Here is a 55,664-nt window from a genome sequence, read left to right on the forward strand (position 1 = left end):
AGATTTTTAGCATTTCCCGCATGGCAAACGGTTTATCCATCACGTTCGCGACGTAGGTAGAAAACTTACAAGTCGTAGGGCATTTATGGTGCTTTGCTTTTTCCACGGGCGCGCTAGAATGCGCGCCGAAGGGTGTTTTACGAGTAGTCAACACACTTCTCCAGCCTTTGCTAGGCTTGCCAATAGCGTGTGGCCAGCAGGGGCTTATGGATTTTGTCAGGTCCTGCCAGGAGCAGGGCCTGCTGGGTGCCGCCTCCCATCAGGAGCGCCGACCCAAGGGCAGTGGCCTAACCCACGGCCAGTTGAATTTTCACTGGTGGCTGCCGGTCTACGGCTGCACTGGTCTATAACTAACCTGCTTTTCGCAAGTCATGAGGTAGAACATGAGCGACGACGATCTGGAAAACGACGACCTCGAAGTAGGCGACGAAGACGAGGGTGATGAAGGCCTCGAAGTGGCAGCTGACGACGGCGCCGAAGACGCTGGCGATGACGACAGCAGCCCGGCACCCACTGCCAAGGGCAAATCCAAGGCGGCGGTCTCGGTAGACGAGATGCCGAGCATGGAAGCCAAGCAGAAAGAGCGTGATGCATTGGCCAAGGCGATGGAAGAATTCCTTTCTCGCGGTGGCAAGGTGCAGGAAGTCGAGGCCAACGTGGTCGCCGACCCGCCCAAGAAGCCGGACAACAAGTACGGCAGCCGCCCTATTTGAGTGGCTGATCGCAAAAAAGCCCGCCGTCGCTGCGGGCTTTTTTGTGTCTGCAAGATTCGGGTTGCCTGTACTGGCCCTATCGCCGGCAAGCCAGCTCCCACAAGATTACCGTAGGCCTAAGCCTTGCGATGTCCCTGTGGGAGCGGGCGTGCCCGCGAATGGGCCGCGTAGCGGCCCCTGTCAGCGCCAGCGCGCAAGCACGTCGGGCAGCTGCGACAGCCGCTGGATCTCGGCATCCGGCGCCTGCTCGCCCGCCCAGGCCTTGCCCTGTGGGTTGAACCACACCGCCCGCAGCCCGGCGCGTTGGGCGCCGGCAATGTCATCGCCAGGGTGGTCGCCGATGTGCACAGCCGCGCTGGCGTCCACTTCGCCACGGCGAAGGGCTTCCAGGAACGGGGCCGGGTCTGGCTTGCCGATGCCAAGGTCCTCGGCGCACAGGGCAAAGCGGAAGTAGTCCGCCAGCCCCAGCCGGCTTACGTCGGCGTTGCCGTTGGTAACCACACCCAGGGTGTACTGATGGCGCAGCATCTCCAGCACCGGCTGCACCTCGGGGAAGATCTCTACCTGGTGGCGGGCATGCAGGAACACTTCAAAACCTTCATTGGCCAGCTCCTGCGCGTGTTTTTCGCTGTAGCCGACTTCTTCCAGGGCATGGAACAGCACGCGCCGGCGTAGGGCGCTGATGCGGTGCTTGAGGCCGGGCTCGGCCTGCACCAGGCGCTCGCGGATGGCAAACAGGTGCTCTACCGGCACACCACCCAGGATCGGGGCGTTGGCTTCCAGCCAGTCGCGCAGCACGACTTCTGCACTGGCGATGACCGGCGCGGTGTCCCACAGGGTGTCGTCAAGGTCGAAGGTGATCAGCTTGATGCTCATGAGTCTGTGCCTTTGCTGCGTTTGGCCCGAGGGTGGGCGCTGTCGTACACCGCGGCCAAGTGTTGGAAGTCCAGGTGGGTGTAGATCTGGGTGGTGCTGATGTCGGCATGGCCGAGCAGCTCTTGCACCGCGCGCAGGTCCTGAGACGACTCCAGTATATGGCTGGCGAAGGAATGGCGAAGCATGTGAGGGTGCAGGTGCTGGCCCAGCTCGCGTTCGCCGGCTGCCTTCACCCTTCGCCGAACGTCACGGGGGCTGATGCGGTTGCCCTGGCGGGTGATGAACACCGCGCGATCGCGCGGGTTACCGATGCCGCGCAGGCGATACCAGGCCTGCAACGCCTCACGGGCCTTGCGGCCCACCGGCAGCACGCGTGCCTTGCCGCCTTTGCCCAGCACCTGTACCAGGCCGGCGGCCATGTCGAGGTGATCGAGGTCGAGGTTGGTCAGCTCGGACAGGCGCAGGCCCGACGAGTAGAGCAGTTCCAGGATGGCGTGGTCACGGCGGGCGAAGAAGTCGTCGTCGACGCCGCCATCGAGCAGCTGCTGGGCACGGTCGGTGTCCAGCACCTTGGGCAGCCGTCGCTCACCTTTGGGCGCGCTCAGGCCGGAAGCCGGATCGTGCTGGCACAGGCCTTCGCGGATGAGGTAGCGGTAAAGGCCGCGTACTGCCGAAAGTAGCCGTGCCAGGCTGCGCGAAGACTGGCCGTGGTGGTGCAGGCGGGCGATCAGCTGGCGCAACGGCTGGATTTGCAGCGTTTGCCACTCGGTAATGCCGTGCTCCTCGCAGTAGGCCATGACCTTGTTCAGGTCGCGACGGTACCCCAGCAGGGTGTGCTCCGACACCTGGCGCTCGTTGCGCAGGTGTGCGCAATAAGCCTCCAGTTGGCGCTTCATCAGCGTACCGGGCGCAGGGTTTGGGTTACCCGTGGCACAACGCGGCCCAGCACCTCGGCAATGTAGCCGAGGAACAGGGTGCCGACACTGCTCTTGTAGTGTTGCGGGTCGCGGCTGCCGATTGCCAGCACCCCATGCAGCCCTTGGTACTCAAGGGTAGCGACGGCGCTGGAGCCCACTTCTCGGCGCTGTTCCTCACCGAAAAGGAAGGCCAGCTCGTGCTCGCGCAGGTTGCCACTGACCGTCTTGCCACCGCCCAGCAGGGCACCGATGGCTTGTTGCGCCTCGGTGTTGCTGACCCAGCGCCCGACCGGCGCGACGTTGTCGCCGAACAGGATCAGGCTGACGAAGGGCACCTGGAACTCCTGGCGCAGGCTGTCCTCGACGGCCATCACCACTTCTTCCAGGCTGCCAGCATCGAGCAGGTCCAGGATTAGCCGGCGGGTCTTGTCGAACAGCCGGTCGTTGTCGCGGGCCACGTCCATCAGTTGTGACAGGCGATGGCGCATCTCGATGTTGCGGTCACGCAGCAGCTTCAGCTGGCGCTCCACCAGCGAAACGCTGTCGCCACGCTGGTGCGGGATGCGCTGCTCGATCAGCAGCTCGTCGTGCTCGGCGAAGAAGGTGGGGTGGGCGCGCAGGTAGGCGACCACCGCCTCGGCATCGAGCTCGACGGACTGCGTGGGTACAACCTTGGGCTGATCGGTCATGGCGTTTACTCGCTTAGAGACGAACCTGTCCTTCGTAGACGCGTACGGCCGGGCCGGTCATCAGCACGGGCTTGCCGGGGCCGGCCCATTCGATGTGCAGGCGGCCGCCGGGCAGGTCGAGGGACACCGGGGAGTCCATCCAGCCTTGGCTGATCGCCGCCACGGCTGCGGCGCAGGCGCCGGTGCCGCAGGCCTGGGTTTCGCCCGCGCCGCGCTCCCACACGCGCAGGTTGGCGCGGTGGCGGTCGATGACCTGGATGAAGCCGGCATTCACCCGCTGCGGGAAGCGTGGGTGGTTTTCGATCTTCGGGCCCAGCTCATGCACGGGGGCAGTATGCACGTCGTCGACGCGCAGCACCGCATGCGGGTTACCCATGGACACGGCAGCAATCGAATGCAGCTGGCCGTCGACTTCCAGTGGGTAGTTCAGCGCCTGCTCGTCAGCGATGAAGGGGATTTCGGCAGGGACGAAGCGCGGTGGGCCCATGTCGACACTCACCTGGCCGTCGTTCTGCACGTCCAGCACGATAATGCCGCTCTTGGTTTCCACCCGAATGCGCTTTTTCGCGGTCAGGCGCTTGTCCAGCACGAAGCGGGCGAAGCAACGGGCACCATTGCCGCACTGCTCGACCTCGGAGCCGTCGGCGTTGAAGATGCGGTAGCGGAAGTCCACTTCCGGGTTGTTCGGCGCCTCGACGATCAGCAACTGATCGAAGCCGATGCCGGTGTGGCGGTCACCCCATTGCTTGGCGTGCTTGGGCTGGATGTGCGCGTGCTGGCTGACCAGGTCGAGGACCATGAAGTCGTTGCCCAGACCATGCATCTTGGTAAAACGCAGCAGCATGGGCTTACTCCGGCAGCAGGCTTTCGCCAGCGTACAGTTCGGCGATGGTCTCGCGGCGGCGTACTTCGAACGCCTGGTCGCCGTCGACCAGGATTTCAGCGCAACGGCCACGGGTGTTGTAGTTGGAGCTCATGACAAAACCATAGGCGCCCGCGGACTGTACGGCCAGCAGGTCACCTTCGGCCAGGTTCAGTACTCGGTCCTTGCCCAGGAAGTCGCCGGTCTCGCAGATCGGGCCGACCAGGTCGTAGGCACGGCCTTCACCGGCGCGTGGCTTGACCGCGCTGACACCCATCCAGGCCTGGTAAAGGGCCGGGCGGATCAGGTCGTTCATGGCTGCATCGATGATGGCGAAATCTTTGTGCTCGGTGTGCTTGAGGTATTCCACGCGGGTCAGCAGCACGCCAGCATTGGCCACGATGTAGCGGCCCGGCTCGAACACCAGGGCCAGGTCGCGCGTGCCTACGCGTTCGCGGATGGCCTTGATGTAGTCGGCCACCAGCGGCGGTTGTTCATCGCGGTAGCGCACGCCCACACCGCCGCCCAGGTCCAGGTGGCGCAGGTGGATGCCGCATTCGGCCAGGCGGTCGACCAGCACCAGCAGGCGGTCGAGGGCGTCGATGAACGGCTCTACGGTGGTCAGCTGCGAGCCGATGTGGCAGTCGACACCGACCACTTCCAGGTTCGGCAACTGCGCGGCGCGCACATAGATGGCCTCGGCGTCGGCAATGGCGATGCCGAACTTGTTTTCTTTAAGGCCGGTGGAAATGTACGGGTGGGTGCCGGCGTCGACGTCCGGGTTGACCCGCAGCGACACCGGGGCCACCTTGCCCATCTCGGCGGCCACCACTTGCAGGCGCTCCAGCTCGTCGGTGGATTCGACGTTGAAGCAGTGCACGCCCACTTCCAGGGCGCGGCGCATGTCTTCTCGGGTTTTGCCAACGCCGGAGAACACCACGCGGTCAGCGCGCCCGCCAGCGGCCAGCACGCGCTCCAGCTCACCGCCGGAGACGATGTCGAAGCCTGCGCCCAGGCGCGCCAGTACGTTCAGCACGCCCAGGTTGGAGTTGGCCTTGACCGCGAAGCACACCAGGTGCTCAGCGCCTTGCAGGGCGTCGGTGTAGCTGCGGTACTGGGCCTCGATGTGGGCGCGCGAGTACACGTAGGTCGGGGTGCCGAACTGTTCGGCGATGGCCGACAGGGCCACCCCCTCCGCGAACAGCTCACCGTCGCGGTAGTTGAAAGCGTTCATCTGGTTTCCTTACTGCGCAGGCGACTGCTCGGGCTCGGACTGCAGCTCGGGCTGCTGTTCTTGTACCGGGGCCGGCTTGGCTTTTGGCTGGTGCTGATGTGCTTTGTGCGCTTTGCCGTTATCGCCGTCTTCAGGCAGATACAGCGGGCCCTTCTGGCCGCAGGCAGAAACGAGGCAGGCAACAGCGACCAGCGCCGCGAAGGAGGAAATCAGGCGCTTCATGGGTGAAATCCTTAGAAAAATGCAGTATTGCGCCCGAGTATACCGAGCGACCGGCGGCTTGCCTATGCAAGGGCCGGTCCGCCGGGCGGGCTATTCTTGGCGCCTTCAATGGCTAAACTTTGCATTCGGCGCCAAGCGCCCGTATCTTGCCCGGCTTGCCTGTAACGCAGCCAATTTCGAGGTTCCTGCAATGAGTTTGAGTGAAGCGCGTTTCCATGATCTGGTCGACGCGACCCAACAGGCCCTGGAAGACCTGTTCGACGAGAGCGGCCTGGACCTGGACATGGAGAACTCCGCCGGTGTCCTCACCGTCAAGTTCGAAGGCGGCGCCCAGCTGATCTTCAGCCGCCAGGAGCCACTGCGTCAGCTGTGGCTGGCCGACCGTTCCGGTGGCTTCCACTTCGACTACGACGAAGAGAGCAAGAAGTGGGTGTGCGAGAAGAGCGAAGAACTGCTGGGCGAAATGCTCGAGCGCATTGTCTGGGAGCGGGCCGGCGAGAAGCTGGACTTCGACGAGATCTGACATGAGCGGTGCCCAGGCCCGGCCGCCCAAGCCGCTCTATAGTAACGTCAGCCCGGCGGTGCCATCGCCGTGCATCAGCGTATGTCGGCTGGATGAACAACGGGTGTGCACCGGTTGCCACCGGCATGTCGAGCACATCCGCGAATGGCGCTCGGCCGATGATGAACGGCGCCGGCAGATCTGCCGCGAAGCCCAGGTCTTGCGCGAGCAGGCTAAGGCACACTGAACGCAGGGGCTTGAGTATTTACCCGGCTGTGGTAGTGTCGGGTTCTGCGTCGGTGACGCCAAAGCCTTCTCAAACCCCGCCCTTGGGCGGGGTTTTGCTTTATCTGCACATTGAAAACTGCCTGTTCAAAGGAGTCTGACTGGATCATGAGCACCAAACCTTCCCTCATCCTCACCCGATTGGACGTACAGCGTCTGGAGCGTCTGATCGACAGCCTCGACGAGAGTACGCCGGGTGTGCTCGCCCTGCAGGACGAGCTGGACCGCGCCGAGCAGGTGGTCGGTCACGAGGAAGTGCCGGCAGGCGTGGTGACCATGAATTCCCGCGTGCACTGCCGTGAGGAAGCCAGTGGCAAGGACTACCACCTGACCCTGGTGTACCCGAAGGATGCAGGGCCGGAAGGCAAGGTTTCGATCCTGGCGCCGATCGGTTGCGCGCTGCTGGGGCTGTCGGTGGGCGAGCAGATCGACTGGCCGGCACCGGGCGGCAAAACCCTCAAGCTGAAGCTGCTGGAAGTGGAATACCAGCCGGAAGCGGCGGGCGATTTCGACCTGTAAGGGTCAAGGGGCCGCAAAGCGGCCCCGGCATTTCAGGCGCCTTCCGCCAACACCTGCTCCAAACCCTCATTCAACGCCTGCTCCAGCACCCGCTTGTAGCTCAGGTACACCTGCGTCGCCCCCAGCCGGTCATCCAGCAGCTCGGACAAATCCAGGTCGGTGATGTAGCACCGGTACCGCCCCGCGCCACGCCGCTGCCCGATGATCTGCCGGGCCACCACCGCATACAGCTGGTCGCCATGCTCCAGCTCGGAAAACTCTTGCTGGTCGCAGTACAGCGTCACATGTGCCGTACCCGCCACACCGGCCTGGATGATGGCCTGCACCTCGTAGTAAGGCTGAGCGCTACCCTCGACCGGGGCCGGGCATGGCTCGATGCTGCGCGCCTTGCCAGGGCCGGCAGGCAGCAGTTGTGCGTAGTGGATGTCCAGCGAGGCCGCGCGCTGGCTGTCCAGCGGCAAGCGGGCATCGCGGCGCATCACCACCGAACGCAGGAAGCGCTGCAGCGGCAGCAGCAGGTGCGCTTCGTCGTGCAAGGGCAGGCGTTGCTGCCACAGGGCATTGTATTCATCCAGCACGTACAGATCGGCCCAGCCATCTTGCAGGCGGTAGAACACCTGGATGCACGCCGGCCGGCCTTGCTCCAGCACCAGGCGCAGATCATGGTCCAGCAGGGCGTTGGCATCCAGGTACAGCGGGCTGTAGGCACTGCGCTCTTCGCCCAGGTGGCCGAGCAGTGCATCGTGCTCGGCCAGGGTGGTCAGGCTGATATGCCCGGGTAACAGCTCCAGTACATGGGTGTGCTGGGCAACCTGAAGCAGATAGCGGTGGTTCAGGCCTTGGTCCAGCAATAGCTGCACGGTGTCGAATATTTCCTCCACGCGGTGGCCGATGGCCTGGGCGCGGCTCTGACAGAAGCAACGCACCCGCACCCGTGGCCGGTGGCCGCGCAGCACCGGGCTGTTGAGGAAGTCGCGCAGGCAGCGTACCAGCGCGTGTTCGCCTTCGTAGCGCTGCACCAGCACTTCGTTCCAGCTGTTCAGGGTGACCTGGTCCAGGGTCAGAACCAGGTTCTCGCGCACGCCGGCATAGCTCAAGGCGTCGGTACGCTCGGTGGTCATCAGGATGTTCAGGTCGCGGTGGTGGCGCAGCGGGTCGACGGCGACGTTGACCAGCAATAGCACCTCGTCGGCAACGCTGGGTTGCAGCAGGCGCACTTCGCTGACGATCGATAAGGGCAGAGGGATACTCTGCTGCAGGCAGCCCACCAGGTTGAACAGCTCGTACTCGGTGAGGTCGCTGACGCCCGGGTGCAGTGCCAGGCGCGTGCTGCTGTCGATCACGCCGTTGCGGTGTGCCCAGGCCAGCAGTTCAAGCAGCTCGCGGCAGCGTTTGATCGGGTTGAAGTGTTCAACTTCATGGGTATTCAGGTTGCCGGTGTACAGCTCCCAGTGGTAGCTGCCGGGCTCCCTGCGGTTGGGTGCCTGGACCAGGGTCAGGGTGCCTTCGGCAAGGTCCGGTGCAATACCGGGGTTGATCACTTCGACCTTGCCCGCACGGCGCTCGAAGGCCGCATACAAACGCCGGCCCAGCACATTGAGGTCGCGCTGATCGGCGCGGCTGCTTGCGTTCTGGGTGCGCGCAAACTCGCTGAGGAAGCGATAGCTATGGTTCAGCTCGGCCACCAGTTCGCGGCGTTCGGCTGCCACCTGCTGCACTTTCCATTGGCTGCGGCTGTCCAGCAGGGCCAACTGATGTTCGTCCCAGCCCCACTCGTCGGCCAGGCGCTGTAACAGGCGGCGCTGCCAGCCCTGATTGCGGCCTTGGTCGCTGAGTTTCTTGTTCACCTTCAGATACAGGCTGCGCCGTACCAGTTCCAGGCGCGCAGGCTCGCCACGTTGCAGCAGGTAGCGCTCGATGCGGCGGTAGACCATCACATATGGGTCCAGCTCGTCGAGGTCGAGCTGGTTGGCGAATACGGCTTGTTTGTAGTCCAGGCTCAGGCAGCGCACAGCGGGGTGTTCGCTGGCGTAGGTTTCGGTCAGCAGCAGCTTGAGCAGCGACTTGTAGGGTGAGTCGATACCCTTGAACAACTGCCACAGGCCGGCGCCGACGAACTCGCCTGGCGGTATGTGTGCCAGGTTGCCGAGGTCGAGTGCGTCCTGGCTGCGGATGAAACGCTTGGTCAGCAGGGTTTGGGTGTAGGCGTGGTAGTTGTGTTCCTGGTAGACGGGTACCAGCCACCACAGCGGTGTGCGCCCGGCCAGCCAGAGGGTGGTGCGGTAGAACTCGTCCAGCAGCAGGTAGTGCTGGGTGGTGCCGCAGTCGTCGGAGCCTAGCTGGCCCTCGCGCTGGCCCTGGGCAAAGCCTTGCGTGTCGATCAGGAAGAAGTGCGCCTCGGCGCCCAGGCTTGCGGCCCAGTCCTCCAGCAATTGGCATTTGCGGCGCAGCTCTTCCAGCAACGGCTCGGGTAAACCGGGCGCGTGGCACACCCACAGGTCCATGTCGCTTTGCTCGGCCTGGGCCAGCGAGCCCAGGCTGCCCATCAGGAACAGGCCGTGGATCGGGCGTGGCGGGTTGCCATGGCGGGCCTTGTAGGTGAACGAGCGGGCCAGGCGCTGGGCCTCGACCACCAGGTCGGCGCCTGGCTCGTAGCCCGATACGCCGGCTGGAGTGCTGCCCGAGACGTAACCCGGCAACAGCGGGTGGTTCACATGGAACAGCAGCGGCAGCAGCGTCAGTACCTGTTGCTGGCGCGTCGACAGGCCTTCCATGGCCCGCTGCAGCCGCCCTTGGTTCAGCCGCAGGAAGCGCGTACGCAACGTCGCCAGGACCTTGCGGTCGATGCCTTCGTCCAGGTCTGGGCGGATTTCGTGAGGGTGGTTCATTGCGCACTCGGGCAGGCCAGTGGAGCTGTGGCGAGTTTAGCCTGAGTGGCGGGGTCGGATAAGCGTCAATTGAAATATTGGCGCCATTTTTACAGCGCTTGCCGGGCGGCTGCAGTTTTCACTGAGCTTGAGGCATGATGGGGGCCTTGAATTCATGAAGAGTAGTCCGATGCGTGTATGGATCGATGCCGACGCCTGTCCCAAGGCGGCCAAGGATCTGATCGTCAAGTTCGCCCTCAAGCGCAAGTTCGAAGTGGTGATGGTGGCGGGCCAGGCCGTCGCCAAGCCGGCGTTCTCGATCGTGCGGTTGATCGTGGTGCCAAGCGGCATGGACGCAGCCGACGATTACCTGGTCGAGCACGCTGTGCCGGGCGAGCTGGTGATCTGCAGTGATGTGCCCTTGGCTGACCGTCTGGTGAAAAAGGGCGTAGCGGCGCTGGACCCGCGCGGGCGCGAATTCGACGAGCGCAACATGGGCGACCGCCTGGCGGCGCGCAACCTGTTTACCGAGCTGCGTGAGCAAGGCCAGGTGGGGGGAGGGCAGGCGGCCTATGGCGAGCGCGACAAGCAGGCGTTTGCCAATGCGCTGGACCGGATCATTGCCCGGCTGAGTAAAACTTGATGCGGGGCTGCTTTGCAGCCCCAAGGGTTTACTGGTCACCCTCGTGCGTCAGCTCCAGCACCCGGTCCACCAGCTTGTAGATCCCGCCAGCCGCTTCGCTGATCGATTTGGCCTCCATGTACGCCGGTGTCGTCACCAGCTTGCGCTGGGTATCTTCGACAATATCGTGCACATCGCACTCTTCGTGAGTGCCGCCCATTTTCGTCACGGCCGCCGCCGTGCCTGCGTCGGTACCGATGGTGCAGACCACACCCGGCCCGTAGATTTTCGCCGCCAGTGCCGGCGAGATGCAGATCAGGCCGACCGGTTTGCAGGCGTCGGCAAAGGCTTCGGCCAAGGCCAGTACGTCCGGGTTGACGCTGCAGTTGGCGCCTTCCACGGCAAAGTTGGACAGGTTTTTCGCTGCACCAAAACCGCCAGGCACGATCAGCGCATCGAAGTCTTCGGCCTTGGCTTCGCGGATGTCCTTGACCTCTCCGCGGGCAATGCGCGCCGATTCCACCAGCACATTGCGTGATTCTGGCATTTCTTCGCCGGTCAGGTGGTTGATCACATGCATCTGCGCAATGTTCGGCGCGAAGCACTGCACCTGAGCGCCGCGCTGGTCGAGGCGCAGCAGGGTGATCACGCTTTCGTGGATCTCGGCGCCGTCATACACGCCACAGCCGGAAAGAATCACCGCTACTTTTTTTGTCATGTTCACTACTCCTGAGTCGAGGCGCTAAATGTCCTCTAGTTTGGCAGATGTCGCCATAGGGTTTCCTGCGGGCGCGGCCTAATCTTGTGGGATAACGCTTGAGACCGCGCCCATGGACCTGATACTGCTGGCCGTGCCGTTCTTCTTCGTGCTGATCGCCGTGGAGCTGGTGGCCGACCGTGTGCGCGGCCAGCGCAACTTCACCCTGGCCGATTCGATCAACAGCCTGAGCACCGGCGCGCTGTCGACCAGCACCGGGTTGCTGACCAAGGGCGTGGGGTTGGTGACCTATGCCCTGGCCTTCGAACACTTGGCACTGCTGCGCTTGCCGCCCGATGCCTGGTGGGTGTGGTTGCTGGCCTTCGTCCTGTACGACTTCTGCTACTACTGGCTGCATCGCCTGGGTCACGAACGCAATGTGCTGTGGGCGGCGCACTCGGTGCATCATCAGAGCGAGGAGTACAACCTGACCACCGCACTGCGCCAGACCAGTAGCGGGTTCATTTTCTCGTGGATCTTCTACCTGCCGCTGGCGCTGCTGGGTGTGCCACCGCTGGTGTTCGTCACTGTGGCCTCGCTTAACCTGCTGTACCAGTTCTGGGTACATACCCGGCACATTCCCAAGCTCGGTTGGCTCGAGTGGGTGCTGATCACGCCATCCAACCATCGTGTCCACCATGCGCAAAACCCTGTTTACTTGGATCGCAACTACGGCGGCGTGTTCATTCTCTGGGATCGTCTGTTCGGCACCTTCAAGGAGGAAGACCCGGCTGAGCCGGTGGTATTCGGGGTGACCACGCCGCTGGCCAGCTGGAACCCGCTGTGGGCCAACCTGCAGTTCTATGCCCAGCTCTGGCATGACGCCAGGCGCACCACAAGCCTGTGGGACAAGCTGCGCATCTGGTTCATGCCCACCGGCTGGCGCCCGGCCGATGTGGCCGTGCGCTACCCGCAGGCCAAGCAGGACCTGGCGTTGTTTCGCAAGTTCGAGATTGCCTTGGGCCGTGCGCAACAAGCCTACGTGGCGGCGCAGTTTGTGGTTTATGTGGCCTTGGGCAGCTACTTGATGGACGTGGCCGAACGCGTGCCGGCCGCCGCGCTGGTGCTCGGCTGGTCGCTGATGGCGTTTGGTCTGTTCGTATTGGGAGCGTTGCTGGAAAACCGGCGCTGGGCTGCGCGCCTGGAGCTGGCGCGGCTGCTGTTGAATGCGCCGGCATTGTACCTGGCCGGCGCTTTGGGCTTAACGGTGGTCGCGCCGCTGGCCTGGTTCCTGCTCGTGGTTTACAGCCTGCTCAGCCTCTTGGGCCTGGGCCTGGCCCGCCGCCTTGCGCTCCGCACGCAGGGTGCGGAAGCGCCGACGCAGCCACAGCAGGCCACCCAGCGCCAGGAGGCCACCGAGCACCCATAGCTCGTAACGCTTCACGTTGCCCAGCAGGCCTTCGAGAATGGCGCCGAAGTGGTAGGCAGCGGCGCCCAAGGCTATTGCCCAGATGGCCGCACCAATGCCGTTCAGCAGCAAGTAGCGGCGCGGCGGGTAGCCCGACAGGCCAATGGCCACCGGCATGACGGTGCGCAGGCCATAAACGAAGCGGAAGCTCAGCACCCAGATATCGGGGTGTCGGCGAATGTGGTCCAGCGCCCGGTCACCCATGGCCTGCCAACGCGGCTTGCGCGCCAGGATCCTGCGCCCGTGGCGGCGGCCCATGAAATACCACAGCTGGTCGCCGGCGTAGCTGCCGAAGAAGGCCACCAGGCACACCAGGTTGATGTCCATGTAACCGCGGAACGCAAGGAATCCCGCAAGCACCAGGATGGTCTCGCCTTCGAAGAAGGTGCCTAGAAAAAGGGCGAAGTAGCCGAAATCCTGCAGGAATTGTTGAAGCATTTTCTGAGGTGCTGGCGAAATGAACGCGCAGCCTACCCCTTCGCGCGCGTTCGTGAAAGTGTCCAAATGTGTCTCGACATGAACAATTCCTACTCAGACAATGCCAGAAGCCACGCGCCATGGCTTGCCCTGGTGTGTAACACAGGCGTCATAATGGGCGCTTATCTTGCCGCTCAATTGATGATAGGGCGTTAACGTCCTCAGGAACGCCAGATGAATAACGAAGTGCTCACCCCTGTCGCGATCAAGGATGCCCAGGAGCTCCCAGAAGAGATGGTGCAGACCCCGCCAGACCTGCCGCCTGCGCCCGAGCCGGTAGCGGAGCAGGTGGCCGAGCCTGTGGCCCCGGTGCCTGCCCCCGCGCCCGCCCCGGCGATCGCCGTCCCTGGCCTGGACGACAGCAGCCTGTACATTCATCGCGAACTCTCGCAGCTGCAGTTCAACATCCGCGTGCTGGAACAGGCGCTGGACGAGAGCTACCCGCTGCTCGAACGCCTCAAGTTCCTGTTGATCTTCTCCAGTAACCTCGACGAGTTCTTCGAGATCCGCGTCGCCGGCCTGAAGAAGCAGATCAACTTCGCCCGTGAGCAGGCTGGCGCCGACGGCCTGCAGCCGCACCAGGCGCTGGCGCGCATCAGCGAGCTGGTGCATATCGAGGTAGAGCGCCAGTACGCGATCCTCAACGACGTGCTGTTGCCAGAGCTGGAAAAACACCAGATCCGCTTCATTCGCCGCCGTTACTGGACGCCCAAGCTCAAGACCTGGGTGCGCCGCTACTTCCGCGACGAAATCGCCCCGATCATCACCCCGATCGGCCTCGATCCGACTCACCCGTTCCCGCTGCTGGTGAACAAGAGCCTCAACTTCATCGTCGAGCTCGAAGGTGTTGACGCCTTCGGTCGCGATTCAGGCCTGGCGATCATCCCGGCCCCACGCCTGCTGCCGCGGGTGATCCGCGTGCCGGAGGAGGTGGGTGGCCCAGGCGCCAACTACGTGTTCCTGTCGTCGATGATCCATGCGCATGCCGACGACCTGTTCCAGGGCATGAAGGTGAAGGGCTGCTACCAGTTCCGCCTGACCCGTAACGCCGACCTGGCGCTGGACTCCGAAGAAGTCGACGACCTGGCCCGCGCCCTGCGCGGCGAGCTGTTCTCGCGCCGTTACGGCGACGCCGTGCGCCTGGAGGTGGCAGACACCTGCCCGAAACACCTGTCGGACTACCTGCTCAAGCAGTTCAGCCTCAGCGAAAGCGAGCTGTACCAGGTCAATGGCCCGGTCAACCTCACCCGCCTGTTCAGCATCACCGGTCTGGACAGCCACCCGGAGCTGCAATACACGCCGTTCACCCCGGCGATTCCCAAACTGCTGCAGAACGCCGACAACATCTTCAGCGTGATCGGCAAGCAGGACATCCTGCTGATGCACCCGTTCGAGTCCTTCACCCCGGTGATCGACCTGCTGCGCCAAGCCGCCAAGGACCCGCATGTGCTTGCCGTGCGCCAGACCCTGTACCGCTCCGGGGCCAACTCGGAAATCGTCGATGCGCTGGTGGACGCGGCGCGTAACGGCAAGGAGGTCACCGCAGTGATCGAATTGCGCGCGCGCTTCGACGAAGAGTCCAACCTGCAGATGGCCAGCCGCCTGCAAGCGGCCGGTGCGGTGGTGATCTACGGCGTGGTCGGCTTCAAGACCCACGCCAAGATGATGCTGATCCTGCGCCGCGAGCAGGGCGAGATCGTGCGTTATGCGCACCTCGGTACCGGCAACTACCACGCCGGCAACGCCCGCCTGTACACCGACTACAGCCTGCTGACCTCTGACGACGCCCTCACCGAAGACGTCGGCAAGCTGTTCAGCCAGTTGATCGGTATGGGCAAGACCCTGCGCATGAAAAAGCTGCTGCACGCGCCGTTCACCCTGAAGAAGGGCATGCTCGACATGATCGCGCGGGAAACCCAGTTTGCCCTCGAAGGCAAGCCGGCGCACATCATTGCCAAGTTCAACTCGCTGACCGATGCCAAGGTCATCAAGGCACTGTACAAGGCCAGCCAGTCGGGCGTGAAGATCGACCTGGTGGTGCGTGGCATGTGCTGCTTGCGCCCAGGCATTCCGGGGGTTTCGCACAACATCCAGGTGCGCTCGATCATCGGCCGCTTCCTGGAGCACACACGGGTGTTCTACTTCCTCAATGGCGGCGAAGAGCAGATCTACCTGTCCAGCGCCGACTGGATGGAGCGCAACCTCGACAAGCGTGTGGAGACCTGCTTCCCGGTGGAAGGCAAGAAGCTGTTGCTGCGGGTGAAGAAGGAGCTGGAAGGCTACCTGACCGACAACACCCACGCCTGGACCTTGCAGCCAGACGGGCGCTACGTGCGCAGCACGCCAACCGGCAATCAGAACCCGCGCAGTGCCCAGGCGACCCTGCTGGAGCGCCTGAGCAACCCGGTCCTCAACGTACGCTGAGGACGAAGCCGACCCGGGTCAGCCACTCTGCCTCGTTGGCGAAGTCGGCCTGGGTCAGCTGGTTCTGTTCCAGCCAGCCTTCCGGGAAGGCGACATCGAGGCTGTCATCGGCAGCCTTGAGCTGAACTTTCGGCATCTGCTGGTTGCCACGGATGTGGTGGAACAGGATGGCGAAGCGCAGCAGCACGCACAGGCGTAGCAGCTTGACGCCTTCTTCACCCAGTTCGGCGAATTTGTCCTTGGGGATGTTGCGGCGGTGGCCGCGCACCAGCAGGGCCATCATCTGCTGGTCCTCGCGGGAAAAGCCCGACAGGTCGGAGTGCTCGATCAGGTAGGCGCCGTGCTTGTGGTAGTGGTAGTGGGCGATATCCAGGCCTATTTCATGCACTTTCGCCGCCCAGCCAAGCAGATCGCGCCAGTTTCCGTCTTTCAGGTCCCAGGCGTCGGCCACTTGGTCGAAGGCGTGCAACGCCTTGCGCTCGACGCGCGCGGCCTGGCCTTGGTCCACATGGTAGCGCTCCATCAGCGAGTTCAACGTACGTTCGCGCACGTCTTCATGGTGGTGGCGGCCGAGCAGGTCGAACAGCACACCTTCGCGCAGTGCGCCGTCGCAGTGGTCCATGCGCTGCAGCTCCAGGGCGTCGAAGATCGCCTCCAGAATCGCCAGGCCCGCCGGGAAGATGGTGCGGCGGTCCGGTTTGACGCCGTCGAAGTCGATCTTGTCGACCTCGCCCAGTTTGAACAGCTTGCGTTTGACCCAGGCCAGGCCTTCAGCGTTGACCTCGCCATTGCCCAGGCCGCCGGCCTTGATGGCGGCGCCGATGGCACGGATGGTGCCGGACGAGCCGATGGCCTCGTCCCAGGTCAGGCGGTGCAGGGCGTGTTCGATGCTCATCAGCTCCAGGCGTGCAGCGGTGTAGGCCTGTGCATAACGCGCCGGGGTGATCTTGCCGTCGCGGAAGTAGCGCTGGGTGAAGCTGACGCAGCCCATCTGCAGGCTTTCGCGCAGCAGCGGTTCGAAGCGCTGGCCGATGATGAATTCGGTACTGCCGCCGCCAATGTCGGCCACCAGGCGTTTGCCAGGGGTGTCGGCCAGGGTGTGCGATACGCCCAGGTAGATCAGGCGCGCCTCTTCACGGCCGGAGATGACCTCCACCGGGTGGCCGAGAATGGCCTCGGCGCGCTGGATGAATGCATTACGGTTGCGCGCTTCGCGCAGGGCGTTGGTACCGACGATACGCACGGCGCCGGCCGGCATGCCGTTGATCAGCTGTGCGAAGCGCTTGAGGCATTCGAGGCCCCGTTCCATGGCTTCTTCGCTAAGCAGGCGGTCCTCGCCGATGCCGGCGGCCAGCTGAACCTTCTCGCCCAGCCGCTCGAGAATGCGGATTTCGGTATGGTGGGCCTTGGCCACGACCATATGGAAACTGTTGGAGCCAAGGTCGATGGCAGCGATCAGGGACAGGTTCTTCGCGATGGTATGCGGCATGATCTGGTTGTTCTCGGTCGTTAACCCGGCAATCGTGCCACGATAGCAGGCTGTCGCCAACGCGTGACACGCAGCCGGTGTGCTGGCCTTGATGCAAGGCAATGTGCCATTCGATTCTATGACGGCTGTATGACAGTTTCGATTCGCGGCGTCTTGCACAACTATAGTTACACTCAATCGTCCGCAGCTTCCTGTAGACGGCAGGGGCGGCTATGATGGGCAACGTTTTTTATTGCTTACGACCTTGGAGATTTCCATGAGCGACAAAATCAAACACGTCACCGACGCCAGCTTCGACGCCGACGTACTGCAGGCTCAAGGCCCGGTGCTGGTCGACTACTGGGCTGAATGGTGCGGCCCATGCAAGATGATCGCTCCGGTTCTGGACGACATCGCTGCCACCTACGAGGGCAAACTGACCGTCGCCAAGCTGAACATCGACGAGAACCAGGAAACCCCGGCCAAGCACGGCGTGCGTGGTATCCCGACGCTGATGCTGTTCAAGAACGGCAACGTCGAAGCCACCAAGGTTGGCGCTCTGTCCAAATCGCAGCTGGCGGCGTTCCTTGACGCCCACCTGTGATGTGAAAAGGCCCCGCAAATGCGGGGCTTTTCTTTTTCAGAGCACTAGACGCAGAAAAAAGCAAGTGTTACATTCGGCCTCGCACTGCTTTTCCAGTGCCCTCTACACGCCGTCGCCGAAGCATCCCTAATTCGAATCAGTACGCGATCCTGTCGCCATCTAGCGGCGCGGCCTCATTAAGCCAGAAGCTTAATTCTCCCTTCTTACATGATTACGTCACTCCCCTTATGAACCTGACTGAACTCAAGCAAAAGCCGATTACCGATCTTTTGGAAATGGCCGAACAGATGGGCATCGAAAACATGGCCCGTTCGCGCAAACAGGACGTGATTTTCGCCCTGCTGAAGAAGCACGCGAAAAGCGGCGAAGAGATCTCGGGTGACGGCGTGCTGGAGATTCTCCAGGATGGTTTCGGTTTCCTGCGTTCGGCTGATGCGTCCTACCTGGCCGGCCCAGACGATATCTACGTCTCGCCTAGCCAGATCCGCCGTTTCAACCTGCGTACCGGCGACACCATCGTCGGCAAGATCCGCCCACCTAAGGAAGGGGAGCGTTACTTCGCCCTGCTGAAGGTCGACACCATCAACTTCGACCGCCCGGAAAACGCGAAGAACAAGATCCTGTTCGAAAACCTGACGCCGCTGTTCCCGAACAAGCGCCTGAAGATGGAGGCCGGTAACGGCTCCACCGAAGACCTGACCGGTCGCGTCATCGACCTGTGCGCCCCGATCGGCAAAGGCCAGCGTGGCCTGATCGTTGCTCCGCCAAAAGCGGGCAAGACGATCATGCTGCAGAACATCGCGGCCAACATCACCCGTAACAACCCCGAGTGCCACCTGATCGTCCTGCTGATCGACGAGCGCCCGGAAGAAGTGACCGAAATGCAGCGCACCGTGCGCGGCGAAGTGGTTGCCTCCACCTTCGACGAGCCGCCAACCCGCCACGTGCAGGTTGCCGAAATGGTGATCGAAAAGGCCAAGCGCCTGGTCGAGCACAAGAAGGACGTGGTCATCCTGCTGGACTCCATCACCCGTCTGGCGCGTGCCTACAACACCGTGATCCCGAGCTCCGGCAAGGTGCTGACCGGTGGTGTCGACGCCCACGCCCTGGAGAAGCCGAAGCGCTTCTTTGGTGCTGCGCGTAACATCGAGGAAGGCGGCTCGCTGACCATTATCGCCACCGCGCTGGTCGAAACCGGCTCGAAGATGGACGAAGTGATCTACGAAGAGTTCAAGGGCACCGGTAACATGGAGCTGCCACTGGACCGCCGCATCGCCGAGAAGCGCGTGTTCCCGGCCATCAACATCAACCGTTCCGGTACCCGCCGCGAAGAGTTGCTGACCGCCGACGACGAACTGCAGCGCATGTGGATTCTGCGCAAGCTGCTGCATCCGATGGACGAAATCGCCGCCATCGAGTTCCTGGTCGACAAGCTCAAGCAGACCAAGACCAACGACGAGTTCTTCTTGTCGATGAAGCGCAAGTAACATCGTCGTACCACGCAAAAGCCGGGGAAACCCGGCTTTTTGCTATCTGTACTTTGGCTATTGCGGCCCTATCGGCGCTACACTCTGCACCCCCGACCGATACGGCCAACACGAGGCTCATGCATGCAGTATCGCGACTTGCGCGACTTCATCCGTGGCCTGGAGCAGCGCGGCGAACTCAAGCGCATCCAGGTTCCGATTTCCCCCGTTCTGGAAATGACCGAGGTCTGCGACCGCACCTTGCGTGCCAAGGGCCCGGCGTTGCTGTTCGAAAAGCCCACCGGCTTCGACATCCCGGTACTCGGTAACCTGTTCGGTACGCCAGAGCGCGTGGCCATGGGCATGGGCGCCGAGTCGGTCGACGAACTGCGCGAGATCGGCAAGCTGCTGGCGTTCCTCAAGGAACCCGAGCCGCCGAAGGGCCTGAAGGATGCCTGGTCCAAGCTGCCGATCTTCAAGAAGGTCGTCTCCATGGCGCCGAAGGTGGTCAAGGACGCGGTGTGCCAGGAAGTGGTGGTCGAAGGTGACGATGTCGACCTCGGCGCGCTGCCGATCCAGCACTGCTGGCCCGGCGACGTGGCGCCGCTGATCACCTGGGGCCTTACCGTTACCCGTGGCCCGAACAAGGACCGCCAGAACCTAGGCATCTACCGCCAGCAGGTCATCGGCCGCAACAAGGTCATCATGCGCTGGCTCAGCCACCGTGGTGGCGCCCTGGACTACCGCGAGTGGTGCGAGAAAAACCCCGGCCAGCCGTTCCCGGTTGCCGTGGCGCTGGGCGCTGACCCGGCGACCATCCTTGGTGCCGTGACCCCGGTACCGGACACCCTCTCCGAGTACGCCTTCGCTGGCCTGCTGCGCGGTAACCGCACCGAGCTGGTCAAATGCCGTGGCAGCAACCTTCAGGTGCCGGCCACCGCCGAAATCATCCTGGAAGGTGTGATTCACCCGGGCGAAATGGCCCCGGAAGGCCCGTACGGCGACCACACCGGCTACTACAACGAAGTGGACAGCTTCCCGGTGTTCACCGTCGAGCGCATCACTCACCGGCAGAAACCGATCTACCACAGCACCTACACCGGCCGGCCGCCAGATGAGCCGGCAATCCTCGGTGTGGCGTTGAACGAAGTGTTCGTGCCGATCCTGCAGAAGCAGTTCCCGGAAATCACCGACTTCTACCTGCCGCCGGAAGGCTGCTCGTACCGTATGGCGGTGGTGACCATGAAGAAGCAGTACCCAGGCCACGCCAAGCGCGTGATGCTGGGTGTGTGGTCGTTCCTGCGACAGTTCATGTACACCAAGTTCGTTATTGTGACCGATGACGATATCAACGCCCGTGACTGGAACGATGTGATCTGGGCCATTACCACGCGCATGGACCCCAAGCGTGATACGGTGATGATCGACAACACGCCGATCGACTACCTGGACTTCGCGTCGCCGGTATCGGGGCTGGGGTCGAAGATGGGCCTGGACGCCACGCACAAGTGGCCGGGCGAGACTACACGCGAATGGGGACGGGTCATCGTCAAGGACGAAGCCGTCACCCGCCGTATCGATGAGCTGTGGGATCAGTTGGGAATAGATTGATGCAGGTAACGTTGCAGCCGTCCGGGGCGGTGCTGGCGCTCGAACCCGGGGAACGGATCCTGGATGGAGCGCGGCGGCTGGGCTATGACTGCCCGAACAGCTGCCGCAATGGCAATTGCCATGTCTGCGCCGCGTTGTTGGTCGAAGGCCGGGTACGGCAGGACGGCGAAGTCCGCGACCATGGCGAGTTGTTCACCTGCATTGCCGAACCGCTGGAGGACTGTGTGTTGCTCTGGGACGGTGTGCTCGCCCTGGGCGAGCTGCCAGTGCGCAAACTGGCGTGCAGCGTCAGTGAGTGCGTCGACGTCGGTGGCGACGTGTGGCGGGTGCGTTTGCGCGCGCCAGCCGGCAAGCCGCCGCGTTACCACGCCGGGCAGTACCTGATGATCGAGCGCGAGGGCGGCAAGCAGGCGGCCTTCTCGCTGGCCTCCGCGCCTCACGCTGGTCGTGAGCTGGAGCTGCATGTGCTGGCGCGTGAGCCCAGTGCGCTGCAACTGATCGAGCAACTCAAGCGTGACGGTTTGGCGCGCATCGAAATGCCGTTCGGCGACACTCATCTGGCCGAGCTGCCGGATGGGCCGCTGGTGCTGATCGCCGCGGGTACCGGCATGGGTCAGATGCACAGCCTGGTCGAGCATTGCCGGGCCAAGGGCTTCAAGCACCCAGTGCACCTTTACTGGGGCGTGCGCAGGCCCGAAGACTTCTACCAGATCGAGCACTGGGATGAATGGCAGCGTCTGCCCAACCTGTTCCTGCATCAGGTTGTCAGCGACCTGTGCGGCTGGGAAGGCCGTTGCGGCATGTTGCACGAGGCGGTTTGCGAGGACATTGCCGACCTCAACACCGTGTATGTGTATGCCAGTGGTTCCCCAAACATGATCTACGCCACCCTCGATGCCCTGGTCGAAGCCGGCATGGATGCACACCGCATGCGTGCGGATGTGTTTGCCTACGCACCGCGCGGTTAATAACCGAAGTTTGAAAGTGTGGGTATAAGGCGGTAATTGTTACCGCCTTGGCTAATAACTTTCACCGCTGTTGAAACAGTACTCCCCAGTCGTCGGAACCGCGCATGAAACACTGACGCGAGGGCTTGAGTATTCCTGCCGTTCTGGCCTATGGTTACTGCAAGCGCCCTTGGTATAGAGGCCTTGGGCCGCTGCGTAATCGAATCTCGCTACATCCGTAGTTCACGGGGATAATGGCGGCAGCTTATGTCGGCACTTGAAAGTATGTCCTGGGAAGTTTCATATCCTCCGGCACTCGACTTTGGTCAGCAACATACTCACGACCAGTTGTTCAACTCGATGAAGACGACCATGTCGCGCCATCAGGGTGGGCCAGTGTGGTTGTTTGCCTATGGTTCATTGATCTGGCGGCCGGAATGCAATTCGGTAGAACGCCAGCGCGCGCGGGTGCACGGTTACCATCGGGGCTTGTACCTGTGGTCGCACGAACACCGCGGTACCCCGGAAACTCCCGGGCTGGTGTTTGGCCTGGACCGTGGCGGTTCCTGTAGCGGCTTTGCCTACCGGCTGGATGAAAGCAACCTGGACGACTCGCTGATGGCCCTGTGGCAGCGCGAGATGCCGTACCCGGCATACCGACCGCACTGGCTCACCTGCCGGCTGGGCGATGGTAGCAAGGTGCAGGCTTTAGGCTTTGTGCTGGAGCGGCATTTGCCGTGCTATGCGGGGAACTTGCCAGATACCTTGCTCAGCCAGATTCTGGCCAGTGCCAAGGGGCGTTATGGCACCACGCGGGACTACGTGGAGCAGACGTTGAATGCCTTGCGCAGCCACCAGATGCCCGATCGTAACCTGGAGGCGCGGTTTCGACGCTGTCATAACCTGCGGGAAGTCTGAGCTTTTGGGGCCGCTGTGCGGCCCCAGAATAATCAGTGCATCTGCACCACCAACTTACCCACAGCCTGCCGCTGCCCCAACTTCTCGATGGCAGCCCCAGCCTCAGCCAGTGGATAAGTCTGCGACACCAGCGGTTTCAACTTGCCCTCGGCATGCCAGGCAAACAGCTGCTTGAAGTTAGCCGTATTGTCTTCCGGCTGGCGCTGTGCAAACGCCCCCCAGAACACCCCCAGCACTGCCGCGCCCTTGAGCAACACCAGGTTGGCCGCCAACTGCGGGATGGTCCCGCTGGCAAAGCCCACCACCAGCAGCCGGCCATTCCAGGCTAGCCCGCGCACGGCCTGCTCGAACAGCTCACCACCGACCGGGTCGTAGATGACATCCACACCCTGGCCACCGGTCAGCCGCTTGATCTCGTCGCGCAGGCTGGCCTGGCTATAGTCGATCAGCTCATCCGCCCCGGCCGCCTTGGCCACGGCCAGTTTCTCGGCACTGCTGGCCGCCGCGATCACCCGTGCACCCATGGCCTTGCCGATTTCCACTGCCGCCAGCCCAACACCGCCGGAAGCGCCCAACACCAGCAGGGTTTCACCTGCTTGCAGTTGGCCACGCTGGCGCAGGGCGTGCATGGAGGTGCCGTAGGTCATGCCGAATGCCGCAGCGGTGGTGAAGTCCATGCTCGCCGGGATCGGCAGTACGTTGTAGAACGGCACCGCTACCTGTTCGGCGAACGCGCCCCAGCCGGTCAGCGCCATGACCCGGTCACCCACCTTGAACGCACCGGCCTTTTCTCCGACCGCAGCCACCACGCCCGCTGCTTCGCCACCCGGCGAGAATGGCAGCGGCGGCTGGAACTGGTACTTGCCTTCGATGATCAGGGTGTCGGGGAAGTTGACCCCGGCGGCCTGCACATCCAGCAGGATCTCGTTCTTCTTCGGCAGCGGGCTGGCCACGTCTTCCAGCACCAGGTTGCGCGCCGGGCCCAGGGTTTTGCACAACACAGCTTTCATCGGGGCTATTCCTTTGCGGGTAGTGGCCGATAAGTGTAGGAGGGCCACCTGCCGGGTCAACGAGCATGGCCCGCCCTGATGTGCAGGCATAAGTGCCGGCATAAGCCCGGGCTTGGGTTTGAGCGGTGTGCTGGGTAAGCTGGCGCCAACTGTATTGAGGAGCGAATTCGTGAAAGCGTGGATCTTGATGGTATTGGCGCTGCTGCTGCCGGCTGCGGCCATGGCCGAAGAAGCTAAGGAAGGGGCGCCCAAGGTCGCCTACATCAGCCTGAGCCCGCCCTTTGTCGGCAACTATGCCCTCGACGGCGGCCCACGGCTGCGTGTGTACAAGGCCGATGTGGCCCTACGCGTGACGGGCGATGAAGCCGCCAAGGCGGTGCAGCACCATGAACCGCTGATCCGCAACCAGCTGGTGGCACTGTTCACCCAGCAGACGGTGGACAGCATGAGCAACGTCGAAGCCAAGGAACACCTGCGTCAGGAGGCGCTGAAGCAGGTGCAGCAGGTGCTGGAAGCAGAAGAGGGCAAGCCGATTGTTGAAGACTTGCTGTTCAACAACCTGATCGTGCAGTGATCAATTGTGGGAGCGGGCGTGTCCGCTCCCACAGATGCCTCCACGGTGCCTGCGTTATCAGGACGCCAGGCTCCGACGAAACCGCGCCAGCGCCACGCTGAAGAACACCAGGCCGATCAGGCCCAGCGCCAGGATATCCGGCCATACCACCGCCCAGCCTGCATCCCGGAACAGGATCGCAGCCCCCAGGCTGACGAAGTGCGTCGACGGCGAGCCCTGCATCACCCACTGTAACCACTGCGGCATGCTGTCCAGCGGTGTGCTGCCGCCTGACAGCAACAGCATCGGGATGATCACCGGGATCGCCAGCAGGCCGAACTGCGGTGTCGAGCGCGCCAGGGTGGCGAGGAAGATGCCCAGCGCGGTACTGGCGAACAGGTACAGCGCCGTCACGGCCAGGAACAGCCCCATCGAGCCGGACAACGGCACGCCCAGCGCACCTTTCACCACCACCACCAGCGAAATCCACGTGCAGATCACCACTACCAGCGCGTTGCTGCCAATCTTCGCCAGCATGATTTCCAGTGCCGTCAGCGGCAGCACCAGCAGGTGGTCGAGGGTGCCGTGCTCACGCTCACGCAGCAGCGCGGTGCCGGTGAGGATGATCGCCAGAATGGTGATGTTGTTGACGATCTGGATCACCGCCAGAAACCAACCGCCCTCCAGGTTGGGGTTGAACAGCGCTTTGGGGTTGATCAGCACTGGGCTTTGCACATTGCCGCGTTGGCTGTAGTCGAGCAGTTCACGCTCGAAGATGCGGCCGATATAGCCAGCGCCCATGAACGCCTGGCTCATGGCCGTGGCATCGACATTGATCTGCAACTCCGGCGAACGCCCGGCCAACAGGTCGCTCTGGAAATTCACCGGCACATTGATCACGAAGGTGTACTGGCCGCTGTCCATGGCCTGGTCCAGGTGCTCCGGTGCCAGCGGCACGGCGGGCTGGAACTCGGGCGGTTGCAAGGCTTCGCTAAGCTTGCGTGAGAGCAGGCTGTGGTCTTCGTCCACCACCGCGACGCTGGCGTTGTGCACGCCGATCACCGAGCCGGCTGCCGGCATGTAGATCGCCACGCTGAAGGCATACAGCAGGAACAGCAGCAGGACGCTGTCGTGGCGCAGGCTGGTCAGTTCTTTCAGGCCCAGGCGCAGGGTGTGGTTCAGGCGCGACATGTCAGGCCTCCTGCTTCTTCAGCATGGCCAGGCTCAGGCCGGTGAACGCGGCAAAGAAGCCCAGCAGGATCAGGCACTGCGGCCACAGTTCGCGCAGGCCCAGTGCCTTGGTGAAGGTGCCGACCGCGATATCGAGGAAATAGCCCGCCGGGAACAGCTGGCCCATCACCGCCGCTGCGCCGTCCAGCGACGAGCGTGGCACGATCAGCCCGGAAAACTGGATCGTTGGCAGGCTGGTGATGATCATGGTGCCCAGGATGGCCGCGATCTGGGTGCGGGTGAACGCCGAGATCAGCAGGCCCAGGCTGGTGGTGGCCAGCAGGTAGGCCACACCCCCGCAGGCCAGGGCCAGCACGCTGCCCTTGAGCGGCACGGCGAACAGCCAGCGGTTCATCGCCACCAGCAGCGCCAGGTTGACCAGGCTCACGGCAAGGTAGGGCATCTGCTTGCCCAGCAGGAACTCCAGGCGCGTGAGGGGGGTGGCATAGAAGTTGGTGATGGAGCCCAGCTCTTTCTCGCGGACGATGCCCAGCGCAGTAAGCATGGCCGGGATGAAGGCCAGGATCAGTGCCATCACGCCCGGGCCGATGGCATTCACGCTGACCACGTCTTGGTTGTAGCGAAAACGCGTTTCCAGACGCACCAGGTCCTGCCGCGCCTGCGGCTGTGGGCTGGCCCTTGCCAATTGCTCCAGGTTGGCCTGGTGCACGGCTTCCACGTAGTTGCGGCTGGTTTCTGCACGGAACGGCATGCCGCCGTCGAGCCAGGCTGCCACCACCGGCTGGCGTCCGGCATACAGGTCACGCCCAAAACCGGGAGGAATCTCCAGCGCCAGTTTGATTTCCGAGCGTTGCAGGCGCTGGTGCATTTCGCGGCTGTCGCGGATCGGCGCCTGCTCGGCGAAATACCGTGAGCCACGGAAGGCCTCAAGGTAGGCCCGGCTTTGCGGGCTCTGGTCCTGGTCGTGTACAGCAAAGGCAAGGTTTTCCACATCCAGCGAAATGCCGTAGCCGAAGATCACCATCATGAACAGCGCACCCAGCAGGGCGAAGGCCAGGCGTACCTTGTCGCGCAGCAGCTCCTTGCCCTCGCGGCTGGCCACCGCCAGCAGGCGGCGCAGGCTGAAGCCCCGGCGCAGCGGCGGCGCGGCCGTGGCGGCCTGCTCCAGCACAGCGTTGTCCGTGGCTTGTGGTGCCAGCGCCTGGGCTTGCTCCAGGCAGCGCACGAATGCGTCCTCCAGGGTGTCGCCGTGGTACTGGCGCTGCAACGCCTCCGGTGTGTCGCAGGCCAGTACCCGCCCGGCATGCATCAGCGAGATGCGGTCGCAGCGCTGGGCTTCGTTCATGAAGTGAGTGGAAAGGAAAATGGTCACGCCCTGCTCGCGGGACAGTTCTACCAGCAGGCGCCAGAAGTCGTCGCGGGCGGCCGGGTCGACGCCAGAGGTCGGTTCGTCGAGGATCAACACTTCCGGGCGGTGCAGCACCGCCACCGCCAACGACAGGCGCTGACGCAGGCCAAGGGGCAGGGCGCCGGACGGCTGGTCGGCGATAGCGGCGAGGTCGAAGCGCCCTATCAATTCGTCGATGCGCTGGGCGCTTTCGGCCTTGGGCAGGTCGAACAGGCGGGCATGCAAGGCCAGGTTTTGCCGGGTGCTGAGCTCACCATACAGCGAGAAGCTCTGCGACATGAAACCGACCCGCTTGCGCGTGGCCAGGTCGCTGGCGTCCACCGGGCGCCCCAGCAGGCTGGCGCTGCCCTCGCTGGCCGGCATCAGGCCGGTGAGCACTTTCATGGTGGTTGTCTTGCCGCAGCCGTTGGAACCGAGGAAGCCGAAGATCTCCCCACGGCCGATGGCGAAGCTGACCTTGTTCACGGCTGTGAAGTCGCCAAAGCGCAGGGTCAGGTCGTGGGCCTCAATGGCGATCTGGCCGTCCTTGGCCTCACGCGGCGGGATGGTCAGGGGTTGATGCTGCGCCTTGCCTGCGCCCTGGTAGTGGGTAAAGGCGTCGTCCAGCTTGCCACTGGGGGTGGCTGCGGCCAGCTCATGACTGGGGCCTGCGGCCAGCAGGCGGCCGCCATCGAGCATCAGGCAATGCTCGAATTGTTCGGCTTCTTCCATATAGGCGGTGGCCACCAACAGTGTCAATTGGGGGCGTTGTGCGCGTACCTGTTCGACCAGCTCCCAGAAGCGCCGCCGCGACAACGGGTCTACGCCAGTGGTCGGCTCGTCGAGGATCAGCAGGTCCGGCTCGTGGATCAACGCGCAGCACAGGCCCAGCTTCTGCTTCATGCCGCCTGACAGCTTGCCGGCCGGCCGCTCGGCAAAGCGCTGCAGGTCGGTGGCTTGCAGCAGGTTGGCCATACGCTGCTCGCACTCGCGCCGGCCCAGCCCGAACAGGGTGGCGAAAAAGCGGATGTTCTCGCTGATCGACAGTTCCGGGTACAGGTTGTTGCCCAGCCCCTGCGGCATGAACGCCACCTTCGGGTACAGCGCCGCCCGATGACGGCGCTGGCGGATCGAGCCGCCCAGCACCTGCAACTCGCCCTGTTGCAGGCGCTTCACGCCGGCGATCAGCCCAAGGAGGGTCGATTTGCCCGCGCCGTCAGGGCCGATCAGTGCGCAGCGGGTACCGGCAGGCAGGCTGAAACCCAGTGTATGCAGCGCCGTCAGGTCGCCATAGCGGTGGCTGATACCCTCGGCCAGCAGTGCCGGGGCGTTCATTGCAGGTTGGCCGGCCAGTCCACCTCCGCCGTGCGCACGTAGCCGGCGCCAGGCATGCCCGGTTTGGCCTGCGGCACGGTGCCCGGATCGGTCAGGCGCAGTTTTACCCGGAACACCAGCTTCTGCCGCTCGTCGCGGGTTTCCACCTGTTTGGGGGTGAACTGGGCCTTGGCCGCAACGAAAGCCACTTTCGCCGCAAGGGCGCGTTCGGGCAGGGCGTCGAGCACGATCCGCGCCTGGTCGCCTACCGTCAGCCGGCCGCTGGTGGAAGCCGGGAGGTACAGGTTCATGTACTGGTCGCTGGGGTCGATCAGCATCAGCACGCGGCCGCCAGCACCCAGCACTTCACCGGGTTCGGCCAGGCGCAACTGGATAATGCCGTCGATGGGCGCACGCAGGCTGCTGTCGTCGATTTCACTGGTGAGCTGGGCCACCTGGGCTTCGGCGGCGCCGATGGCGGCCTTGATTGCTGCCAGCTGGGCGCGGGCCGCGACCACGGCCGAGTTGGCCGTGTCGAAGCGCGCCTGCTGTTGGTCGAGCAACTGCTGGCTGGCGTACTTGCGCTGGAAAATTTCGCGCACGCGCTTGAGTTCCTGGCTGGCCAGCAGCAATTCGCTCTGGCGCAACTGTACGGACGCTTGGGCCGCTGCGTAGTTTTCCCGGGCGCGCAGCACTTCGGCTTCGGCCTGGCTGCGCTGGGCTTCCATGGTGCGGGTGTCGATACGTGCCAGCAACTGGCCGCGGGTGACCTTGTCGCCTTCGTCGACCAGCACTTCGGCCAGGCGACCGGGGATTTTGCTGGCGATTTGCACTTCTGTGGCCTCCAGGCGGCCATTTCCCATGCTCAGGCCTTCGGGCAACTGGTCGTGTAGCGATTTCCAGTACCCCAGACCACCAGCTGTTGCCAGCAGGGCGATCAGTGCGGTGGCGAAGATTCTGGGGGCATATCGGTTCATCGTTCTGCATCCTTGCGGTCATGCACAGCACATCATGGCGCGCGGCCCTGTATGGCGTGTTGATATCGGTCAAATCCTTGACCTTAGCTGCACATTCAACGCAACGCGACAATCACCGCCCATTGTTCGGGTGTTACCGGCATCACCGACAGGCGGCTGCCTTTTTGCACCAGCGGCAACTCGGCCAGGCCGGCTTGTTGTTTCAGCCAGCCCAACTCCAGCACCCGAGGCAGGGTTTGCACATGGGCCACATCCACCGCGCTCCACGGGTTTTTCTCGGGCGTGGCCTTGGCATCGTAATAGTGGCTTTGCGGGTCCAGCGCGGTCGGGTCGGGGTAGGCTGCGCGAACGATCCTGGCAATGCCGGCGATGCCCGGTTGCGGGCAGCTGGAGTGGTAGAAGAAAAATTCGTCACCCACGCTCATGGCCCGCAGGAAATTACGTGCCTGATAGTTGCGCACGCCGTCCCAGCGCGCTTCGCCCAAGCGGCCGAGGGCTTCGATGGAGAGCTCGTCGGGCTCGGATTTCATCAGCCAATAGGCCATGGATGTCGCTCCTGAAAAGGTTTGAAATAACCTGTTGCACGAAACCGACAGCCGGTTGGCGTCAAGGTTTGCGTGCGGACGCAGGTTGTCGGAAAATGCGCCCCGTTTAAAGCGCTATGCGCTGGCGATTCCCAGAAAATCGCCGCGCACTGAACAGTTTGCCTGGGGGGCATTCTTCGATGAATCAACGTAAAAAGCCGGATCTGCTGTGGATCCTGGTGTTCATTTTTGGCCTGGGTGTGGTCACTACCGGTTATGCGCAAGGGTTCTGGGAGCGCAAGCTGGACAACGCCTACCAGATGCCGGTCGACGCCATCCAGCCACAACAACGTTGATGCCCTTGCTGGCGCCGCTCAACGTGGCGCCAGGTACCAGCCACGGTCCGAGACCGTCCCCTGCAGCGGTACATCCCAACTGGCCTGCGCCAGCCGCTCGACCTTCTGGCATTCATGCGCCAGCCCCAGCAGCAAAGGCTTCTTCCAGGTTTTGCGACGCCCCTGGTAGGCCAGGCTGCGATCATAAAAGCCGCCGCCCATGCCCAAGCGCCCGCCCACTTCATCGAAACCGACCAGCGGCAGCAGGATCAGGTCCAGCGCCCAGATCGGCCGTTGGCGCTTGCGGTCGGTGACCGGTTCGGGAATACGAAAGCGGTTGGGCCTGAGCTTTTCGCCCTGCTCGAAACGCTGGAACACCATGCGTGTACGTGGCCAGGCGTGCAGCACCGGCAGGTAGGTGTGCTTGCCGCGGCGTTGAGCTTCCCGCAGCAGCAGCCCGGGGTCGATTTCGCCGTCGTTGGGCAAATACAAGGCAATGTGCCGGGCGCGGCGGAACAGCGGGTGTTGCGCCAGTTGGCGGTACAGGCCGAGGGTGGCCTGGCGTTGCTGGGCAGGGGTAAGGGCGCGGCGGGCGTTGCGAAGCAGGCGACGGAGCTGGGGGCGGGTGAGCGGCGCGGTGTCGGTCATGGCACGGGCGATCCCAGAAGTGATGGCCGACATTGTTGGCCAAAACGAATTGCCCGCCAGAAGGGGCGGGCAAGAAAATTCAGGCTCCCCGATAAGACCGCTATCGGTGTAGCCCTTGAACCCGAAAGTTCAAGGTGGAGATTGCAGGGGGCGTTAAGGCTTTCCGTCGGGCGGACATGCACACCGGCCCCAGCGTGCAACCCCCGTGGTTGTGCGTATCGGCTCAGGGACATAACCGACTGGCGCATCCCCCAGGGAGTGGCGCCAGTATACCAATGTCAGCCGATTTTGGTACCCGTGTCGTCGGACAGCGCCTGATCGACCCGCTCCAGCAGGTCGCGCACCTGTTCACGGGTGGTGCCGCTGGCCGGCGCTTCATTACGGTCTTCCTGGCGGTGAAGCATCTCGTGGGTAATGTTCAAGGCTGCCATCACCGCGATACGGTCGGCGCCAATCACCTTGCCGCTGCTGCGGATCTCGCGCATTTTGCCGTCCAGGTAGCGCGCGGCGCTGACCAGGTTGTTGCGCTCTTCCGGTGGGCAGATGATCGAGTATTCTTTGTCGAGGATCTGCACGGTGACGCTATTGCTTGAACTCATGAGTCTTGCTCCAGAGCCTTGAGGCGTAAAATCATCGACTCGACTTTGCGCTTGGCGATCTCGTTCTTTTCGATGAGGTGGGCGCGCTCTTCGCGCCAGGATTTTTCCTGCGCTACTAGGAGTGCATTTTGCCGTTTTAGTTGCTCGACGCGTTCGATCAGCAACTCGAATCGGCTCATCAGTGCCTGCAGGTCGTTCTCTTGCGTGGGTTGCACTCGATTCGCTCCGTCGTTGAGTCACCTGGCGATGATGCCTCTCCCTGGGCGGCGACGGCCAGTGCCGATGGTCTTGGCGCGCCTGCCGGTGCTAGGATACAAGGTCTCCATTCTAGTCATTGCGCCGTCTGGCGCCTAGCTGCCCATGCCCAATACCCAATCGCCCTACATCGCCTTCGCCATGCTGCTTTCGAGCAATGGCCACCCTGTTACCCCGGCCGAGCTGCACGGCCTGCTGATCGGCCGTAGCTGCGCCGGTGCCGGCTTTGACGCCGACGGCTGGCTGGCAGATGCCGCCCAGCTGCTGGAAACCGAGCCCGGTGATACCGTGCGCAATGCCCTGGTCGGCCTGCAGGAAATGGTCAAGGGCGAGCTCACCAGCGACGACATGGCCATTGTCCTGCTGTTGCCTTCCGACGACGCCGCACTGAGCGACCGCGCCACCGCGCTGGGCCAGTGGTGCCAGGGCTTCATCACCGGTTTTGGCCTGAATGCCGGTGGCAAGGACCTGTCCGACGAAGCCAAGGACGTGCTGCAGGACCTGGTGGCTATTTCCCAGGTGCAGGAAGCGCTCGAAGAGTCCGAAGACGGCGAGAGCGACTACATGGAAGTCATGGAATACCTGCGCGTGGCACCGCTGTTGCTGTTCTCCGAGCTGGCCAAGCCGGCCGCACCCGCGCCCAAGCCATCGCTGCACTGATCAACCGGGGGTAGTCTGCCCATGAGCCACATTCCCAAGGCCGAGTATGCCCGTCGGCGCAAGGCGCTGATGGCGCAGATGGTCCCCAACAGCATCGCCATCCTGCCCGCCGCCGCAGTTGCCATCCGCAACCGCGACGTCGAGCACGTGTACCGCCAGGACAGCGATTTCCAGTACCTCAGCGGCTTCCCGGAGCCGGAGGCAGTGATTGCGTTGATCCCCGGGCGTGAGCACGGCGAGTACGTGCTGTTTTGCCGTGAACGCAACCCCGAGCGCGAACTATGGGACGGCCTGCGGGCCGGCCAGGAAGGCGCTGTGCGCGATTTTGGCGCCGACGATGCCTTCCCCATCACCGACATCGACGAGATTCTGCCGGGCCTGATCGAAGGCCGCGAGCGGGTGTACAGCGCCATGGGCAGCAATGCCGAGTTCGACCGCCGGCTGATGGACTGGATTAACGTGATCCGCTCCAAGGCCCGCCTGGGCGCGCAGCCGCCGAACGAGTTCGTTGCGCTGGATCATCTGCTGCACGACATGCGTCTGTATAAATCGGCGGCGGAAGTAAAGGTGATGCGCGCGGCGGCAGACATTTCTGCACGGGCCCATGTGCGGGCCATGCAGGCCTGCCGGGCCGGGCTGCACGAATACAGCCTGGAAGCCGAACTGGATTACGAATTCCGCAAGGGCGGGGCGAAGATGCCGGCCTATGGCTCGATCGTCGCAGCCGGGCGCAATGGCTGCATCCTGCACTATCAGCAGAACGACGCCCCGCTCAAGGATGGCGACCTGGTGCTGATCGATGCTGGCTGCGAAATCGACTGCTACGCCAGCGACATCACCCGTACCTTCCCGGTTAGCGGGCGTTTTTCGCCCGAGCAGAAGGCCATCTACGAGCTGGTGCTCAAGGCCCAGGCGGCGGCCTTTGCCGAAATTGCCCCCGGCAAGCACTGGAACCACGCGCATGAGGCGACCGTGCGGGTGATTACCGAAGGCCTGGTGGAATTGGGCCTGCTCACCGGTGAGGTACAGGCGCTGATCGACAGTGAGGCCTACCGCGCCTTCTACATGCACCGTGCCGGGCACTGGCTGGGCATGGATGTGCACGATGTGGGCGAGTACAAGGTGGGTGGCGAGTGGCGAGTGCTGGAGCCCGGCATGGCGCTGACCGTCGAACCGGGCATCTACATTGGCGCCGACAATCAGGCCGTGGCCAGGAAATGGCGCGGCATTGGTGTAAGGATCGAGGACGACGTGGTGGTGACCAGGCAAGGTTGTGAAATCCTGACTTCGGGCGTGCCGCGCACGGTTGCCGAGATCGAGGCGCTGATGCAGGCCGCCCGCAAGGACGCGGCATGAACCGGGTGAACCTGGCGATCATCGGTGGTGGTCTGGTTGGTGCAAGCCTGGCTCTGGCCCTGCAAGCCGGGGCCAAGGCGCGTGGCTGGAAGATCTTGCTGATCGAACCGTTCGCCCCCGGCGACAGCTTCCAGCCCAGCTACGATGCGCGTTCTTCGGCGTTGTCGTTCGGCACCCAGCAGATCTACCAGCAGTTGGGCCTGTGGCAGGCCATTGGTCACCGTGCAGAGCCGATCCGTCAGATTCACGTGTCCGACCGTGGCCGCTTTGGCGCCACTCGCCTGGATGCCCTGGAAGAGGGCGTACCAGCGTTGGGCTACGTGGTGGAAAACGCCTGGTTGGGCCAATGCCTGTGGCAGGGGCTGGACAGTGAGGTGGTGAGCTGGCGCTGCCCGGCGGAAGTCACCTCCATGCAGGCGATCGAAGGTGGTTACCGCCTGCGCTTGAATGACGATACCCAGCTTGAATGCGACCTGGCGGTACTGGCCGACGGCGGCCGTTCCGGCCTGCGCGAGCAACTGGGAATTCACGTACGCCACACGCCTTACCAACAGAGTGCCTTGATCGCCAACATCACCCCGGGTGAAGCCCACGGCGGCCAGGCGTTCGAGCGTTTCACAGAAGAAGGCCCCATGGCGCTGCTGCCGCTGCCGGAAAACCGCTGCGCGCTGGTGTGGACACGCCAAGGCATGGATGCACGGCGCCTGGCCGACATCGACGAGCGCAGCTTCCTGCGTGAGCTGCAGGGCGTGTTTGGCTATCGCCTGGGCGCGTTGCGCCAGGTTGGCGCGCGCCACCTGTACCCGCTGTCGCTGATCGAGGCCCAGGAGCAGGTGCGGCCGCACTTGGTGGTACTGGGCAATGCCGCGCACAGCCTGCACCCCATTGCCGGCCAGGGTTTCAACCTGTCGCTGCGCGATGTGCAATCGCTGGCCGACGCGCTGCTGGCCGGGCCGCAGCAGCCTGGCGACCTGACCACGCTGCAGGCCTATCACCAGCGCCAGCGTCTGGACCAGGCCATGACCATCGGCTTTTCCGACCAGGTCACGCGCCTGTTCGGCAGCAACCAGCCGTTGCTGGCCGCCGGGCGTAACCTCGGCCTGCTTGGGCTCGACCTGCTGCCGCCGGCCAAAAGCTGGTTCGCCCGCCAGGCCATGGGCCTGGGTACCCGCCCCGATCCGCGGGGCCAGGCATGAGCAACCCGCGTAAACTGGCGCGCCGGGCGCGCATGCTGCGCTGGCTGCTGAACCTCTACCCACCTTACCTGGGCGCCGGGATCCGTGTGCAGCACATCAGCCCGGACATGCGCAGCGTCAAGGTGGCGATGAAGCTGACCCGCTGGAACCGCAATTATGTCGGTACGCAGTTCGGTGGCAGCCTGTATTCGATGGTCGACCCGTTCTACATGTTGCTGCTGATCGAGCAGCTGGGCCGCGACTACATCGTCTGGGACAAAGCCGCCAGCATCGATTTCATCTCGCCGGGCAAAGGCCCGGTGTATGCCGAATTCAACGTCGATGACGCGCTGCTGGACGACATTCGCCAGCAGACCGCCACTGGCAAGAAGTGCCTGCCGCGTTTGCAGGTCGATATCCGCGATGGTGCCGGTGAACTGGTGGCGCGGGTCGATAAAACCCTATACGTGCGGCTCAAGCCGCAAGCGAGGCTGGCGTAAGGCATGGAAATGCGCGCAGATCTGTTGATTGTCGGTGCCGGTATGGTCGGCAGCGCCCTGGCCCTGGCATTGCGCCACAGTGGCCTGCAAATTCTCTTGCTCGATGGCGGGCCGCTCACGGTCAAGCCATTCGATGCGCAAGCCCCGTTCGAGCCGCGTGTCAGTGCGCTTTCGGCGGCCAGCCAGCGTATTCTCGAACGCCTTGGCGCCTGGGACGGCATTGCCCAGCGGCGTGCCACACCGTATTCCGACATGCATGTGTGGGACGGCAGTGGCACTGGGCAGATCCACTTCTCGGCCGCCAGTGTGCATGCACAGGTGCTCGGCCATATCGTCGAGAACCGGGTGGTGCAGGACGGCCTGCTGGAGCGCCTGCACGACAGTGACATAGGCCTGTTGCCCAACGCGCGTCTGGAGCAACTTCGACGCTCGGGTGACGAATGGCTGCTGACCCTGGCTGATGGCCGTCAGCTGCGTGCGCCGCTGGTGATCGCGGCCGACGGCGCCAATTCGGCCGTGCGGCGCCTGGCCGGCTGCGAAACCCGCGAGTGGGATTACCTGCACCATGCCATCGTGACGAGCGTGCGTTGCAGCGCCGGGCACCAGGCCACGGCCTGGCAGCGCTTCACCGATGAAGGGCCATTGGCGTTCCTGCCGTTGACCCGCGACAGCCAGCAGGACTGGTGCTCGATTGTGTGGTCGACCACGCCAGAGCATGCCGAGCAGTTGATGGCGCTGGATGAAGCGGCCTTCTTGCAGGCCCTTGAGCGGGCCTTCGAGGGGCGCCTGGGTGATGTACTGCAGGCCGACCCTCGGGTGTGCGTGCCGCTGCGCCAGCGCCACGCCAAGCGCTATGTGGATGAAGGCCTGGCATTGATCGGCGATGCCGCGCACACCATTCACCCGCTGGCCGGGCAGGGTGTGAACCTAGGCTTCCTGGATGCTGCGGTGCTGGCCGAGGTGCTGGTCAATGCCTGCGAGCGTGGTGAACGGCTGGCAGATGTGAAGGTGTTGAGCCGCTACGAGCGGCGGCGCATGCCGCACAACCTGGCGTTGATGGCGGCCATGGAAGGTTTCGAGCGGTTGTTCCAGGCTGATCCGCTGCCGTTGCGTTGGTTGCGTAACAGTGGATTGAAGCTGGTGGAGAAGATGCCGGAGGCCAAGGCGGTGTTTGTGCGCCAGGCGTTGGGTTTGAGTGGAGACCTGCCGGATTTGGCCAAGGCTTGAGATTGTTGGGGCCGCAAAGCGGCCCCTCTGCAACATCCGGTAACGGCTAGGTAGATGAGCCAGAAAATGGGATTCACTACCATTTGCACCTCTCAAACGATCCGAGGAGTGCTTCACATGTTGCCACGCAAGCCCCTACTGGCCGCCCTGGCCCTGACCCTGTTCGGCGGCACCGCCCAAGCGGCGGACGAAGTGGTGGTGTACTCCTCGCGCATCGACGAGCTGATCAAGCCGGTGTTCGATGCCTACACCGCCAAGACCGGGGTCAAGATCAAGTTCATCACCGACAAGGAAGCCCCGCTGATGCAGCGCATCAAGGCCGAGGGCGACAACGGCGTGGCCGACCTGCTGCTGACCGTCGACGCCGGCAACCTGTGGCAGGCCGAGCAGATGGGCATCCTGCAGCCGATCAAATCCGACATCATCGACCAGAACATCCCGTCGCAGTACCGCGCCTCGTCTCATGACTGGACCGGCCTGAGCCTGCGCGCGCGCACCATCATCTACTCCACCGAGCGGGTCAAACCCGAAGAGCTGAGCACCTACGAAGCCCTGGCCGACAAACAGTGGGAAGGCCGTCTGTGCCTGCGCACGGCGAAGAAGGTGTACAACCAGTCGCTCACCGCCACCCTGATCGAAACCCATGGCGAGGCTAAGACCGAGCAAATCGTCAAAGGCTGGGTCAACAACCTGTCCACCGACGTGTTCTCCGACGACAACGCGGTGATTCAGGCCATCGAGGCCGGCCAGTGCGACGTGGGCGTGGTCAACACCTACTACTACGGCCGCCTGCACAAGCAGAACCCGAAGCTGCCGGTGAAGATCTTCTGGCCCAACCAGGGAGACCGTGGCGTGCATGTGAACCTGTCGGGTATCGGCCTGACCAAGCACGCGCCGCACCCGGAGGCCGCGAAAAAGCTGGTGGAATGGATGACCGGCGAAGAGGCGCAGAAACTGTTCGCCGACATCAACCAGGAATTCCCGGCCAACCCGAAGGTGAAGCCATCGGAGGAAGTGGCCGCCTGGGGCAGCTTCAAGGCCGATACCATTCCGGTGGAAATCGCCGGCAAGCGCCAGGCTGAAGCCATTCGTTTGATGGATCGCGCTGGCTACAACTAAGCGCCAGGCCTTATGCTTCCGGGGCCTTCAGAGGCCCTTTCGCGGGACAAGCCCGCTCCCACAGGAACTTCACAGGATCGATACCTTGTGCGGCCCCTGTGGGAGCGGGCTTGTCCCGCGAACGACCGCGCAGCGGTCGCCATCGCAACCGAGATTTCAGCCTTGCCCCACACCCCCCAACGCCGCTGGTACCTCCCGGTCTCCCTGATCGCCGCCCTGGTGCTGTTGCCCCTGAGCGTGCTGCTGCTGTCCTGGCAGTCGATCGATACGCAAATCTGGTCGCACCTGCTCGACACCCAGATGGCCCGCCTGCTCAGCAACACGCTGACGCTGGTGGTGGGCGTCGGCATCGGCGTCACCGTGCTGGGCGTCAGCCTGGCCTGGCTCACCAGCCTCTGCGAGTTCCCCGGCCGGCGCTGGCTGGACTGGGCGTTGATGCTGCCATTCGCCATCCCGGCCTATGTGCTGGCGTTCGTCTTCGTCGGCCTGCTGGATTTCGCCGGCCCGGTGCAAAGCGCCCTGCGCGAGGTATTCGGGCCCATGCGCCTGCCACGGGTGCGCTCCACTGGCGGGGTGATCATCGTCCTGGTGCTGGTGTTCTACCCCTACGTCTACCTGCTGGCGCGCACGGCCTTCCTGGCCCAGGGCAAGGGCCTGATGGAAGCGGCACGGGTATTGGGGCTGTCACCGGTGCAAGCGTTCTGGCGCGTGGCCCTGCCCATGGCGCGGCCAGCCATCGGTGCCGGCATCGCCCTGGCCCTGATGGAAACGTTGGCCGACTTCGGCGCGGTGGCGGTGTTCAACTTCGACACCTTCACCACCGCCATCTATAAGACCTGGTACGGCTTCTTCAGCCTGTCCAGCGCTGCCCAGTTGGCGAGCCTGCTGTTGCTGGCCGTTATGCTGGTGCTGTACGGCGAGCGGCGTGCCCGGGGGGCCAGCCGTAGCGGCAACGAACGGCCACGGGGGCAGGCGTTGTACCACCTGCGCGGGGTCAAGGCGCTGCTGGCCAGCGGCTGGTGCCTGCTGGTGTTCGCCTGCGCCTTCGTCATCCCGCTGCTGCAGCTGCTGGCGTGGTTCTGGCAGCGTGGCCGACACGATCTGGACGAGCGTTATGTCGGCCTGGTGCTGCACACCCTGTACCTGGGTGGCATGGCGGCGCTGGTCACGGTGTGCGTGGCGCTGCTGCTGGCCTTTGCCCGCCGTCAGGCACCGACCGGTGGCATTCGCGCCGGGGTCGGCCTGGCCAACCTGGGCTATACCTTGCCAGGCTCGGTGCTGGCCGTGTCGATCATGCTGGCCTTCAGTTACCTCGATAACCACCTGGTGATCCCGCTGTCCAGTTGGTTGGGCGGGGCCGGTAAGCCGCTGTTGCTGGGCAGCCTCTCGGCGCTGCTGCTGGCCTACCTGGTGCGTTTCATCGCGGTGGCCTACGGGCCGCTGGAGAGCAGCCTGGAACGTATTCGCCCGTCGCTGCCCGAGGCCTCCCGCAGCCTGGGCGTCGGTGGCGCGAGATTGTTTTTCAGGGTGTATCTACCGTTGCTGGTACCGGGCGCGCTCAGTGCCGCGCTGCTGGTGTTCGTCGATGTGCTCAAGGAAATGCCGGCCACCTTGCTGATGCGACCGTTCGGCTGGGATACCCTTGCCGTTCGGGTGTTCGAGATGACCAGCGAGGGCGAGTGGGCGCGTGCCTCGCTGCCAGCATTGACGCTGGTGCTGGTGGGTCTGCTGCCGGTCATCGGCCTGATCCGCCGTTCGGCGCGTCGACCCGGTCACAGTCACTGAGGGTGCCAGCTTGCGACCTTGCGGCTACAATGCGCGGCATTCGCGCGGCGGGTCCTTACAACAAGAGCTGACGACCAACGTCATCGACCGCCGCCGCTTCGCCACGCCCGGAAGGAGAAACCCATGGGACAGCGCACGCTTTTGTATGACCTGCACCTGGCGCTAGGCGCCAAAACGGTCGATTTCGGTGGCTGGGACATGCCCCTGCACTATGGCTCGCAGGTCGAGGAGCACCACCAGGTGCGCAGTGACTGCGGCGTTTTCGATGTTTCCCACATGACTGTGATCGATGTCGAGGGCAGCGACGCCACCGCCTGGTTGCAGCGCTTGCTGGCCAACGACGTGGCCCGCCTCGACGACGTCGGCAAGGCACTGTACAGCCCGCTGCTGAACGCGCAGGGTGGGGTAATCGACGACTTGCTCGTCTACCGCACGGAAAACGGCTACCGTCTGGTCACCAATGCCGCCACCCGTGCCAAGGTGCTCGACTGGTTGCAGCAGCAGCGGGCCGGTTTTGCCGTGGACTTCCAGGCCCGGCCCGACTTGGCCATCCTCGCCATTCAGGGGCCACATGCCCGCGAAAAAGTCGCAGCGCTGCTCAGCCCTGCGCGCGCTGCACTCATCCGCGAGTTGCGTCCGTTCGAGGGCGTCAGCGAAGGCGACTGGTTCATTGCCCGCACCGGCTATACCGGTGAGGACGGCCTGGAGATCATCTTCCCGGGTGAGCAGGCCGTAGCCTTCTTCAACGACCTGGTCGGCGCTGGCATCGCGCCCAGTGGCCTTGGCGCCCGCGACACCCTGCGCCTGGAGGCCGGCATGAACCTGTACGGCCAGGATATCGATGAAACCCACACACCGCTGACGTCCAACCTGGGTTGGAGCATCGCCTGGGAGCCGGCCGAGCGCGACTTCATCGGCCGCAGCGGCCTGCTGGCGGAAATCGAGCACGGCGTGCAGGAAAAACTGGTCGGCCTCGTGCTGGAAGAGCGTGGCGTGCTGCGTGCCCACCAGGTGGTGCGCGTAGCCGGGATTGGCGAAGGGGAGATCACCAGTGGTAGTTTCTCGCCTACGCTGAGCAAGTCCATTGCCTTGGCGCGCGTGCCCATGGCCACCGGCGACCGGGCCGAGGTGGAAATTCGCGGCAAGTGGTACCCGGTGCGGGTCGTCAAACCGACCTTCGTGCGCCATGGCAAGATCCTGATCTGAACCATTTTTAACCGGCGGGCGTACCGCTGAGCCAATCGAGGAATTCAAGACATGAGCAATATCCCCGCCGACCTGCGTTTTGCCGAAAGCCACGAGTGGGCTCGCCTGGAAGCCGACGGCACTGTGACCGTGGGCATCAGCGACCACGCCCAGCAAGCCCTGGGTGACGTGGTGTTCGTCGAGCTGGCCGAAGTTGGCAAGGTGTTCGCTGCAGGCGACGCTGCTGGTGTGGTCGAGTCGGTAAAAGCCGCTTCGGACATCTACGCCCCGATCGGTGGCGAAGTGATTGCGGTCAACGAAGAACTGGCCGACAGCCCGGAGCTGCTCAACGAAGAGCCTTACGGTGCGTGGATCTTCAAGCTGAAGCCAAGCAACCCGGCCGAGCTGGACAAGCTACTGGATGCTGCTGGTTACGCCGCTGCTATCGGCGAGTAGGACCACGTCGCCTGCTTCGCGGCTAAAGCCGCTCCCAGGAACTGCGCCGCAGCCAAGGCCGGTGCGATCCCTGTAGGAGCGGCTTTAGCCGCGAAGAGGCCGGGCCTGCAAACAAGTTTTCCCGCAGCATCCCCGATCCCTTCCTAGACTTATAAGTCTCCATGAGACCCGGTCTAGGAAGAGAGCGTCGTCATGTCACAGTCGCCATCCCTGCATCAACTGCAAGAGCTCAACCCTTTCCTGCGTCGCCACTTGGGCCCCGATGCCGCAGAGCAGCAGGCCATGCTCAACGCCCTGGGTATTGCCACCCGCAGTGAGCTGATCGAGCAGACCGTCCCCCCCGACATCCGCCTCAACCGCCCCCTCGACCTGCCGCCAGCGTTGGACGAACAGGCCGCTTTGGCCAAGCTCGCCGCCTACGCCGAACAGAACCAGGTGTGGACCAGCCTGATGGGCATGGGCTACCACGGCACCATCACCCCTACGGTCATCCTGCGCAACGTGCTGGAAAACCCCGGCTGGTACACCGCCTACACGCCGTACCAACCCGAAATCGCCCAAGGCCGCCTGGAGGCGCTGCTGAACTTCCAGCAAATGGTCATCGACCTCACCGGGTTGGCGTTGGCCAATGCCTCGCTGCTTGACGAAGCGACCGCCGCCGCCGAAGCCATGGCCCTGGCCAAGCGGGTGGCGCGCAACAAGAGCAACGCCTTCTTTGCCGACGAGCACTGCCACCCGCAAACCTTGTCAGTGTTGAAGACCCGCGCCGAAGGCTTTGGCTTCGAGCTGATCGTCGACGCTGTGGATAACCTTGGCAAACACGCGGTGTTCGGTGCTTTGTTGCAGTACCCCGACACCCACGGCGAAGTGCGCGACCTGCGCCCGTTGATCGACCAGTTGCACAGCCAGCAGGCCTTGGCCTGCGTGGCCGCCGACCTGCTCAGCCTGGTAGTGCTGGCACCGCCCGGCGAGCTGGGTGCCGATGTGGTGTTGGGCTCGACCCAGCGCTTTGGCGTGCCGATGGGCTACGGCGGCCCCCACGCGGCCTACTTCGCCTGCCGCGACGACTACAAGCGGGCCATGCCGGGGCGCATCATTGGCGTGTCGCGCGATGCCCGTGGCAACACCGCGCTACGCATGGCCCTGCAAACCCGCGAGCAACATATCCGCCGCGAGAAGGCCAATTCCAACATTTGCACTGCCCAGGTGCTGCTGGCCAACATTGCCAGCTTCTATGCGGTGTACCACGGCCCGGAAGGTCTTCAACGCATCGCCCAGCGTGTGCATCGGCTGACCTTTATCCTGGCGGCAGGGCTTGAGGTCAAAGGCATCAAGCGCCTCAACCAGCACTTTTTCGATACCCTTACCCTGGATGTTGGCGGGGCCCAGGCGGCCATCATCGAAAGCGCCGAAGCTGCGCAGATCAACCTGCGGATCCTCGGCCGTGGGCACTTGGGCGTGAGCCTGGACGAAACCTGCAACGAACAGACGGTGCTGCGCTTGCTCGACATTTTCGCGGGGGTGGATCACGGCCTGGAAATTGCCGCCCTCGACCAGTTGGCCCTGCCTGAAGGCATCCCTGCCAACCTGGTGCGGCGCACACCTTTCCTCGCGCACCCGGTGTTCAATCAGCACCACAGCGAAACCGAAATGCTGCGCTACCTCAAACAGCTGGAGAACAAGGACCTGGCGCTGAACCAGTCGATGATCCCGCTGGGTTCCTGCACCATGAAGCTCAATGCCACCAGCGAGATGATCCCTATCACCTGGCCCGGTTTTGCGCAGCTGCACCCGTTTGCCCCGGCAGGGCAGGCCACGGGCTACAAGGCGATGATCGACGAGCTGGAAAGCTGGTTGTGCGCGATTACCGGTTTCGATGCCATCTGCATGCAGCCTAACTCCGGAGCCCAGGGTGAATACGCCGGGCTGATGGCCATTACCCGCTATCACCGCAGCCGCCATCAGCCACAGCGCACACTGTGCCTGATTCCCTCGTCAGCCCACGGCACCAACCCGGCTTCGGCGCAGATGGCCGGCATGGAGGTGGTGATCGTCGATTGCGACGACCATGGCAACGTCGACCTGGCCGACCTCAAAGCCAAGGCCCACGCAGCTGGCGAGCGCTTGTCGTGCCTGATGATCACTTACCCATCGACTCACGGCGTGTACGAAGAAGGCATTCGGGAAATCTGCGAGGTGGTGCATCAGCACGGCGGCCAGGTGTACATGGACGGCGCCAACCTCAATGCCCAGGTAGGCTTGGCGCGCCCGGCGGATATTGGGGCCGATGTTTCGCACATGAACCTGCACAAAACCTTCTGCATCCCCCACGGCGGTGGTGGCCCGGGCATGGGGCCGATCGGCATTCGCGCGCACCTCAAGCCGTTTGTCGCCAGCCACCCGGTGGTGCCGGTGCCTGGCCTGGACCCGAACAACAGCGCGGTCAGCGCCGCCCCTTGGGGCAGCGCGAGCATCCTGCCGATCAGCTGGATGTACATCGCCATGATGGGGCCGCAGTTGGCTGATGCCAGCGAGGTGGCCATTCTCTCGGCCAATTACCTGGCCAGCCAGCTGGGCGGTGCCTTCCCGGTGCTCTATCGCGGGCGCAACCAGCGCGTGGCGCACGAGTGCATCCTCGACCTGCGGCCGCTGAAAGCGCAGACCGGCATCAGTGAAGAGGATGTGGCCAAGCGCCTGATGGACTATGGCTTCCATGCCCCGACCATGTCATTCCCGGTGCCGGGCACGCTGATGGTGGAGCCGACCGAGAGTGAGTCGAAGGCCGAGCTGGACCGGTTTGTCGAGGCGATGCTGGCGATTCGTGCAGAGATTGCCGAGGTGCAGGAGGGCAACTGGCCGGCGGAAAACAACCCGCTCAAGCATGCGCCGCATACATTGGAAGATGTGTTGGGGGTGTGGGATCGGCCCTATACCCTGGCGCAGGCGGTGGCGCCCAGTGCGCATGTGCGCCAGCACAAGTACTGGCCAGCGGTGAACCGGGTCGACAACGTGTATGGGGACAGGAATCTGTTTTGTGCGTGTGTGCCGGTGGAGGCGTATCGCTAAACTCGGTGTTGGATTCTTCGCGGGCATGCCCGCTCCCACAGGAATTGCACAGGGCTCAAACCTCGCGCGATCCTTGTGGGGGCGAGCGACGCGGTTATTCGGCTACCGCATTCTTGGCCAGGATGGCATTCGCCAGCTCCATGTCAGAAGCCTGCATCCCCGGGTTCTCCGCCCGCACCTGCTTCAACGCCGCCTCCAGAAACGGCCCGCGAATGGCGCCTTCGCTGGCCACGAAGCTGCCGGCATCATCCTGTGCCGCTACTACCAGCTTGTGATCGTGCGAGGTCAGGTAGCTCGATGCCGTGGTCGCACCGGAAGTCATCACGTTACGCCAAAAGGTATCGGCCATGGCCGAGCCAATAGGCAGAGAAAGCAAGGCAGCGGCGGCGATGGCGGTTTTGAGACGCATGTTGAAACACCTCGAAGGGTGAGGGTTGAAGATGCGCCGTTGGATCTTTTCCGGTGAGGCAAGTTCCTTGAATACAAAGGACTTTTCGTCAGTTGCAGACGAGTAGCACTTCCTCTGGGCGGGTTTGCCCGCTAGCCACTTTGGCCTCCCCGCAACGGCGCAGGTCAATCAGTCCATCGGCCAGCGCCTGGCGCCGCAGATGGGTCAGGTCGGCGTTCGGTCCAATCAGGGCGCGCAGCTTCTCGCTGGGTTGCAGCAGTTCGAACAACCCTGTGCGCCCGTGGAAGCCAGTGCCACGGCAAGTTCGGCAGGTTGCTGATGCATGGGCCTGGCAGTCTGTGCACACCGTACGCACCAAGCGCTGAGCCATGACCCCGGCCAGGGTCGCCTTGATCAGGTAGTCGGCTACACCCAGCTCTTGCAGGCGGGTGATGGCCGAACAGGCATCGTTGGTATGCAGGGTCGACAACACCAAGTGCCCGGTCAGCGCTGCCTGCACTGCCACCAGCGCGGTTTCGCGGTCGCGGATTTCGCCGATCATGATGATGTCCGGGTCCTGGCGCAGCATGGCCCGCACCCCGTTGGCAAAACCCAGGTCCAGTGCAGGCTGCACCTGCAGCTGGTTGAAGGCGGGTTCCAGGCGTTCGATTGGGTCTTCGATGGTGCACAGGTTGACCTGTGGCGTGGCCAGCAGCTTGAGGCTGGCGTACAGCGTGCTGGTCTTGCCGGAACCCGTGGGGCCGGTGACCAGAATGATGCCCTGGCGCTGGCGCAGCAGGCTTTGCCACTGGGCCAGTTGCGGCCCTGCCAGGCCGAGGCGGTCGAAGCCCTCGTGCAGCTGGTGCGGGTCGAACAGGCGCAGTACCAGTTTTTCGCCGAACGGGGTCGGCAGGGTAGAAAGCCGCAGCTCCACCTCGCCGCCACCCGGCAGCCGGCTTTGCAGGCGACCGTCCTGTGGCCGGCGCTTTTCTGCAACATCCATGCGGCCCAGGTGTTTCAGGCGGCTGACCATCGCCAGGGTCACGTTGGCGGGAAAGGTATAAACGGTATGCAGCAGGCCATCGATGCGGTAGCGCAGTTGGCCCTGTTCGCGGCGAGGTTCCAGGTGGATATCGCTGGCGCGTTGCTCGATGGCGTACTGCAGCAGCCAGTCGACGATATGCACGATGTGCGCGTCGTCCGCGCTGGCCTCGGATTGACGCTTGCCCAGCTCCATTAGCTGTTCGAGCTCGCCTAGGCTGGCCGACTGCTGGTGTTGCGCGCCTTTCACCGACTGGGCCAAGCGCTGGAACGACTGCCCTGACTGGCGGATCTGCGCCGGGCTGGCCAGCACGCGGCGGATTGGCCGGCCTAGGCTGCGGGCCAGGTCTGCCTGCCAGTCATCCTGGTAGGGCTGGGCGCTGGCGACGGTGATGCTGGACGCGTCGGCGGCGACAATGAGGATGCCGTGGCGCTGGGCGAAGGCTGGGGAGATCAGGCCGGCGACCTGGGGCAGGTCGAGCTGCATGGGGTCAATGCGCAGGTAGGGCTGGCCGACCTTGCCGGCCAGCCATTGGCAGAGGCGGTCCAGGTCCAAAAGCTGGCCGGGGTGTTGGCGGTCTTGCCGTCCGCAGGCGGCGATCAGTTCCAGCGGGTGGCTTGCAGGGTGGGCGGCGGCGTGTTCGAGGACTTGCAGGGTGTCGTTGGCGTGCAGGTGCTGGTCGGCGAGCAGGGCTTCGAGCACGCGCTTGAGGTCGAGTGCCGGGTTGTCGGGAGTGTGCATGTTGGCGTCCGTGCCTGATGAGGGAGTCCTGACCAAGGCTAGACGGGTGGGGGAGGTGCACCGAAGCTGAAGGGTTTCGGGATTTTGCTGTGGCTATCAGACCACCGCCAGCTCCACCCGTTGCTGGTTGGTCAGGCTCACTTCACCCACACACACCAGGTTACGCAGTTTCTGCGCAATCACCTCGGCCCGGTGCCAGCTCAGCCCGCCAATGCCGACTTCGATATTCAACCAGTCGTCCTGCTGGCTGACCTGCACGCTGTGCGGCGTCAGGAACTGCAGGGCAAACAGGTTGAGCACCCGGCACAGGCTGTCGGGCTCGGCTTCCGCTTGCAGGCGGTAGTGCACGGTGCTGTGGGCGTTGCTGGCGGCCCAGGTGTCGGTACGGGGCTGTGCGTTCATGCTGGTCTCCGCGAATGTTGGAGAAATTCTTGCACGTTGAGGGCGGTATTTTTTCGCTATGATTTGGCTGTTTTTGGGACTAGTCGAATAGATCTATTCGAAAATTGCTTATTTGGAGAATCATCGATGCACAGTGAGCTGGATGCCTACGACCGTCGTATTCTTGAGTTGCTACAGGAAGACGCTTCGCTGTCCAGCGCGCAGATCGCCGAGCGTGTGGGGCTGTCGCAATCGCCGTGCTGGCGGCGCATTCAGCGGTTGAAGGAGGAGGGGGTGATTCGTGGGCAGGTGACCTTGCTGGACCGCAAGAAGGTCGGCCTGAACACGCAGATTTTCGCCGAGGTGAAGCTCAATGCGCACGGGCGCTCCAACTTCACCGAATTCACCGAGGCGATTCGCGGGTTTGCGGAGGTGCTGGAGTGTTATGTGCTGATGGGGTCGGTGGACTTTCTGCTGCGGATCGTCACATCGGACATCGAGGCTTACGAGCGCTTCTTCTTCGAAAAACTGTCGAACGTGCCGGGTATTCAGGAAGTGAATTCGATTGTGGCGTTGTCTGAGATCAAATCCACCACCAGCCTGCCACTGTCGCGTTGAAGCATTCACGGGCATGCCCGCTCCCACAGGTATTGCGCCAAGCCTGAGGCCTGCGCTGTACCTGTGGGAGCGGGCGAGCCCGCGAAGAAGGCGACGCGGTATCACGCCTTGAGCAGATGCTTCCAGCCGCGGCTCTGATCCACCGCCCGAGCTTGCTCGATACGTGCTTCCAGCAACTCAGCGGTGATCGATTGCTCCGCCCGTTCATCGCTGATTGGTTGTACCGCCAGCTCATGCAGCTTCTTCAGGTCGCCATACAGGCGGTCCATCTGCGGCGCTTCGAGCACCTGGCGGGCATGGTGCAGCCAGGCCAGCAGCTGTTCGATTCGTGGCAATTGCTCGGCCAGGTCTTCCGGGCGCTGGGTGTACAGCGGCAGCTTCAACGCGCGGCCTTCTTCGCCCAGCAGGTGCCCCAGCCAGCTGGCCAGCTGCGCCTTGCCCTGACGCTCGCCACGGCCCTTGCGCTCGGCGGTCCAGGCGCGGGCCAGCAGCCAGCGCGAAGTTTCCAGCGAGAACTGGCCCCAGCGCACGTCTTCCAACTCTTCGGCGAACTGCTCGGGCGCGGCGCGGCGAATGTCTTCGTCATCGTTGCCGGCCTGCACCAGCGGGCGCCAGTCTTCCAGCAGGGCGTCCAGGCTACTGCGCAGGTCGCGGGTAGTGGCGCGCGGCGCGGCCTGGCCCAGGCTGGCGGTGATGGCGCGCAGCTCGCTCAGGCACTCGACCCAGTCCTGCAGCAGGCGCCAGTGGCCGTTGTGGCGGTATTGCTCGGCCAGACGCTGGCTGCTGCCCAGCAGTTGCCAGGCCAGGGCGGCGTAGGCATCGTCCACGGCCATTTCGGCGTCCAGCTCGGTGTGCGGCAGGCTCAGCTCGTAACTGTCCGGCTCAAGCAGGCGGTAGCCACGCTCGGCCTTGCTGATGTCGCAAGGCATCAGGGGCAGGCTGGCGGCCAGCTCGGCGGCCAGCTCCAGCAGGGCTTGTGGTTCGCCTTCGCGCAGTTCCAGCTCCAGCTCGCAGATTTCTTCCTTGCGCTTGCCGGCGATCACGAAGCCTTGGTCCAACGCAGCCTCGATCACGACTTTGCTCTTGCCACGGCCCCAGGCGATTTCGGCGTATTCACGGCTGAAGTCGGTGGTGAACAGTGGCTTGATGGTTTTCTTGTCCAGGTTGGCCAGTTGCTCGGGCCAGCAGGTGGCGTCCAGCTTTTTCAGGTCGAGCTTGACCTTGTCCAGGTTCCACTCGTACTCGTTGCGCTCGGACAGGCCTGCCACGCTGGTGCCGCGGCACTTGAGGGTCTGGATGACCGCGTCGCCGTCGCGGCGCAGGCGCAGGGCAACACGGGCGGCGGACAGCTCACGCTCGGGGGTGTCGAAGTACTGGTTGAGCAGTTCGCGGGTCTGCCAGCCGGACTTGTTGCGCTTTTTCAGCAGAGGGTGCTCGCGCAGGGCGGCAAGGGTCTCGCGGCTGGCGCGGAGCTTCAGTTCGGTTTCTTTGTGCATCACAGACTCGAAGGGGGGCGTGGTTGACGCAGAGTCTACAGCAGTCCGCCGCCAACGGTTTATTCCAGACAGCGGATAGTCCTATGATGGGTAACGCTTCCGAGGAGTATGCGCATGCCGTTGCCGACGCTGAAAGACCAGTTTGCCGCCTTGATCGCCGCGCCTTCGGTCAGTTGCACCCAGCCCGCGCTGGACCAGTCCAACCGCCAGGTCATCGACCTGTTGGCCGGCTGGCTTGGCGACCTGGGTTTCAAGTGCGACATCCAGCAGGTCAGCCCCGGCAAGTTCAACCTGCTGGCCAGTCGTGGCAACGGCCCGGGCGGCCTGGTGCTGGCCGGGCACAGCGACACCGTACCTTACGACGAACAACTGTGGGCCAGTGACCCGCTGAAGCTGACCGAGGTCGATGGCCGTTGGGTCGGCCTGGGCAGCTGCGACATGAAGGGCTTCTTTGCCCTGGTCATTGAAGCCGTCATCCCGCTGCTGGAGCACGACTTCAAGCAGCCATTGCTGATTCTGGCCACTTGCGACGAAGAAAGCTCCATGTCCGGTGCCCGCGCCCTGGCCGAGGCCGGCCGGCCGCTGGGCCGCGCGGCGGTAATCGGCGAGCCGACCGGGCTACGGCCGATCCGCATGCACAAGGGCATCCTCATGGACCGCATCGACATCCTCGGACGCAGCGGCCATTCGTCGGACCCAAGCCTGGGCCGCAGCGCCATGGAGGCCATGCACGCGGTAATGGGCGAACTGATGGGCTTGCGCCAGCAATGGCAGCAAACCTACCGCAACCCGCAGTTCACCGTGCCGACGCCGACCCTGAACTTCGGCTGTATCCACGGGGGTGACAACCCCAATCGCATCTGTGGCCAGTGCGCCCTGGAATTCGACCTGCGGCCGTTGCCGGGCATGGACGTGGAGCAACTGCGCGCCGCCATTCGCGAGAAGCTGGTGCCGGTGGCCGAGCGCCATGATGTGCGCATCGACTACGCGCCGCTGTTCCCGGAGGTACCGCCGTTCGAGCAGGCCGCCGATGCCGAGCTGGTGCAAGTGGCGGAGCGCCTGACCGGCCACCGCGCCGAAGCGGTGGCGTTCGGCACCGAAGCGCCTTATCTTCAGCAGCTGGGCTGCCAGACTCTCGTGCTGGGCCCTGGCGACATCGCCTGTGCCCACCAGCCCGGCGAATACCTTGAAATGTCACGAATCGAGCCTACCGTGCGTCTATTGCGTGACCTGATCCGGCACTATTGCCTGAACTAAACGTCCATTGACCTGATTCGTTCCTGCCTAGAGGAGACCGCGCGTGACCGCAAGCCTGTTTCGACGATGATCCTGAACGCCCCTGTACCGCCGTTCTCCGTCCACTTATCCACAGGCCCTGTCATGCCCGACTACGTCAACTGGCTGCGTCATGCCTCCCCGTACATCAATGCCCATCGCGACTGCACCTTCGTGGTCATGCTCCCAGGCGATGGGGTGGAACACCCTAATTTTGGCAACATCGTCCACGACCTGGTGCTGCTGCACAGTCTTGGCGTGCGCCTGGTGCTGGTGCATGGCTCGCGCCCGCAGATCGAAAGCCGCCTGGCTGATCGCGGCCTGACCCCGCACTACCACCGTGGCCTGCGCATCACCGATGCCGCCACCCTGGATTGCGTGATCGATGCCGTCGGCGCCCTGCGCCTGGCCATCGAGGCACGCTTGTCGATGGACATCGCCGCTTCGCCCATGCAGGGCTCGCGCTTGCGCGTGGCGTCCGGCAACCTGGTCACGGCGCGGCCGATAGGCGTGCTCGAAGGCGTGGACTACCACCACACCGGCGAAGTGCGCCGGGTCGACCGCAAGGGCATCAGCCGCCTGCTCGACGAGCGCTCCATCGTGCTGCTGTCGCCGCTGGGTTACTCGCCCACCGGCGAAATCTTCAACCTGGCCTGCGAAGACGTGGCCACCCGCGCTGCCATCGAGCTGGGCGCCGACAAGCTGCTGCTGTTCGGCGCAGAGCCGGGGCTGCTGGATGCAGATGGCAAGCTGGTGCGCGAGCTGCGCCCACAGCAGGTTGCGCCACATCTTCAGCGTTTGGGCAGTGATTACCAGGGCGAGCTGCTGGATGCCGCCGCCGAGGCCTGCAAGGGCGGTGTGGCGCGTAGCCATATTGTCAGTTATGCCGAAGACGGCGCGTTGCTGACCGAGCTGTTCACCCGTGGCGGTGGCGGTACGTTGGTGTCGCAGGAGCAGTTCGAGGTGGTGCGCGAGGCGACCATCGAGGACGTGGGTGGCTTGTTGGAGCTGATCAGCCCGCTGGAAGAGCAGGGCATTCTGGTGCGCCGGTCGCGTGAAGTGCTGGAACGGGAAATCGAGCAGTTCAGTGTGGTGGAGCGCGAGGGCATGATTATCGCCTGTGCGGCGCTGTACCCGATTGCTGACTCCGAGGCAGGGGAGCTGGCGTGCCTGGCGGTGAACCCGGAGTACCGCCATGGCGGGCGTGGGGATGAATTGCTGGAGCGTATCGAGAGTCGGGCGCGGCAGATGGGGTTGAATACCTTGTTCGTGCTGACGACGCGCACGGCGCACTGGTTCCGTGAGCGCGGGTTTGCGCCTAGTGGGGTTGAGCGGCTGCCGGCGGCGCGGGCTTCGTTGTACAACTACCAGCGTAATTCGAAGATTTTCGAGAAGGCTCTGTAAGCCTGTGCCGGCCTCTTCGCGGGTATACCCGCGAAGCAGGCGACGCGGTCCGGAATGAAAAACGCCGCCCTTGTGGGCGGCGTTTTGGTTTACACGGTGTGCAGGTACCAGTTGTACTCAAGGTCGGAGATGGAGTGCTCGAACTCCTCCAGCTCGCTCTCCTTGCACGCGACAAAGATGTCGATGTACTTCGGATCGATGTACTTGTTCAGGATCTCGCTGTCGTCCAGCTCGCGCAGGGCATCGCGCAGGTTGTTCGGCAGGCTCTGCTCCAGTTGTTCGTACGAGTTGCCTTCAATCGGCTCACCCGGCTCGATCTTGTTGGTCAGGCCATGGTGCACACCGGCCAGCACGGCAGCCATCATCAGGTACGGGTTGGCGTCGGCACCGGCCACGCGGTGCTCGATGCGCACGGCGTCCGGCGAGCCGGTCGGCACGCGCAAGGCCACGGTGCGGTTGTCCAGGCCCCAGCTCGGCGCGTTCGGTACGTAGAACTGTGCGCCAAAGCGGCGGTACGAGTTCACGTTCGGGCAGAGGAACGCCATGGACGCGGGCAGGGTCTCGAGCACACCGCCGACAGCGTGACGTAGCGCGGCGTTCTGCTCGGGATCCTCGCTGGTGAAGATGTTGTTGCCATCTTTGTCCAGCACGGAAATGTGTACATGCAGGCCGTTGCCTGCCTGGCCCGGGTAGGGCTTGGCCATGAAGGTGGTGTCCATTTCATGGTCGTAGGCGATGTTCTTGATCAACCGCTTGAGCAGTACCGCGTAGTCGCAGGCCTTGAGCGGGTCGGCCACGTGGTGCAGGTTGACTTCGAACTGCGCCGGGGCGCTTTCCTTGACGATGGCGTCGGCCGGGATGCCTTGCTCTTTCGCGCCTTCGAGGATGTCCTGCAGGCAGTCGGCATATTCGTCGAGGTCGTCGATCAGGTACACCTGGGTCGACTGCGGGCGTTTTCCCGAAATTGGCGAGCGCGGCGGCTGCGGGCGGCCGTTCACGTTCTCCTGGTCGATCAGGTAGAACTCCAGCTCGAACGCGGCACAGATGGTCAGGCCCATTTCGGTGAACTTGCTCACCACCTGGCGCAGCACTTCACGCGGGTCGGCGAAGAACGGCTCGCCTTCCAGCTCGTGCATGGTCATCAGCAGCTGGGCAGTCGGGCGTTTTTGCCAGGGTTCGTTGGAGAGGGTGCCAGGGATCGGGTAGCAGATGCGGTCAGCATCGCCGATGTCCAGGCCCAGCCCGGTGCTTTCGACGGTGGAACCGTTGATGTCCAGGGCGAAGAGGGAGGCAGGCAGGTTGATGCCTTTCTCGTAAACCTTGTGGAGGCTGGTGCGCTCTATGCGCTTGCCACGCACCACACCATTCATATCTGCAATCAGAAGGTCAACGTAGAGAACCTCAGGATGTTCCTTAAGGAACGCGTTCGCTTCGTTAAGCTGAACGGCACGCGGGGGTACCGACATGATGCAACACCTTTGTTGTTAAAAATATCAATCAAGGGGGGCTTGCAGGACCAGTCAATCGAAAAGCCATACTGATGTCAAGCCAACCCCATGATGCCCTGAAATGGCACATCTACGGCAGATTTGCTGCATATCGGGGCAAGCCATTATCCGCTATTTCCCGCGTAAAGGGCTATCTCCGACACGCCGTGTTTTATTTTTTACGGAGGTGTTGTGTAAAAAAATGAACAAGGCTAAGCTCGGTCTCAACCCAAAACACAATAATACGAGGGTCACATGGTCCGCTTGCCGCGACCTGAAAGCACTGCCTGCGCAGTGCCGTCGGGTACATCCGCCGTTTTTGCAAGCTTCGTCAATGGCGTGGCCGCCCTGGCCGCAATAATTGACGTTTGGCGCTCCCGGGCCCGCCCTCGTAGCGGCTTGCCGCTCTTCGCTTCGTCTTCCTGCCTTTCGAACTCATTACGGACACAGCTGTTTTCAGTGTATCCACTGTGGCTCTGCGCGGGGGTTTTTGCTTTAGCAATGTACTCCATCCAGAATCAGAGCGTGGACCACCTTACCTCCTGAGGTATTTATGAGTAACAACCTCGACCAGCTCACCGATTGGTTGAAAGAGCACAAGATTACCGAAGTCGAATGCATGATCAGTGACCTGACCGGCATCACGCGCGGCAAGATTTCGCCTACCAACAAATTCATCGCCGAAAAAGGCATGCGCCTGCCCGAGAGCGTGCTGCTGCAGACCGTGACCGGCGACTACGTCGACGACGACATCTATTACGAACTGCTCGATCCGGCAGATATCGACATGATCTGCCGCCCTGACGAGAAGGCCGTGTTTCTGGTGCCGTGGGCCATCGAGCCGACCGCGCAGGTGATCCACGACACCTACGACAAGAAGGGCAACCCGGTCGAACTGTCGCCGCGCAACGTGCTGAAAAAAGTGCTCAAGCTCTACGCCGACAAGGGCTGGCAGCCGATCGTCGCGCCCGAGATGGAGTTCTACCTGACCAAGCGCAGCGAAGACCCGGACTTCCCGCTGCAGCCACCGGTTGGCCGTTCGGGCCGCCCGGAAACCGGACGTCAGTCGTTCTCGATCGAAGCCGCCAACGAATTCGACCCGCTGTTCGAAGACGTCTACGACTGGTGCGAACTGCAACAGCTGGACCTGGATACGCTGATTCACGAAGACGGCACGGCGCAGATGGAAATCAACTTCCGTCACGGCGACGCGCTGCATCTGGCCGACCAGATCCTGGTGTTCAAGCGCACCATGCGCGAAGCGGCGCTCAAGCACAACGTGGCCGCTACTTTCATGGCCAAGCCGATGACCGGCGAGCCGGGCAGTGCCATGCACCTGCACCAGAGCGTGGTCGACGTGGCCACCGGCAAGAACATCTTCAGCAACGAAGATGGCAGCATGAGCGCGCTGTTCCTCAACCACATTGGTGGCCTGCAGAAGTTCATCCCCGAGGCGCTGCCGCTGTTCGCCCCTAACGTCAACTCGTTCCGCCGCTTCCTGCCTGATACCTCGGCGCCGGTAAACGTGGAGTGGGGCGAAGAAAACCGCACCGTCGGCCTGCGCGTACCGGATGCCGGCCCGCAAAGCCGCCGCGTCGAGAACCGCCTGCCGGGCGCCGACGCCAACCCGTACCTGGCCATCGCCGCGAGCCTGCTGTGTGGCTACATCGGCATGGTCGAAGGCATCGAGGCCAGTGCGCCGGTACAGGGCCGTGGCTACGAACGCCGCAACCTGCGCCTGCCGCTGACCATCGAAGACGCCCTGGAACGCATGGAAAACAGCCGCGCGCTGGTGCAGTACCTGGGCAAGAAGTTCATCACCGGCTACGTCGCCACCAAGCGCGCCGAGCACGAGAACTTCAAGCGAGTCATCAGTTCCTGGGAGCGTGAGTTCCTGCTGTTTGCTGTCTGATCAACTTGGTGCCGCAGGATGCGGCTGTCGAACAACGGAGAAGCACATGAGCGTCAACAACCCGCAAACCCGTGAATGGCAAACCCTGAGCGGGGAGCATCACCTCGCGCCCTTCAGCGACTACAAGCAGCTGAAGGAGAAGGGGCCGCGCATCATCACCAAGGCCCAGGGTGTGCATTTGTGGGATAGCGAGGGGCACAAGATCCTCGACGGCATGGCTGGCCTGTGGTGCGTGGCAGTGGGTTATGGCCGTGAAGAACTGGTGCAGGCGGCAGAAAAGCAGATGCGCGAGCTGCCGTACTACAACCTGTTCTTCCAGACTGCCCATCCGCCTGCGCTGGAACTGGCCAAGGCAATCTCCGACGTGGCGCCGCAAGGCATGACCCATGTGTTCTTCACCGGCTCCGGCTCCGAAGGCAACGACACCGTGCTGCGCATGGTCCGCCATTACTGGGCGCTGAAAGGTAAGCCACAGAAGCAGACCATCATCGGCCGCATCAACGGCTACCACGGCTCCACCGTGGCTGGTGCCAGCCTGGGCGGCATGAGCGGCATGCACGAGCAGGGCGGCCTGCCGATCCCGGGCATCGTGCATATCCCGCAGCCTTACTGGTTTGGCGAAGGCGGCGACATGACCCCGGATGAGTTCGGGGTGTGGGCGGCCGAGCAGCTGGAGCAGAAAATCCTCGAAGTCGGCGTAGACAATGTCGCCGCCTTCATCGCCGAGCCGATCCAGGGCGCCGGCGGCGTGATCATCCCGCCGGAAACCTACTGGCCGAAGGTGAAGGAGATCCTCGCCAAGTACGACATCCTGTTCGTCGCCGACGAAGTGATCTGCGGTTTCGGCCGTACCGGCGAGTGGTTCGGCTCCGACTACTACGACCTCAAGCCTGACCTGATGACAATCGCCAAGGGCCTGACTTCCGGTTACATCCCAATGGGCGGTGTGATCGTGCGTGACACCGTGGCCCAGGTACTCAGCGAAGGCGGCGACTTCAACCACGGCTTCACCTACTCCGGCCACCCGGTAGCGGCCGCCGTGGGCCTGGAAAACCTGCGCATCCTGCGTGACGAGAAAATCGTCGAGAAGGCGCGCAGCGAAACGGCACCGTATTTGCAAAAGCGTTTGCGTGAACTGCAGGACCACCCTCTGGTGGGCGAGGTACGCGGCCTGGGCCTGCTCGGCGCGATTGAGCTGGTCAAGGACAAG

51 protein-coding genes, 1 other RNA gene and 1 pseudogene (1 of these 53 running past the window's edge) are annotated in these 55,664 nt (G+C 63.5%); 29 read left to right on the top strand and 24 right to left on the bottom strand.

The genetic code is table 11. The features are described 5' to 3' along the window. Positions 1-383 precede the first annotated feature (383 nt). Positions 384-713, top strand: a complete 330-nt coding sequence (sutA, locus tag PM2_RS08320; RefSeq protein WP_016712639.1) for a dormancy-specific transcriptional regulator SutA — start codon at positions 384-386, stop codon at positions 711-713. 180 nt (positions 714-893) lie between these two features. On the opposite strand, the gene PM2_RS08325 is transcribed toward sutA, so the two are convergent. The 6 genes from PM2_RS08325 to lptM are packed head-to-tail and all read right to left on the bottom strand — an operon-like array spanning position 894 to position 5,513. Beyond that, a complete protein-coding gene (locus PM2_RS08325) occupies positions 894-1,589 on the bottom strand; it encodes an HAD family hydrolase (protein ID WP_027609984.1) in 696 nt (231 codons plus the stop codon). Next, positions 1,586-2,485: a tyrosine recombinase XerC gene (gene xerC / locus PM2_RS08330; protein WP_016712637.1), complete on the bottom strand. Its 900-nt coding sequence runs from the start codon at positions 2,483-2,485 to the stop codon at positions 1,586-1,588. Before xerC ends, PM2_RS08325 begins: the two co-directional genes overlap by 4 nt. Beyond that, the gene (locus PM2_RS08335) at positions 2,485-3,195 is read right to left on the bottom strand and encodes a DUF484 family protein (RefSeq protein WP_016712636.1); all 711 of its coding nucleotides are present in this window, start codon (positions 3,193-3,195) and stop codon (positions 2,485-2,487) included. Before PM2_RS08335 ends, xerC begins: the two co-directional genes overlap by 1 nt. Positions 3,196-3,208: 13 nt before the next feature. Beyond that, on the bottom strand, positions 3,209-4,039 hold the full coding sequence (gene dapF / locus PM2_RS08340) for a diaminopimelate epimerase (protein ID WP_016712635.1): 831 nt from the start codon (positions 4,037-4,039) through the stop codon (positions 3,209-3,211). 4 nt (positions 4,040-4,043) lie between these two features. Next, positions 4,044-5,291: a diaminopimelate decarboxylase gene (gene lysA, locus PM2_RS08345; RefSeq protein WP_016712634.1), complete on the bottom strand. Its 1,248-nt coding sequence runs from the start codon at positions 5,289-5,291 to the stop codon at positions 4,044-4,046. A 9-nt stretch (positions 5,292-5,300) separates the two neighbouring features. Next, on the bottom strand, positions 5,301-5,513 hold the full coding sequence (gene lptM, locus PM2_RS29510) for an LPS translocon maturation chaperone LptM (protein WP_016712633.1): 213 nt from the start codon (positions 5,511-5,513) through the stop codon (positions 5,301-5,303). 190 nt (positions 5,514-5,703) lie between these two features. Between lptM and cyaY the strand changes: the two genes are divergently transcribed. From cyaY to rnk, 3 genes are all read left to right on the top strand, one after another. Further along, on the top strand, positions 5,704-6,036 hold the full coding sequence (cyaY, locus tag PM2_RS08355; RefSeq protein ID WP_016712632.1) for an iron donor protein CyaY: 333 nt from the start codon (positions 5,704-5,706) through the stop codon (positions 6,034-6,036). Between the two features lies 1 nt (position 6,037). After that, on the top strand, positions 6,038-6,262 hold the full coding sequence (locus PM2_RS08360) for a DUF1289 domain-containing protein (RefSeq protein ID WP_016712631.1): 225 nt from the start codon (positions 6,038-6,040) through the stop codon (positions 6,260-6,262). Positions 6,263-6,408: 146 nt separating this feature from the next. Next, positions 6,409-6,819 (top strand): nucleoside diphosphate kinase regulator, encoded by a 411-nt coding sequence (rnk, locus tag PM2_RS08365; RefSeq protein WP_016712630.1) that lies wholly within the window; start codon positions 6,409-6,411, stop codon positions 6,817-6,819. 32 nt (positions 6,820-6,851) lie between these two features. Here rnk and PM2_RS08370 read toward each other — a convergent pair whose 3' ends face one another. Beyond that, complete coding sequence (locus PM2_RS08370) at positions 6,852-9,707, bottom strand: class I adenylate cyclase (protein WP_016712629.1); 2,856 nt, start codon at positions 9,705-9,707, stop codon at positions 6,852-6,854. A gap of 169 nt (positions 9,708-9,876) precedes the next feature. Here PM2_RS08370 and PM2_RS08375 point away from each other — a divergent pair, with 169 nt between their 5' ends. Next, the gene (locus PM2_RS08375) at positions 9,877-10,329 is read left to right on the top strand and encodes a YaiI/YqxD family protein (protein WP_016712628.1); all 453 of its coding nucleotides are present in this window, start codon (positions 9,877-9,879) and stop codon (positions 10,327-10,329) included. A 28-nt stretch (positions 10,330-10,357) separates the two neighbouring features. Here the strand turns inward: PM2_RS08375 and elbB are convergent, their stop codons facing one another. After that, positions 10,358-11,026 carry an isoprenoid biosynthesis glyoxalase ElbB gene (elbB, locus tag PM2_RS08380; RefSeq protein WP_016712627.1) on the bottom strand — a complete coding sequence of 223 codons (669 nt, stop codon included), beginning with the start codon at positions 11,024-11,026 and terminating at the stop codon, positions 10,358-10,360. Positions 11,027-11,138: 112 nt separating this feature from the next. On the opposite strand from elbB, the pseudogene PM2_RS31530 reads away from it, so the two are divergent. After that, positions 11,139-11,765, top strand: a pseudogene (locus PM2_RS31530) (sterol desaturase family protein); the annotation flags it as partial. Positions 11,766-12,266: 501 nt separating this feature from the next. Here the strand turns inward: PM2_RS31530 and PM2_RS29885 are convergent. Next, entirely contained in the window at positions 12,267-12,911 is a 645-nt protein-coding gene (locus PM2_RS29885) for a DedA family protein (protein WP_020371266.1), read from the bottom strand. Between the two features lie 213 nt (positions 12,912-13,124). On the opposite strand from PM2_RS29885, the gene ppk1 reads away from it, so the two are divergent. Continuing rightward, on the top strand, positions 13,125-15,374 hold the full coding sequence (gene ppk1 / locus PM2_RS08395) for a polyphosphate kinase 1 (RefSeq protein ID WP_016712624.1): 2,250 nt from the start codon (positions 13,125-13,127) through the stop codon (positions 15,372-15,374). On the opposite strand, the gene ppx is transcribed toward ppk1, so the two are convergent. Beyond that, entirely contained in the window at positions 15,361-16,863 is a 1,503-nt protein-coding gene (gene ppx, locus PM2_RS08400; protein WP_016712623.1) for an exopolyphosphatase, read from the bottom strand. The genes ppk1 and ppx overlap by 14 nt on opposite strands. Before the next feature lie 256 nt (positions 16,864-17,119). On the opposite strand from ppx, the gene trxA reads away from it, so the two are divergent. The 5 genes from trxA (at position 17,120) to PM2_RS08425 (ending at position 22,388) form a co-directional block, all read left to right on the top strand. Then, complete coding sequence (gene trxA, locus PM2_RS08405; protein WP_016712622.1) at positions 17,120-17,446, top strand: thioredoxin TrxA; 327 nt, start codon at positions 17,120-17,122, stop codon at positions 17,444-17,446. 227 nt (positions 17,447-17,673) lie between these two features. Continuing rightward, positions 17,674-18,933 (top strand): transcription termination factor Rho, encoded by a 1,260-nt coding sequence (gene rho, locus PM2_RS08410; RefSeq protein WP_003253661.1) that lies wholly within the window; start codon positions 17,674-17,676, stop codon positions 18,931-18,933. 123 nt (positions 18,934-19,056) lie between these two features. Continuing rightward, a complete protein-coding gene (ubiD, locus tag PM2_RS08415) occupies positions 19,057-20,523 on the top strand; it encodes a 4-hydroxy-3-polyprenylbenzoate decarboxylase (protein WP_016489755.1) in 1,467 nt (488 codons plus the stop codon). Beyond that, the gene (locus tag PM2_RS08420; RefSeq protein ID WP_016712621.1) at positions 20,523-21,491 is read left to right on the top strand and encodes a CDP-6-deoxy-delta-3,4-glucoseen reductase; all 969 of its coding nucleotides are present in this window, start codon (positions 20,523-20,525) and stop codon (positions 21,489-21,491) included. The genes ubiD and PM2_RS08420 overlap by 1 nt, the downstream gene beginning before the upstream one ends. A 246-nt stretch (positions 21,492-21,737) precedes the next feature. Further along, the gene (locus PM2_RS08425) at positions 21,738-22,388 is read left to right on the top strand and encodes a gamma-glutamylcyclotransferase (protein WP_016712620.1); all 651 of its coding nucleotides are present in this window, start codon (positions 21,738-21,740) and stop codon (positions 22,386-22,388) included. Between the two features lie 32 nt (positions 22,389-22,420). On the opposite strand, the gene PM2_RS08430 is transcribed toward PM2_RS08425, so the two are convergent. Continuing rightward, a complete protein-coding gene (locus PM2_RS08430) occupies positions 22,421-23,398 on the bottom strand; it encodes an NADPH:quinone oxidoreductase family protein (protein WP_016712619.1) in 978 nt (325 codons plus the stop codon). A 169-nt stretch (positions 23,399-23,567) separates the two neighbouring features. On the opposite strand from PM2_RS08430, the gene PM2_RS08435 reads away from it, so the two are divergent. Beyond that, positions 23,568-23,972 carry a flagellar basal body-associated protein FliL gene (locus PM2_RS08435; RefSeq protein WP_016712618.1) on the top strand — a complete coding sequence of 135 codons (405 nt, stop codon included), beginning with the start codon at positions 23,568-23,570 and terminating at the stop codon, positions 23,970-23,972. A 57-nt stretch (positions 23,973-24,029) separates the two neighbouring features. Here PM2_RS08435 and PM2_RS08440 read toward each other — a convergent pair whose 3' ends face one another. The 4 genes from PM2_RS08440 to PM2_RS08455 all read right to left on the bottom strand — a co-directional run bounded on the left by PM2_RS08440 (position 24,030) and on the right by PM2_RS08455 (position 29,365). Beyond that, a complete protein-coding gene (locus PM2_RS08440) occupies positions 24,030-25,142 on the bottom strand; it encodes an ABC transporter permease (protein WP_019096508.1) in 1,113 nt (370 codons plus the stop codon). A 1-nt stretch (position 25,143) separates the two neighbouring features. After that, positions 25,144-27,864 (bottom strand): ribosome-associated ATPase/putative transporter RbbA, encoded by a 2,721-nt coding sequence (rbbA, locus tag PM2_RS08445; RefSeq protein ID WP_028698406.1) that lies wholly within the window; start codon positions 27,862-27,864, stop codon positions 25,144-25,146. Continuing rightward, complete coding sequence (locus tag PM2_RS08450) at positions 27,861-28,820, bottom strand: HlyD family secretion protein (RefSeq protein ID WP_016712615.1); 960 nt, start codon at positions 28,818-28,820, stop codon at positions 27,861-27,863. The genes rbbA and PM2_RS08450 overlap by 4 nt, the downstream gene beginning before the upstream one ends. 95 nt (positions 28,821-28,915) lie before the next feature. Next, positions 28,916-29,365, bottom strand: coding sequence for an EVE domain-containing protein (locus PM2_RS08455; RefSeq protein WP_028698407.1), 450 nt, complete (start codon positions 29,363-29,365; stop codon positions 28,916-28,918). Positions 29,366-29,544: 179 nt separating this feature from the next. Here PM2_RS08455 and PM2_RS31155 point away from each other — a divergent pair, with 179 nt between their 5' ends. Continuing rightward, positions 29,545-29,700: a hypothetical protein gene (locus tag PM2_RS31155; protein ID WP_016712614.1), complete on the top strand. Its 156-nt coding sequence runs from the start codon at positions 29,545-29,547 to the stop codon at positions 29,698-29,700. Between the two features lie 18 nt (positions 29,701-29,718). Here the strand turns inward: PM2_RS31155 and PM2_RS08460 are convergent, their stop codons facing one another. The 4 genes from PM2_RS08460 to PM2_RS08470 all read right to left on the bottom strand — a co-directional run bounded on the left by PM2_RS08460 (position 29,719) and on the right by PM2_RS08470 (position 31,105). After that, positions 29,719-30,327, bottom strand: a complete 609-nt coding sequence (locus tag PM2_RS08460) for a 5-formyltetrahydrofolate cyclo-ligase (protein ID WP_025752146.1) — start codon at positions 30,325-30,327, stop codon at positions 29,719-29,721. An 81-nt stretch (positions 30,328-30,408) separates the two neighbouring features. Next, positions 30,409-30,588, bottom strand: a non-coding RNA gene (ssrS, locus tag PM2_RS29890) — 6S RNA. 17 nt (positions 30,589-30,605) lie between these two features. Beyond that, positions 30,606-30,926: a cell division protein ZapA gene (locus tag PM2_RS08465; RefSeq protein ID WP_028698408.1), complete on the bottom strand. Its 321-nt coding sequence runs from the start codon at positions 30,924-30,926 to the stop codon at positions 30,606-30,608. Continuing rightward, complete coding sequence (locus PM2_RS08470; protein ID WP_029886233.1) at positions 30,923-31,105, bottom strand: TIGR02449 family protein; 183 nt, start codon at positions 31,103-31,105, stop codon at positions 30,923-30,925. The genes PM2_RS08465 and PM2_RS08470 overlap by 4 nt, the downstream gene beginning before the upstream one ends. A 181-nt stretch (positions 31,106-31,286) precedes the next feature. Between PM2_RS08470 and PM2_RS08475 the strand changes: the two genes are divergently transcribed. From PM2_RS08475 to gcvP, 10 genes are all read left to right on the top strand, one after another. Continuing rightward, on the top strand, positions 31,287-31,841 hold the full coding sequence (locus tag PM2_RS08475; RefSeq protein WP_016712611.1) for a YecA/YgfB family protein: 555 nt from the start codon (positions 31,287-31,289) through the stop codon (positions 31,839-31,841). 21 nt (positions 31,842-31,862) lie between these two features. Continuing rightward, on the top strand, positions 31,863-33,197 hold the full coding sequence (gene pepP, locus PM2_RS08480) for a Xaa-Pro aminopeptidase (protein ID WP_016712610.1): 1,335 nt from the start codon (positions 31,863-31,865) through the stop codon (positions 33,195-33,197). After that, positions 33,194-34,393, top strand: a complete 1,200-nt coding sequence (gene ubiH / locus PM2_RS08485) for a 2-octaprenyl-6-methoxyphenyl hydroxylase (RefSeq protein ID WP_016712609.1) — start codon at positions 33,194-33,196, stop codon at positions 34,391-34,393. The genes pepP and ubiH overlap by 4 nt, the downstream gene beginning before the upstream one ends. Then, positions 34,390-34,872 carry a DUF4442 domain-containing protein gene (locus PM2_RS08490; protein ID WP_016712608.1) on the top strand — a complete coding sequence of 161 codons (483 nt, stop codon included), beginning with the start codon at positions 34,390-34,392 and terminating at the stop codon, positions 34,870-34,872. Before ubiH ends, PM2_RS08490 begins: the two co-directional genes overlap by 4 nt. 9 nt (positions 34,873-34,881) lie before the next feature. Next, positions 34,882-36,099: a 2-octaprenyl-3-methyl-6-methoxy-1,4-benzoquinol hydroxylase gene (locus PM2_RS08495; protein ID WP_162998297.1), complete on the top strand. Its 1,218-nt coding sequence runs from the start codon at positions 34,882-34,884 to the stop codon at positions 36,097-36,099. A gap of 117 nt (positions 36,100-36,216) precedes the next feature. Beyond that, a complete protein-coding gene (locus tag PM2_RS08500; RefSeq protein WP_016712606.1) occupies positions 36,217-37,218 on the top strand; it encodes an extracellular solute-binding protein in 1,002 nt (333 codons plus the stop codon). Positions 37,219-37,380: 162 nt separating this feature from the next. Then, a complete protein-coding gene (locus PM2_RS08505; RefSeq protein ID WP_028698409.1) occupies positions 37,381-39,003 on the top strand; it encodes an ABC transporter permease in 1,623 nt (540 codons plus the stop codon). 123 nt (positions 39,004-39,126) lie between these two features. Continuing rightward, a complete protein-coding gene (gene gcvT, locus PM2_RS08510) occupies positions 39,127-40,209 on the top strand; it encodes a glycine cleavage system aminomethyltransferase GcvT (RefSeq protein ID WP_028698410.1) in 1,083 nt (360 codons plus the stop codon). Between the two features lie 51 nt (positions 40,210-40,260). After that, a complete protein-coding gene (gene gcvH / locus PM2_RS08515; RefSeq protein ID WP_016712603.1) occupies positions 40,261-40,644 on the top strand; it encodes a glycine cleavage system protein GcvH in 384 nt (127 codons plus the stop codon). A gap of 192 nt (positions 40,645-40,836) precedes the next feature. Next, a complete protein-coding gene (gcvP, locus tag PM2_RS08520; protein WP_028698411.1) occupies positions 40,837-43,710 on the top strand; it encodes an aminomethyl-transferring glycine dehydrogenase in 2,874 nt (957 codons plus the stop codon). Between the two features lie 94 nt (positions 43,711-43,804). Here the strand turns inward: gcvP and PM2_RS08525 are convergent, their stop codons facing one another. The 3 genes from PM2_RS08525 to PM2_RS08535 all read right to left on the bottom strand — a co-directional run bounded on the left by PM2_RS08525 (position 43,805) and on the right by PM2_RS08535 (position 46,283). Continuing rightward, complete coding sequence (locus PM2_RS08525) at positions 43,805-44,119, bottom strand: DUF2388 domain-containing protein (RefSeq protein ID WP_019098663.1); 315 nt, start codon at positions 44,117-44,119, stop codon at positions 43,805-43,807. A gap of 88 nt (positions 44,120-44,207) precedes the next feature. Then, positions 44,208-45,881 (bottom strand): GspE/PulE family protein, encoded by a 1,674-nt coding sequence (locus tag PM2_RS08530; RefSeq protein ID WP_028698412.1) that lies wholly within the window; start codon positions 45,879-45,881, stop codon positions 44,208-44,210. 96 nt (positions 45,882-45,977) lie between these two features. After that, positions 45,978-46,283: an ACT-like domain-containing protein gene (locus PM2_RS08535; protein ID WP_016712599.1), complete on the bottom strand. Its 306-nt coding sequence runs from the start codon at positions 46,281-46,283 to the stop codon at positions 45,978-45,980. Positions 46,284-46,409: 126 nt separating this feature from the next. Between PM2_RS08535 and PM2_RS08540 the strand changes: the two genes are divergently transcribed. Next, the gene (locus tag PM2_RS08540) at positions 46,410-46,880 is read left to right on the top strand and encodes an Lrp/AsnC family transcriptional regulator (protein WP_016712598.1); all 471 of its coding nucleotides are present in this window, start codon (positions 46,410-46,412) and stop codon (positions 46,878-46,880) included. A 101-nt stretch (positions 46,881-46,981) separates the two neighbouring features. On the opposite strand, the gene PM2_RS08545 is transcribed toward PM2_RS08540, so the two are convergent. Continuing rightward, positions 46,982-48,376: a CYTH domain-containing protein gene (locus PM2_RS08545; RefSeq protein WP_028698413.1), complete on the bottom strand. Its 1,395-nt coding sequence runs from the start codon at positions 48,374-48,376 to the stop codon at positions 46,982-46,984. A gap of 114 nt (positions 48,377-48,490) precedes the next feature. Here PM2_RS08545 and argE point away from each other — a divergent pair, with 114 nt between their 5' ends. Together argE and argA are read left to right on the top strand one after the other, a co-directional pair. Next, positions 48,491-49,633, top strand: coding sequence for an acetylornithine deacetylase (gene argE / locus PM2_RS08550; protein WP_028698414.1), 1,143 nt, complete (start codon positions 48,491-48,493; stop codon positions 49,631-49,633). Between the two features lie 123 nt (positions 49,634-49,756). Next, positions 49,757-51,055: an amino-acid N-acetyltransferase gene (gene argA / locus PM2_RS08555; RefSeq protein WP_016712595.1), complete on the top strand. Its 1,299-nt coding sequence runs from the start codon at positions 49,757-49,759 to the stop codon at positions 51,053-51,055. A gap of 89 nt (positions 51,056-51,144) precedes the next feature. On the opposite strand, the gene PM2_RS08560 is transcribed toward argA, so the two are convergent. Then, the gene (locus PM2_RS08560) at positions 51,145-52,521 is read right to left on the bottom strand and encodes a glutamine synthetase family protein (RefSeq protein WP_016712594.1); all 1,377 of its coding nucleotides are present in this window, start codon (positions 52,519-52,521) and stop codon (positions 51,145-51,147) included. A gap of 574 nt (positions 52,522-53,095) precedes the next feature. On the opposite strand from PM2_RS08560, the gene PM2_RS08570 reads away from it, so the two are divergent. Together PM2_RS08570 and PM2_RS08575 are read left to right on the top strand one after the other, a co-directional pair. Beyond that, a complete protein-coding gene (locus tag PM2_RS08570) occupies positions 53,096-54,454 on the top strand; it encodes a glutamine synthetase family protein (RefSeq protein ID WP_016712592.1) in 1,359 nt (452 codons plus the stop codon). A gap of 46 nt (positions 54,455-54,500) precedes the next feature. Continuing rightward, positions 54,501-55,664, top strand: the 5' portion of a protein-coding gene (locus tag PM2_RS08575) for an aspartate aminotransferase family protein (RefSeq protein ID WP_016712591.1). It continues 198 nt past the right edge of the window; 1,164 of the gene's 1,362 nt are visible here — the first part of the coding sequence; it begins with the start codon at positions 54,501-54,503; its stop codon lies off the right edge, out of view.

The organism is Pseudomonas monteilii NBRC 103158 = DSM 14164 (genome assembly GCF_000730605.1).
Classification (GTDB): domain Bacteria; phylum Pseudomonadota; class Gammaproteobacteria; order Pseudomonadales; family Pseudomonadaceae; genus Aquipseudomonas; species Aquipseudomonas monteilii.

Excerpts from the sequence above, each read along its gene's own strand:
- argA (WP_016712595.1), top strand. The coding sequence starts at position 49,757 with ATGCCCGACTACGTCAACTGGCTGCGTCATGCCTCCCCGTACATCAAT.
- PM2_RS08420 (WP_016712621.1), top strand. The coding sequence starts at position 20,523 with ATGCAGGTAACGTTGCAGCCGTCCGGGGCGGTGCTGGCGCTCGAACCC.
- PM2_RS08545 (WP_028698413.1), bottom strand. The coding sequence starts at position 48,376 with ATGCACAAAGAAACCGAACTGAAGCTCCGCGCCAGCCGCGAGACCCTT.
- rho (WP_003253661.1), top strand. The coding sequence starts at position 17,674 with ATGAACCTGACTGAACTCAAGCAAAAGCCGATTACCGATCTTTTGGAA.
- PM2_RS31155 (WP_016712614.1), top strand. The coding sequence starts at position 29,545 with ATGAATCAACGTAAAAAGCCGGATCTGCTGTGGATCCTGGTGTTCATT.
- PM2_RS08490 (WP_016712608.1), top strand. The coding sequence starts at position 34,390 with ATGAGCAACCCGCGTAAACTGGCGCGCCGGGCGCGCATGCTGCGCTGG.
- PM2_RS08500 (WP_016712606.1), top strand. The coding sequence starts at position 36,217 with ATGTTGCCACGCAAGCCCCTACTGGCCGCCCTGGCCCTGACCCTGTTC.
- PM2_RS08465 (WP_028698408.1), bottom strand. The coding sequence starts at position 30,926 with ATGAGTTCAAGCAATAGCGTCACCGTGCAGATCCTCGACAAAGAATAC.
- PM2_RS08425 (WP_016712620.1), top strand. The coding sequence starts at position 21,738 with ATGTCGGCACTTGAAAGTATGTCCTGGGAAGTTTCATATCCTCCGGCA.
- PM2_RS08440 (WP_019096508.1), bottom strand. The coding sequence starts at position 25,142 with ATGTCGCGCCTGAACCACACCCTGCGCCTGGGCCTGAAAGAACTGACC.
- PM2_RS08470 (WP_029886233.1), bottom strand. The coding sequence starts at position 31,105 with ATGAGCCGATTCGAGTTGCTGATCGAACGCGTCGAGCAACTAAAACGG.
- PM2_RS08560 (WP_016712594.1), bottom strand. The coding sequence starts at position 52,521 with ATGTCGGTACCCCCGCGTGCCGTTCAGCTTAACGAAGCGAACGCGTTC.
- PM2_RS08535 (WP_016712599.1), bottom strand. The coding sequence starts at position 46,283 with ATGAACGCACAGCCCCGTACCGACACCTGGGCCGCCAGCAACGCCCAC.
- dapF (WP_016712635.1), bottom strand. The coding sequence starts at position 4,039 with ATGCTGCTGCGTTTTACCAAGATGCATGGTCTGGGCAACGACTTCATG.
- sutA (WP_016712639.1), top strand. The coding sequence starts at position 384 with ATGAGCGACGACGATCTGGAAAACGACGACCTCGAAGTAGGCGACGAA.
- elbB (WP_016712627.1), bottom strand. The coding sequence starts at position 11,026 with ATGACAAAAAAAGTAGCGGTGATTCTTTCCGGCTGTGGCGTGTATGAC.
- ubiD (WP_016489755.1), top strand. The coding sequence starts at position 19,057 with ATGCAGTATCGCGACTTGCGCGACTTCATCCGTGGCCTGGAGCAGCGC.
- PM2_RS08335 (WP_016712636.1), bottom strand. The coding sequence starts at position 3,195 with ATGACCGATCAGCCCAAGGTTGTACCCACGCAGTCCGTCGAGCTCGAT.
- PM2_RS08475 (WP_016712611.1), top strand. The coding sequence starts at position 31,287 with ATGCCCAATACCCAATCGCCCTACATCGCCTTCGCCATGCTGCTTTCG.
- rnk (WP_016712630.1), top strand. The coding sequence starts at position 6,409 with ATGAGCACCAAACCTTCCCTCATCCTCACCCGATTGGACGTACAGCGT.
- rbbA (WP_028698406.1), bottom strand. The coding sequence starts at position 27,864 with ATGAACGCCCCGGCACTGCTGGCCGAGGGTATCAGCCACCGCTATGGC.
- PM2_RS08430 (WP_016712619.1), bottom strand. The coding sequence starts at position 23,398 with ATGAAAGCTGTGTTGTGCAAAACCCTGGGCCCGGCGCGCAACCTGGTG.
- ubiH (WP_016712609.1), top strand. The coding sequence starts at position 33,194 with ATGAACCGGGTGAACCTGGCGATCATCGGTGGTGGTCTGGTTGGTGCA.
- PM2_RS08460 (WP_025752146.1), bottom strand. The coding sequence starts at position 30,327 with ATGACCGACACCGCGCCGCTCACCCGCCCCCAGCTCCGTCGCCTGCTT.
- cyaY (WP_016712632.1), top strand. The coding sequence starts at position 5,704 with ATGAGTTTGAGTGAAGCGCGTTTCCATGATCTGGTCGACGCGACCCAA.
- PM2_RS08360 (WP_016712631.1), top strand. The coding sequence starts at position 6,038 with ATGAGCGGTGCCCAGGCCCGGCCGCCCAAGCCGCTCTATAGTAACGTC.
- PM2_RS08525 (WP_019098663.1), bottom strand. The coding sequence starts at position 44,119 with ATGCGTCTCAAAACCGCCATCGCCGCCGCTGCCTTGCTTTCTCTGCCT.
- PM2_RS08450 (WP_016712615.1), bottom strand. The coding sequence starts at position 28,820 with ATGAACCGATATGCCCCCAGAATCTTCGCCACCGCACTGATCGCCCTG.
- PM2_RS08455 (WP_028698407.1), bottom strand. The coding sequence starts at position 29,365 with ATGGCCTATTGGCTGATGAAATCCGAGCCCGACGAGCTCTCCATCGAA.
- gcvT (WP_028698410.1), top strand. The coding sequence starts at position 39,127 with ATGGGACAGCGCACGCTTTTGTATGACCTGCACCTGGCGCTAGGCGCC.
- PM2_RS08540 (WP_016712598.1), top strand. The coding sequence starts at position 46,410 with ATGCACAGTGAGCTGGATGCCTACGACCGTCGTATTCTTGAGTTGCTA.
- PM2_RS08495 (WP_162998297.1), top strand. The coding sequence starts at position 34,882 with ATGCGCGCAGATCTGTTGATTGTCGGTGCCGGTATGGTCGGCAGCGCC.
- PM2_RS08530 (WP_028698412.1), bottom strand. The coding sequence starts at position 45,881 with ATGCACACTCCCGACAACCCGGCACTCGACCTCAAGCGCGTGCTCGAA.
- ppk1 (WP_016712624.1), top strand. The coding sequence starts at position 13,125 with ATGAATAACGAAGTGCTCACCCCTGTCGCGATCAAGGATGCCCAGGAG.
- lptM (WP_016712633.1), bottom strand. The coding sequence starts at position 5,513 with ATGAAGCGCCTGATTTCCTCCTTCGCGGCGCTGGTCGCTGTTGCCTGC.
- PM2_RS08570 (WP_016712592.1), top strand. The coding sequence starts at position 53,096 with ATGAGTAACAACCTCGACCAGCTCACCGATTGGTTGAAAGAGCACAAG.
- PM2_RS08370 (WP_016712629.1), bottom strand. The coding sequence starts at position 9,707 with ATGAACCACCCTCACGAAATCCGCCCAGACCTGGACGAAGGCATCGAC.
- gcvP (WP_028698411.1), top strand. The coding sequence starts at position 40,837 with ATGTCACAGTCGCCATCCCTGCATCAACTGCAAGAGCTCAACCCTTTC.
- argE (WP_028698414.1), top strand. The coding sequence starts at position 48,491 with ATGCCGTTGCCGACGCTGAAAGACCAGTTTGCCGCCTTGATCGCCGCG.
- lysA (WP_016712634.1), bottom strand. The coding sequence starts at position 5,291 with ATGAACGCTTTCAACTACCGCGACGGTGAGCTGTTCGCGGAGGGGGTG.
- PM2_RS08375 (WP_016712628.1), top strand. The coding sequence starts at position 9,877 with ATGCGTGTATGGATCGATGCCGACGCCTGTCCCAAGGCGGCCAAGGAT.
- gcvH (WP_016712603.1), top strand. The coding sequence starts at position 40,261 with ATGAGCAATATCCCCGCCGACCTGCGTTTTGCCGAAAGCCACGAGTGG.
- PM2_RS29885 (WP_020371266.1), bottom strand. The coding sequence starts at position 12,911 with ATGCTTCAACAATTCCTGCAGGATTTCGGCTACTTCGCCCTTTTTCTA.
- trxA (WP_016712622.1), top strand. The coding sequence starts at position 17,120 with ATGAGCGACAAAATCAAACACGTCACCGACGCCAGCTTCGACGCCGAC.
- ppx (WP_016712623.1), bottom strand. The coding sequence starts at position 16,863 with ATGCCGCATACCATCGCGAAGAACCTGTCCCTGATCGCTGCCATCGAC.
- pepP (WP_016712610.1), top strand. The coding sequence starts at position 31,863 with ATGAGCCACATTCCCAAGGCCGAGTATGCCCGTCGGCGCAAGGCGCTG.
- PM2_RS08325 (WP_027609984.1), bottom strand. The coding sequence starts at position 1,589 with ATGAGCATCAAGCTGATCACCTTCGACCTTGACGACACCCTGTGGGAC.
- xerC (WP_016712637.1), bottom strand. The coding sequence starts at position 2,485 with ATGAAGCGCCAACTGGAGGCTTATTGCGCACACCTGCGCAACGAGCGC.